The sequence below is a fragment of the Pseudomonas sp. IT-P294 genome, assembly GCF_949767865.1.
GTDB lineage: Bacteria > Pseudomonadota > Gammaproteobacteria > Pseudomonadales > Pseudomonadaceae > Aquipseudomonas.
In genome coordinates, this window is record NZ_CATKQW010000022.1 from 110733 (window position 1) to 168403 (window position 57671).

General features: G+C 58.3%; 51 protein-coding genes and 1 pseudogene (2 of these 52 cut by a window edge). 38 read left to right on the top strand and 14 right to left on the bottom strand.

All coding sequences use genetic code 11. The features are described from left to right. Positions 1-511: the 3' portion of a lysophospholipid acyltransferase family protein gene (locus tag ACM6I0_RS15650; RefSeq protein ID WP_285431486.1), read on the top strand. 269 nt of this gene lie to the left of the window's left edge; 511 of the gene's 780 nt are visible here — the last part of the coding sequence; its start codon lies off the left edge, out of view; the stop codon is at positions 509-511. Positions 512-802: 291 nt separating this feature from the next. Here ACM6I0_RS15650 and gyrB read toward each other — a convergent pair whose 3' ends face one another. Genes gyrB through dnaA form a run of 4 tightly spaced genes read right to left on the bottom strand, consistent with a single transcriptional unit; the run spans position 803 to position 7019 of the window. Further along, positions 803-3226: a DNA topoisomerase (ATP-hydrolyzing) subunit B gene (gyrB, locus tag ACM6I0_RS15655; protein WP_090177574.1), complete on the bottom strand. Its 2424-nt coding sequence runs from the start codon at positions 3224-3226 to the stop codon at positions 803-805. Between the two features lie 5 nt (positions 3227-3231). After that, positions 3232-4335, bottom strand: coding sequence for a DNA replication/repair protein RecF (gene recF, locus ACM6I0_RS15660; RefSeq protein ID WP_007969883.1), 1104 nt, complete (start codon positions 4333-4335; stop codon positions 3232-3234). Between the two features lie 20 nt (positions 4336-4355). Beyond that, positions 4356-5459 carry a DNA polymerase III subunit beta gene (gene dnaN / locus ACM6I0_RS15665; protein WP_017341709.1) on the bottom strand — a complete coding sequence of 368 codons (1104 nt, stop codon included), beginning with the start codon at positions 5457-5459 and terminating at the stop codon, positions 4356-4358. Positions 5460-5498: 39 nt separating this feature from the next. After that, entirely contained in the window at positions 5499-7019 is a 1521-nt protein-coding gene (gene dnaA, locus ACM6I0_RS15670; RefSeq protein WP_285431492.1) for a chromosomal replication initiator protein DnaA, read from the bottom strand. 567 nt (positions 7020-7586) lie between these two features. Here dnaA and rpmH point away from each other — a divergent pair. The 25 genes from rpmH to ACM6I0_RS15795 all read left to right on the top strand — a co-directional run bounded on the left by rpmH (position 7587) and on the right by ACM6I0_RS15795 (position 33083). Then, the gene (gene rpmH / locus ACM6I0_RS15675; RefSeq protein ID WP_003213577.1) at positions 7587-7721 is read left to right on the top strand and encodes a 50S ribosomal protein L34; all 135 of its coding nucleotides are present in this window, start codon (positions 7587-7589) and stop codon (positions 7719-7721) included. A gap of 16 nt (positions 7722-7737) precedes the next feature. Further along, positions 7738-8139, top strand: a complete 402-nt coding sequence (gene rnpA / locus ACM6I0_RS15680; protein ID WP_003187205.1) for a ribonuclease P protein component — start codon at positions 7738-7740, stop codon at positions 8137-8139. Then, positions 8132-8377: a membrane protein insertion efficiency factor YidD gene (gene yidD / locus ACM6I0_RS15685; RefSeq protein WP_077430980.1), complete on the top strand. Its 246-nt coding sequence runs from the start codon at positions 8132-8134 to the stop codon at positions 8375-8377. The genes rnpA and yidD overlap by 8 nt, the downstream gene beginning before the upstream one ends. A 2-nt stretch (positions 8378-8379) precedes the next feature. Further along, positions 8380-10086: a membrane protein insertase YidC gene (gene yidC / locus ACM6I0_RS15690; protein WP_285431494.1), complete on the top strand. Its 1707-nt coding sequence runs from the start codon at positions 8380-8382 to the stop codon at positions 10084-10086. A gap of 79 nt (positions 10087-10165) precedes the next feature. Next, positions 10166-11536: a tRNA uridine-5-carboxymethylaminomethyl(34) synthesis GTPase MnmE gene (mnmE, locus tag ACM6I0_RS15695; protein ID WP_285431496.1), complete on the top strand. Its 1371-nt coding sequence runs from the start codon at positions 10166-10168 to the stop codon at positions 11534-11536. A gap of 550 nt (positions 11537-12086) precedes the next feature. Then, positions 12087-13985: a tRNA uridine-5-carboxymethylaminomethyl(34) synthesis enzyme MnmG gene (gene mnmG, locus ACM6I0_RS15700; RefSeq protein WP_222589147.1), complete on the top strand. Its 1899-nt coding sequence runs from the start codon at positions 12087-12089 to the stop codon at positions 13983-13985. Next, entirely contained in the window at positions 13982-14626 is a 645-nt protein-coding gene (gene rsmG / locus ACM6I0_RS15705) for a 16S rRNA (guanine(527)-N(7))-methyltransferase RsmG (protein WP_414922752.1), read from the top strand. The genes mnmG and rsmG overlap by 4 nt, the downstream gene beginning before the upstream one ends. 18 nt (positions 14627-14644) lie before the next feature. After that, positions 14645-15442 (top strand): ParA family protein, encoded by a 798-nt coding sequence (locus tag ACM6I0_RS15710; protein WP_090177596.1) that lies wholly within the window; start codon positions 14645-14647, stop codon positions 15440-15442. Positions 15443-15451: 9 nt separating this feature from the next. After that, positions 15452-16324, top strand: coding sequence for a ParB/RepB/Spo0J family partition protein (locus tag ACM6I0_RS15715; RefSeq protein ID WP_090177598.1), 873 nt, complete (start codon positions 15452-15454; stop codon positions 16322-16324). Positions 16325-16472: 148 nt separating this feature from the next. Next, positions 16473-16880, top strand: a complete 408-nt coding sequence (locus tag ACM6I0_RS15720; RefSeq protein ID WP_090177601.1) for a F0F1 ATP synthase subunit I — start codon at positions 16473-16475, stop codon at positions 16878-16880. A 16-nt stretch (positions 16881-16896) separates the two neighbouring features. Next, complete coding sequence (atpB, locus tag ACM6I0_RS15725; RefSeq protein WP_090177604.1) at positions 16897-17766, top strand: F0F1 ATP synthase subunit A; 870 nt, start codon at positions 16897-16899, stop codon at positions 17764-17766. Positions 17767-17899: 133 nt separating this feature from the next. Next, a complete protein-coding gene (atpE, locus tag ACM6I0_RS15730; RefSeq protein ID WP_002555987.1) occupies positions 17900-18157 on the top strand; it encodes a F0F1 ATP synthase subunit C in 258 nt (85 codons plus the stop codon). 56 nt (positions 18158-18213) lie between these two features. Next, complete coding sequence (locus ACM6I0_RS15735; RefSeq protein ID WP_007948090.1) at positions 18214-18684, top strand: F0F1 ATP synthase subunit B; 471 nt, start codon at positions 18214-18216, stop codon at positions 18682-18684. Between the two features lie 12 nt (positions 18685-18696). Next, positions 18697-19233 (top strand): F0F1 ATP synthase subunit delta, encoded by a 537-nt coding sequence (locus ACM6I0_RS15740; RefSeq protein ID WP_007903030.1) that lies wholly within the window; start codon positions 18697-18699, stop codon positions 19231-19233. 21 nt (positions 19234-19254) lie between these two features. Then, positions 19255-20799, top strand: a complete 1545-nt coding sequence (gene atpA / locus ACM6I0_RS15745; protein ID WP_090177609.1) for a F0F1 ATP synthase subunit alpha — start codon at positions 19255-19257, stop codon at positions 20797-20799. Positions 20800-20849: 50 nt separating this feature from the next. Further along, positions 20850-21710 carry a F0F1 ATP synthase subunit gamma gene (gene atpG, locus ACM6I0_RS15750; protein WP_285431502.1) on the top strand — a complete coding sequence of 287 codons (861 nt, stop codon included), beginning with the start codon at positions 20850-20852 and terminating at the stop codon, positions 21708-21710. 27 nt (positions 21711-21737) lie between these two features. Next, positions 21738-23117: a F0F1 ATP synthase subunit beta gene (atpD, locus tag ACM6I0_RS15755; RefSeq protein ID WP_222589143.1), complete on the top strand. Its 1380-nt coding sequence runs from the start codon at positions 21738-21740 to the stop codon at positions 23115-23117. A 45-nt stretch (positions 23118-23162) separates the two neighbouring features. Further along, positions 23163-23588: a F0F1 ATP synthase subunit epsilon gene (locus ACM6I0_RS15760; protein WP_222589142.1), complete on the top strand. Its 426-nt coding sequence runs from the start codon at positions 23163-23165 to the stop codon at positions 23586-23588. 116 nt (positions 23589-23704) lie between these two features. After that, positions 23705-25072 (top strand): bifunctional UDP-N-acetylglucosamine diphosphorylase/glucosamine-1-phosphate N-acetyltransferase GlmU, encoded by a 1368-nt coding sequence (glmU, locus tag ACM6I0_RS15765; RefSeq protein ID WP_414922753.1) that lies wholly within the window; start codon positions 23705-23707, stop codon positions 25070-25072. A 217-nt stretch (positions 25073-25289) separates the two neighbouring features. After that, on the top strand, positions 25290-26066 hold the full coding sequence (locus ACM6I0_RS15770) for a DeoR/GlpR family DNA-binding transcription regulator (RefSeq protein WP_285431503.1): 777 nt from the start codon (positions 25290-25292) through the stop codon (positions 26064-26066). A gap of 1 nt (position 26067) precedes the next feature. Then, a complete protein-coding gene (gene glmS, locus ACM6I0_RS15775; RefSeq protein WP_285431504.1) occupies positions 26068-27900 on the top strand; it encodes a glutamine--fructose-6-phosphate transaminase (isomerizing) in 1833 nt (610 codons plus the stop codon). Positions 27901-28124: 224 nt separating this feature from the next. Next, positions 28125-29324: a Fic family protein gene (locus ACM6I0_RS15780; protein WP_414922754.1), complete on the top strand. Its 1200-nt coding sequence runs from the start codon at positions 28125-28127 to the stop codon at positions 29322-29324. Between the two features lie 10 nt (positions 29325-29334). After that, positions 29335-30237, top strand: a complete 903-nt coding sequence (locus tag ACM6I0_RS15785) for a LysR family transcriptional regulator (RefSeq protein ID WP_414922755.1) — start codon at positions 29335-29337, stop codon at positions 30235-30237. Positions 30238-30362: 125 nt separating this feature from the next. After that, positions 30363-30989: a glutathione S-transferase family protein gene (locus ACM6I0_RS15790; RefSeq protein ID WP_285431506.1), complete on the top strand. Its 627-nt coding sequence runs from the start codon at positions 30363-30365 to the stop codon at positions 30987-30989. 63 nt (positions 30990-31052) lie between these two features. Next, the gene (locus tag ACM6I0_RS15795) at positions 31053-33083 is read left to right on the top strand and encodes a pyridoxamine 5'-phosphate oxidase family protein (RefSeq protein ID WP_414922756.1); all 2031 of its coding nucleotides are present in this window, start codon (positions 31053-31055) and stop codon (positions 33081-33083) included. 435 nt (positions 33084-33518) lie between these two features. Here the strand turns inward: ACM6I0_RS15795 and ACM6I0_RS15800 are convergent, their stop codons facing one another. The 8 genes and pseudogenes from ACM6I0_RS15800 to ACM6I0_RS15835 all read right to left on the bottom strand — a co-directional run bounded on the left by ACM6I0_RS15800 (position 33519) and on the right by ACM6I0_RS15835 (position 41003). Continuing rightward, complete coding sequence (locus ACM6I0_RS15800; protein ID WP_414922757.1) at positions 33519-34649, bottom strand: glycosyltransferase family 4 protein; 1131 nt, start codon at positions 34647-34649, stop codon at positions 33519-33521. Continuing rightward, on the bottom strand, positions 34650-35780 hold the full coding sequence (locus ACM6I0_RS15805; RefSeq protein WP_285431511.1) for a glycosyltransferase family 4 protein: 1131 nt from the start codon (positions 35778-35780) through the stop codon (positions 34650-34652). After that, complete coding sequence (locus ACM6I0_RS15810; RefSeq protein WP_414922758.1) at positions 35764-37128, bottom strand: glycosyltransferase family 4 protein; 1365 nt, start codon at positions 37126-37128, stop codon at positions 35764-35766. The genes ACM6I0_RS15805 and ACM6I0_RS15810 overlap by 17 nt, the downstream gene beginning before the upstream one ends. Then, positions 37125-37241: pseudogene (locus ACM6I0_RS15815) on the bottom strand (hypothetical protein); the annotation flags it as partial. The pseudogene ACM6I0_RS15815 and the gene ACM6I0_RS15810, both read right to left, overlap by 4 nt. A 2-nt stretch (positions 37242-37243) precedes the next feature. Continuing rightward, positions 37244-38686: a mannose-1-phosphate guanylyltransferase/mannose-6-phosphate isomerase gene (locus ACM6I0_RS15820; protein ID WP_285431514.1), complete on the bottom strand. Its 1443-nt coding sequence runs from the start codon at positions 38684-38686 to the stop codon at positions 37244-37246. A gap of 3 nt (positions 38687-38689) precedes the next feature. Further along, positions 38690-39661, bottom strand: coding sequence for a GDP-mannose 4,6-dehydratase (gene gmd / locus ACM6I0_RS15825; RefSeq protein ID WP_109626923.1), 972 nt, complete (start codon positions 39659-39661; stop codon positions 38690-38692). Next, a complete protein-coding gene (locus tag ACM6I0_RS15830) occupies positions 39658-40572 on the bottom strand; it encodes a GDP-mannose 4,6-dehydratase (protein ID WP_414922759.1) in 915 nt (304 codons plus the stop codon). Before ACM6I0_RS15830 ends, gmd begins: the two co-directional genes overlap by 4 nt. Before the next feature lie 215 nt (positions 40573-40787). Next, a complete protein-coding gene (locus tag ACM6I0_RS15835; RefSeq protein ID WP_414922760.1) occupies positions 40788-41003 on the bottom strand; it encodes a hypothetical protein in 216 nt (71 codons plus the stop codon). On the opposite strand from ACM6I0_RS15835, the gene ACM6I0_RS15840 reads away from it, so the two are divergent. The 7 genes from ACM6I0_RS15840 to ACM6I0_RS15870 are packed head-to-tail and all read left to right on the top strand — an operon-like array spanning position 41002 to position 50077. Then, positions 41002-42567, top strand: a complete 1566-nt coding sequence (locus ACM6I0_RS15840) for a glycosyltransferase (protein WP_414922761.1) — start codon at positions 41002-41004, stop codon at positions 42565-42567. The two genes, ACM6I0_RS15835 and ACM6I0_RS15840, sit on opposite strands and share 2 nt — an antisense overlap. Next, entirely contained in the window at positions 42561-43856 is a 1296-nt protein-coding gene (locus ACM6I0_RS15845) for a glycosyltransferase (protein WP_414922762.1), read from the top strand. The genes ACM6I0_RS15840 and ACM6I0_RS15845 overlap by 7 nt, the downstream gene beginning before the upstream one ends. Further along, entirely contained in the window at positions 43853-44740 is an 888-nt protein-coding gene (locus tag ACM6I0_RS15850; protein WP_414922763.1) for a class I SAM-dependent methyltransferase, read from the top strand. Before ACM6I0_RS15845 ends, ACM6I0_RS15850 begins: the two co-directional genes overlap by 4 nt. Continuing rightward, positions 44737-45894, top strand: a complete 1158-nt coding sequence (locus ACM6I0_RS15855; protein ID WP_414922764.1) for an acyltransferase family protein — start codon at positions 44737-44739, stop codon at positions 45892-45894. Before ACM6I0_RS15850 ends, ACM6I0_RS15855 begins: the two co-directional genes overlap by 4 nt. Then, complete coding sequence (locus ACM6I0_RS15860) at positions 45888-46706, top strand: class I SAM-dependent methyltransferase (RefSeq protein ID WP_414922765.1); 819 nt, start codon at positions 45888-45890, stop codon at positions 46704-46706. The genes ACM6I0_RS15855 and ACM6I0_RS15860 overlap by 7 nt, the downstream gene beginning before the upstream one ends. A gap of 55 nt (positions 46707-46761) precedes the next feature. Next, positions 46762-47955 carry a DUF3142 domain-containing protein gene (locus ACM6I0_RS15865; protein WP_414922766.1) on the top strand — a complete coding sequence of 398 codons (1194 nt, stop codon included), beginning with the start codon at positions 46762-46764 and terminating at the stop codon, positions 47953-47955. Next, positions 47942-50077, top strand: a complete 2136-nt coding sequence (locus ACM6I0_RS15870) for a hypothetical protein (RefSeq protein WP_414922767.1) — start codon at positions 47942-47944, stop codon at positions 50075-50077. The genes ACM6I0_RS15865 and ACM6I0_RS15870 overlap by 14 nt, the downstream gene beginning before the upstream one ends. 3 nt (positions 50078-50080) lie before the next feature. Here ACM6I0_RS15870 and ACM6I0_RS15875 read toward each other — a convergent pair whose 3' ends face one another. Beyond that, positions 50081-50710, bottom strand: a complete 630-nt coding sequence (locus ACM6I0_RS15875) for a LysE family translocator (RefSeq protein ID WP_414922768.1) — start codon at positions 50708-50710, stop codon at positions 50081-50083. A 145-nt stretch (positions 50711-50855) separates the two neighbouring features. Here ACM6I0_RS15875 and ACM6I0_RS15880 point away from each other — a divergent pair, with 145 nt between their 5' ends. After that, positions 50856-51329, top strand: coding sequence for an Lrp/AsnC family transcriptional regulator (locus tag ACM6I0_RS15880; RefSeq protein WP_414922769.1), 474 nt, complete (start codon positions 50856-50858; stop codon positions 51327-51329). Positions 51330-51474: 145 nt separating this feature from the next. On the opposite strand, the gene lpdA is transcribed toward ACM6I0_RS15880, so the two are convergent. Continuing rightward, positions 51475-52875: a dihydrolipoyl dehydrogenase gene (lpdA, locus tag ACM6I0_RS15885; RefSeq protein WP_414922770.1), complete on the bottom strand. Its 1401-nt coding sequence runs from the start codon at positions 52873-52875 to the stop codon at positions 51475-51477. A gap of 212 nt (positions 52876-53087) precedes the next feature. Between lpdA and hflK (ACM6I0_RS15890) the strand changes: the two genes are divergently transcribed. The 4 genes in view from hflK (ACM6I0_RS15890) to ACM6I0_RS15905 are tightly spaced (each overlapping or abutting the next) and all read left to right on the top strand, a layout consistent with a single transcriptional unit that may run on beyond the window. Then, on the top strand, positions 53088-55052 hold the full coding sequence (hflK, locus tag ACM6I0_RS15890) for a protease modulator HflK (protein WP_414922771.1): 1965 nt from the start codon (positions 53088-53090) through the stop codon (positions 55050-55052). After that, entirely contained in the window at positions 55049-56089 is a 1041-nt protein-coding gene (hflC, locus tag ACM6I0_RS15895) for a protease modulator HflC (RefSeq protein ID WP_285431533.1), read from the top strand. The genes hflK (ACM6I0_RS15890) and hflC overlap by 4 nt, the downstream gene beginning before the upstream one ends. After that, a complete protein-coding gene (gene hflK, locus ACM6I0_RS15900) occupies positions 56086-57144 on the top strand; it encodes a protease modulator HflK (RefSeq protein WP_414922772.1) in 1059 nt (352 codons plus the stop codon). The genes hflC and hflK (ACM6I0_RS15900) overlap by 4 nt, the downstream gene beginning before the upstream one ends. Continuing rightward, positions 57141-57671, top strand: partial view of a cation-translocating P-type ATPase gene (locus ACM6I0_RS15905; protein ID WP_414922773.1) — the start only. The gene runs 1377 nt beyond the window's last position; the window shows 531 of its 1908 coding nt (coding positions 1-531); it begins with the start codon at positions 57141-57143; the stop codon falls past the right edge of the window. The genes hflK (ACM6I0_RS15900) and ACM6I0_RS15905 overlap by 4 nt, the downstream gene beginning before the upstream one ends.

A 57671-nucleotide genomic window follows, 5' to 3' on the forward strand; every position in this document is an offset into this window, starting at 1 on the left:
CCTATCGGCCTACTTCGAGCCGTTGAGCCAGGTGCTGAAGCGTGAACTGCTCTATGTTCCGTTCTTCGGTTGGGCCATGGCCATGCTGCGTCCTATTGCCATCGATCGCGACAATCCAAAAGCGGCGCTCAAGCATGTGGCGAAGAGGGGCGACGAATTGCTCAAGGATGGCGTTTGGGTGCTGATTTTCCCGGAAGGGACGCGCGTTCCCTTTGGCACCATCGGCAAGTTCTCTCGCGGAGGCACCGCGTTGGCGGTCAACGCGGCACTTCCAGTGCTGCCGATTGCACACAATGCCGGCAAATTCTGGCCGAAAACCGGTTGGGCAAAGAAGCAAGGCGTGATCACCGTGATCATTGGCGCACCGATGTATGCCGAGGGTAGCGGGCCGCGCGCCATTGCCGATCTGAACGACCGTGTGCAGCACTGGAACGAACAGATGCAACGGGAGATGGGTTCGCTACCAGCAGCCCCGGCAGCGCCCTCTGCCAACGATCAGGTCGCCGTCTGAGATTCTGTGGATAACCTGTGTACCGTTTTTCCAAGAAGCGGCTTATTTATATCGTAAGCATATGATTTATATGTATATTTCTTAAACTGATAAAATTCCGAAAAAGGTGCATAAGTTTTTTTCGGGCGCAAAAAAACCGGCTGATATAGCCGGTTTTTTTATGCTCGAAATTACTGTGTTTCAGTGCCTGAACAATGGCTGTGTCAGGCTGTTAACGGGGGTGGCCAAGATCCAATAAAAAAGGCCAACGCTGAGCGTTGGCCTTTTGGGTTTGGCAGGATTTCTGCTGAATCAGAAGTCCAGGTTGGAAACCGCCAAGGCGTTGCTTTCGATGAAGTCACGACGAGGTTCGACCGCATCACCCATCAGGGTGTTGAAGATCTGGTCTGCGCCAATGGCATCTTCGATGGTCACTTTGAGCATCCGGCGCTGGCTAGGGTCCATGGTGGTTTCCCACAGCTGATCCGGGTTCATCTCGCCCAGACCTTTGTATCGCTGGATGGTGTGACGCTTGGTGCTTTCAGCCATCAGCCATTCAAGGGCTTCCTTGAACTCGGTGACCGGCTTCTTGCGCTCGCCACGCTGGATGTACGCGCCGTCGTCCAGCAAGGTGCTCAATTGAGCGCCGAGCGATACCACGGTTTTGTAGTCATTGCTGCCGAAGAAGTCGCGGTTGAAGGTGACGTAGTTCGACAGGCCATGCGAGATCAACTCGACCTCTGGCAGCCAGACGTTACGTTCACGGTCTTCACGCAGACTGGCTTTGTACACCAGGCCGGACTTCTCAACAGTTCGCAGACGAACTTCGTACTGAGCCAGCCAATCCTGCATCGCTGCGTGATCGGACAGTTGCTCCATGCTCACTGCAGGCAGGTAGATGAAGTGTTCGGTCAGTTCCTGTGGGTACAGGCGCGAAAGACGCTTGAGGGTCTTCATCACCAGACGGAAGTCATTCACCAGGCGCTCGAGGGCAGGGCCGGAAATGCCCGGTGCTTCCTCGTTCAGGTGCAGGCTCGCGTCTTCCAGGGCCGACTGCGTCATGTACTCTTCCATGGCATCGTCGTCTTTGATGTATTGCTCTTGCTTGCCCTTCTTAACCTTGTACAGCGGTGGCTGGGCGATGTAGATGTAGCCACGCTCGATCAGCTCAGGCAACTGACGGAAGAAGAAGGTCAGCAGCAGGGTACGGATGTGCGAACCGTCGACGTCAGCATCGGTCATGATGATGATGTTGTGATAACGCAGCTTCGCAATGTTGTACTCGTCGCGACCAATGCCACAGCCGAGCGCGGTGATCAAGGTGCCCACTTCTTGCGAAGAGATCATCTTGTCGAATCGCGCCTTTTCAACGTTCAGGATCTTGCCTTTGAGCGGCAGGATGGCCTGGGTTTTACGGTTACGACCCTGCTTGGCGGAGCCGCCAGCAGAGTCACCTTCCACGAGGTACAGTTCGGAGAGGGCAGGGTCCTTTTCCTGGCAGTCAGCCAGTTTGCCCGGCAGGCCGGCAATATCCAGCGCGCCTTTACGACGGGTCATCTCACGGGCTTTACGCGCCGCTTCCCGCGCACGAGCAGCATCGATCATCTTGCCGACGACGAGCTTGGCTTCGTTCGGGTTTTCCAGCAGGAAGTCGGAGAAGTACTTGCCCATTTCCTGTTCGACGGCGGTCTTCACTTCGGAAGAAACCAGCTTGTCTTTGGTCTGGGAGCTGAACTTCGGATCCGGGACTTTCACCGAAATGATCGCGGTCAAGCCTTCGCGGGCATCGTCACCGGTGGTGGCGACCTTGTGCTTCTTCGCCAGACCTTCCGCTTCGATGTAGGTGTTCAGGTTACGCGTCAGTGCGGAACGGAAACCCACCAAGTGAGTACCGCCATCGCGCTGTGGAATGTTGTTGGTGAAGCACAACAGGTTCTCGTTGAAGCTGTCGTTCCACTGCAGAGCGATTTCCACGCCGATGCCGTCTTCACGCTGAATGTTGAAGTGGAACACCTGGTTGACCGGAGTCTTGTTGGTGTTCAGGTATTCAACGAACGCACGCAGACCGCCTTCGTATTTGAACAGCTCTTCCTTGCCGCTGCGCTCGTCCTTGAGGACGATGCCGACACCGGAGTTGAGGAAGGACAGTTCGCGGATCCGCTTGGCCAGGATGTCCCAGCTGAAATGGATATTCTTGAAGGTCAGGTCGGATGGTTTGAAGTGAATCTGGGTACCGGTGGTTTCGCTCTCGCCGACGATCTTCATTGGCTCTTTCGGAACACCGTGGATGTAGGTCTGTTCCCAGATCTTTCCACTGCGGCGAACGGTCAGGACCAGCTCTTCGGACAGGGCGTTAACAACCGAAACACCTACACCGTGCAGACCGCCAGAAACCTTGTACGAGTTATCGTCGAACTTACCGCCGGCGTGCAGTACGGTCATGATGACCTCAGCTGCCGAGACGCCTTCTTCTTTGTGCACGTCTACCGGGATGCCACGACCGTTGTCGCGAACGGTGATGGATTCGTCCGGGTGGATAATGATGCTGATGTCGTCGCAGTGGCCAGCGAGCGCTTCATCGATGGAGTTGTCGACTACCTCGAAGACCATGTGGTGCAGACCGCTACCATCGTCGGTGTCACCAATGTACATACCGGGACGTTTGCGTACGGCATCCAGGCCTTTCAGCACTTTAATGCTCGTTGAGTCGTAGGTATTCGTATTTTCTTCGCTCAATGCCTTCACTCCCGATGGTCGTGGGTCTGGGTGATACGGCCCTGTTCCACGTGGAACAGAGCGACTGGCGTTTCCGTCTGCCAGCCTTCCCTCAATAATTCGTGATCTACACAGGTGATAAACACCTGGCAGCGTAAGTCTTCCAGCAAGCGGCAGAGCGCGCGACGGTGGTGCTCGTCCAGTTCGGACGGCAAGTCATCCACCAGATAAATACACTGGCCACGCCGGGCCTGGCTCACCAGGTGCCCTTGGGCTATCCGCAACGCACAAACCACTAACTTCTGCTGGCCGCGGGACAAGATGTCTGCGGCATTATGTGCGCCCAGTCTGAGACGCAAATCAGCACGTTGTGGTCCGGCCTGGGTGTGACCCATTTGCTGATCCCGCTGAAGGGAACCGGCGAGCACTGCACTCAATTCGCGGTCCTTGTCCCAACCTCGGTAATAACTGAGCGTCAAACCTTCAAGCTCAACCAGTTCGCTCAAGGTCTGTTCAAAGACTGGTTTCAAGGCTTTGATGTAAGCGCGGCGGTATTCATCTATTTCAGCGCTGGCCTGGCACAGTTCCCTGTCCCAAACCGCTTGCGAAACGGCGTCAAGTGTACCATGCCGCAGCCAAGAGTTTCTCTGGCGCAGGGCCTTCTGCAAGCGCTGCCAAGTGGACATGAACCGCGGTTCCACGTGGAACACGCCCCAGTCGAGAAACTGCCGGCGAATCTTGGGTGCACCCTCCAGCAAGCGAAAGCTGTCAGGGTTAATCAGCTGAAGCGGCAGGATTTCTGCCAGCTGCGCCGCACTCCGGGCGTTCTGCCCATCGATACGGATTTGAAACTCGCCCTGACGGTCGCGGGAGATTCCCAGAGCGCTATGCCCACCTTCCGCCAACTCCACCTGTCCGAACACCGTACACGCCAACTGCTCGTACTGGATCACCGGTAAAAGACGGGTGCTACGAAACGAACGGGCAAGCCCCAGCAGATGAATGGCTTCCAGAACACTGGTTTTGCCGCTGCCGTTGGCGCCGTAAAGAATGTTGATTCGGGGGGAGGGGGAGAAGGTCACCGGGTGCAGATTGCGCACCGCGGTGACCGAGACGCGACTTAAGGACATCTAGCTTCTGCTGAGCATGATTACAGACGCATCGGCATGACAACGTAGGCCGAATCGTCGTTGTCGGACTCTTGCACCAGCGCGCTGCTGTTGGAGTCGGACAGGATCAAACGAACCTGCTCTGTGGTCATCACACCCAGCACGTCGAGCAGATAGCTGACGTTGAAGCCGATTTCCAGATTGCCGCCGTTGTACTCGACGCCAACTTCTTCTTCAGCTTCTTCCTGCTCCGGGTTGTTCGCCTGGATCTTCAACTGACCATTGGCCAATTGCAGACGAATACCACGGTATTTCTCGTTAGAGAGAATCGCGGTACGGCTGAACGCTTCACGTAATGCCTGACGATCACCCAGTACCAGTTTGTCGCCGCCTTTAGGTAGAACGCGCTCGTAGTCAGGGAATTTGCCGTCGACCAGCTTAGAGGTGAAGGTGAATTCGCCGGTGGTCGCGCGGATATGATGCTGACCCAGCACGATGCTGACGATGCCGTCCGGCTCAGTCAGCAGGCGTGCGAGTTCGAGGATACCTTTGCGCGGAACAATAACTTGGTGGCGATCCGGCTGACCGATATCGGCCTGCATCGAGCACATGGCCAGACGGTGCCCGTCAGTGGCCACGGCACGGATGATCCCGGCAGAGACTTCCAGCAGCATGCCGTTGAGGTAATAACGCACGTCCTGCTGGGCCATGGCGAAGCTGGTGCGTTCAATCAGACGACGCAGTTTGCTTTGCTCCAGGCTGCAGGTCAGCGAGCCCGGACCTTCTTCGACGGTCGGGAAATCGTTGGCTGGCAGGGTCGACAGGGTGAAGCGGCTACGGCCTGCTTTCACCACCAGCTTCTGCTCGTCGACCTTGATGTCGATCAGCGCGTCGTTCGGCAGACTCTTGCAGATGTCCATCAACTTGCGCGCAGGCACAGTAATGGAGCCCGGGTCCGCAGGCTCTTCGAGTTGCACACGACCGACCAGCTCGACTTCCAGGTCGGTACCGGTCAGCGACAATTGCTGGCCTTCGACAACCAGCAGCACGTTGGAGAGCACCGGCAAGGTCTGGCGGCGCTCGACGACGCCTGCGACCAGTTGCAGGGGTTTCAACAGGGCTTCGCGTTGAATGGTGAAATGCATGGTCTAGTCCCTTGCCTTAATAAGCTGCGCTGGTGTTCATCAAGTGGTCAGTGTACGCAGCAGGTTCTTGTAGTCCTCGCGGATGTCCGCGTCGGATTCCTTAAGTTCGTTGATCTTGCGGCAAGCGTGCAACACGGTGGTGTGGTCCCGGCCGCCAAACACATCGCCGATTTCCGGCAGGCTGTGGTTAGTCAACTCCTTGGACAACGCCATTGCAACCTGACGCGGACGTGCGACCGAGCGTGAACGACGCTTGGACAGCAGGTCGGAGATCTTGATCTTGTAGTACTCGGCGACCGTGCGCTGAATGTTATCCACAGAGACCAGTTTGTCTTGCAGCGCCAACAAGTCCTTCAGGGATTCACGAATCAACTCGATGGTGATGTCGCGACCCATGAAGTGCGAGTGGGCGATCACGCGTTTCAGCGCGCCTTCCAGTTCACGGACGTTGGAGCGAATACGTTGTGCGATAAAGAACGCCGCATCGTGTGGCAGATCGACTTTGGCCTGATCGGCCTTTTTCATCAGGATCGCCACGCGGGTTTCCAGCTCTGGCGGCTCGACCGCTACGGTCAGGCCCCAGCCGAAGCGGGATTTCAGCCGCTCTTCAAGGCCTTCGATTTCTTTAGGATAGCGGTCACTGGTGAGAATGACCTGCTGGCCACCTTCAAGCAGGGCATTGAAGGTGTGGAAAAACTCTTCCTGGGAACGCTCTTTGCGGGCAAAGAACTGAATGTCATCGATCAGCAACGCATCCACCGAACGGTAGAAGCGCTTGAACTCGTTGATTGCGTTCAGTTGCAGCGCCTTGACCATGTCGGCCACGAACCGCTCCGAATGCAGGTAAACAACCTTGGCATTCGGGTTCTTCTTTAATAGGTGGTTACCCACAGCGTGCATCAAGTGAGTTTTACCCAAGCCGACGCCGCCATAAAGGAAGAGCGGGTTGTAACCATGCTTTGGGTTGTCCGCCACTTGCCAGGCCGCGGCCCGGGCCAACTGGTTGGACTTACCTTCGACGAAGTTTTCGAAGGTGAAGGTGCGGTTCAGGTAACTGGTGTGCTTGAGCGCGCCTTCGACCTGCACGGTGCGCTGCTCGGAGCGAACCGGCGCCTGTTGCGAACTGGCTCCGGCCATCGGGTCGAAGCTGTCACGAGACGGCTCTTCACTGACCTCGGCAACTTTTTGCGTCGCACGCTTGGTCGGTGTGCTCGCCGGGGCGGGTACCGGAGCGCTCACTGGCGCTTGGGCCGCCTGGGCTTGGGACGCTGCAGCGGCCAACGGCGCATTGGGGGCCGCACGCGGTGCCGAACTGCGTTTGCTGCCTATTAATAAGGAAAGCGCAGGCGCCATGCCATTGCCATGCTCATCCAGCAGTTCGAGGACACGGCCCAGGTATTTTTCGTTGACCCAGTCGAGAACAAAACGATTCGGTGCGTAGACACGCAACTCGTCGCCTTCGGCTTCGACCTGTAGTGGACGGATCCAAGTGTTGAATTGTTGGGCAGGCAGCTCATCGCGCAAAAGCTCCACGCACTGCTGCCAAAGTTCCACTGACACGGATATCCCCTAAGTTGAAAGCCGGTGAGGCAAAAACAAGCGGCCATTGTAGCGGCCAGACGTCCACTTATCCACATGCAGGTTGCGCACAGGCCATGAATTATCAACGCGTTACCCCTCATAAAGACGACCAATGGTATGTGCATAAGCTCTGTGGATAACCGACCATGAGGGCACTGGACAAGTGGGGGCGAAACTCGGTGGATAACCTGCCTGTGGATAACTAGCCGTTCCACACACAGCTTATCCGATAGCGCAGCACAGGCTGACCACCGTTTTCCACTGTAGTTGTCATTCTCTGTACAGTGCACAGTATAAGGGCTGAAGCCACTTATCCACAGAGGATGGCGTCCCTAGCTTTTATAAGCTTTACAAAAAAGCTTTAAATAACTTCCTTCTTTATTTCTATATCTAGCGAAGGCTGCGCGTACGAAAAAACGCCTGGAGATCTATTTATAAGGAAACGTTGGTTGGAAATTGACCTAGAGGCTTGCTTTCTCTAGAATCCCCGGTCTCTTAAAACGGGGGCCATTCCGGCCCGTTGTGGACGAACCAGGTAACACGACAATGAAACGTACTTTCCAACCAAGCACTATCAAACGCGCTCGTACCCACGGTTTCCGTGCTCGCATGGCTACCAAGAACGGTCGTGCCGTCCTGTCGCGTCGTCGCGCCAAAGGTCGTGCGCGTCTGGCAGTTTGATAATCCGGCACTGGAGGTGAGTCAGGACTTCAGTCGGGAAAAGCGTTTGCTTACTCCCCGGCATTTCAAGGCAGTCTTTGACTCCCCTACCGGCAAGGTTCCGGGGAAAAATCTCCTGCTCCTTGCGCGCAACAACGATCTCGATCACCCCCGTCTCGGGCTGGTAATCGGGAAGAAGAGCGTAAAGCTCTCCGTCGAGCGCAATCGCCTCAAACGTCTGATGCGCGAATCGTTTCGCCTGAACCAGGATTCGCTGGTCGGTTGGGACATCGTAATCGTCGCGCGCAAAGGTTTGGGTGACGTAGAAAACCCCGAATTGATTCAGCATTTCGGCAAGCTCTGGAAGCGTCTGGCACGTAGCAAGCCGGTACCAGCAGTCAACACCGAAACTGTAGGGGTAGACAGTCCCGATGCGTAAACTGGCACTCGTTCCGATCCAGTTTTATCGCTATGCCATTAGTCCCCTGATGGCCAACCACTGTCGCTTCTACCCCAGTTGTTCCTGCTACGCGTTAGAGGCCATAGAAAATCATGGTCTTCTGCGCGGTGGCTGGCTGGCCTTTCGTCGTTTAGGTCGCTGTCATCCGTGGAATCCCGGTGGTTATGACCCGGTTCCACCTATCCCTACCTCCCGTTCTTCTTCGATGGCCGAGTAATCATGGATATCAAACGCACGATCCTGATCGTCGCCCTGGCAATCGTGTCCTACGTTATGGTTCTTAAATGGAACCAGGACTATGGCCAGGCTGCCCTGCCGACTCAGAATGTTGCTTCCAGTACGACCGCACCGGGCTTACCGGATACGGCTACTGGCAATAATGCTTCTGTCAGTGACGACATTCCACGCGCCGCAAGCGATTCCAGTGCCACTGCACCTGCTGAAACGCCAGTAGCTGTAAGCAAAGACCTCATCCAGATCAAAACGGATGTGCTCAACCTGGCTATCGATCCACAAGGTGGTGATGTTGCCCAGCTGACGCTGCCGCTGTATCCACGTCGCCAGGACCATCCGGAAATTCCATTCCAGTTGTTCGATAACGGCAACGAGCGGACTTATCTGGCCCAGAGCGGTTTGATCGGTACCGATGGTCCGGACGCAAGTCCTGCCGGTCGTCCGGTTTACTCCTCGGAGAAGAAGATCTACCAACTGGCTGACGGTCAGGACCAATTGGTCGTGGACCTGAAGTTCAGCAAGGACGGCGTCAACTACATCAAGCGTTTCACCGTGAAACGTGGCCTGTATGACGTAACCGTTACCTACTTGATCGACAACGAAAGCGCCAAGCCTTGGTCCGGTGCGATGTTCGCTCAATTGAAGCGTGACGCCAGTGCCGATCCATCGTCCAGCACTGCCACCGGTACCGCGACTTACCTGGGCGCAGCCCTGTGGACAAGTAACGAGCCGTACAAGAAAGTGTCCATGAAGGACATGGACAAGGTGACCGAAGACAAAACCAAGCCACCCATCAGCTATAACGTGAATGGCGGCTGGGTTGCATGGTTGCAGCACTATTTTGTAACCGCGTGGATTCCTCAGCCAGGCCAGAACAATGCGGTAGTTGCTCGTAAAGATGGCAAGGGCAACTACATCATCGGCTACACCGCGCCAGCATTGACTGTTGCGCCAGGTGCGAAAGCCGAGACCAGCGCAGTTCTGTACGCAGGTCCGAAAAGCCAGGCTGTGCTGAAACAGTTGTCCCCAGGTCTGGAACTGACCGTCGACTACGGCATTCTGTGGTTCATTGCCCAGCCAATTTTCTGGCTGCTGCAACACATCCACGCGCTGGTCGGTAACTGGGGCTGGTCGATCATCTTCCTGACCATGCTGATCAAAGGGCTTTTCTTCCCGCTGTCAGCTGCCAGCTACAAATCGATGGCCCGCATGCGTGCAGTGGCACCGAAACTGGCCGCGCTGAAAGAGCAACATGGCGACGACCGGCAGAAAATGTCGCAATCCATGATGGAGCTGTACAAGAAAGAGAAGATCAATCCGCTGGGTGGTTGCTTGCCAATCCTCGTGCAGATGCCGGTTTTCCTTTCGTTGTACTGGGTTCTGCTGGAAAGCGTTGAAATGCGCCAAGCGCCGTTCATGCTGTGGATTACTGACCTGTCGATCAAGGATCCGTTCTTCATTCTGCCGATCATCATGGGCGCAACCATGTTCATCCAGCAGCAGTTGAACCCTACACCTCCGGATCCGATGCAGGCCAAGGTGATGAAGCTGATGCCAATCATCTTCACCTTCTTCTTCCTGTGGTTCCCGGCTGGTCTGGTGCTGTACTGGGTAGTGAACAACTGCCTGTCCATCACTCAACAGTGGTACATCACTCGTAAAATCGAAGCGGCTACCAAAGCAGCTGCCTGATTTACACTGTGGATAACCACTCAAAACGCCCCCTAGTGGGGCGTTTTGCTATCTGTCACTTTTGTCTGGATACCGGTTTATGAGCGTTCCTCGTGAAACCATTGCAGCCGTCGCCACCGCTCAAGGTCGCGCAGGTGTGGGCATCGTCCGTATTTCCGGGCCGTTGGCGAGCGTTGCGGCCAAGGCAATCAGCGGTCGCGAACTGAAACCCCGATTTGCCCACTACGGCCCGTTTCTCAGTGAAAACGAAGAGGTGCTGGACGAAGGCATCGCGTTGTATTTTCCGGGACCGAACTCCTTCACCGGCGAAGACGTGCTTGAACTGCAGGGGCACGGCGGGCCGATCGTGCTGGACATGTTGCTCAAGCGTTGCCTGGAACTGGGCTGTCGTCTGGCCCGTCCGGGTGAATTCAGTGAGCGTGCGTTCCTCAATGACAAACTCGATCTGGCCCAGGCGGAAGCTATCGCTGACTTGATCGAGGCAAGTTCTGCACAGGCCGCACGCAACGCGCTGCGTTCGTTGCAGGGGGCTTTTTCCCAACGTGTGCATAACCTCACCGAACAACTGATTGGCCTGCGCATCTACGTCGAGGCGGCTATCGATTTTCCGGAAGAAGAAATCGATTTTCTTGCGGATGGTCACGTATTGGCCATGCTCGATAAAGTGCGTGATGAATTATCCACAGTGCTTCGCGAAGCCGGGCAAGGTGCCTTGCTGCGTGACGGGATGACAGTGGTCATTGCCGGCCGTCCGAATGCCGGTAAATCGAGCCTGCTGAATGCATTGGCCGGTCGAGAAGCTGCAATCGTCACCGAGATTGCCGGCACCACCCGGGACATTCTTCGCGAACATATCCACATCGATGGCATGCCACTGCACGTGGTCGACACTGCAGGCCTGCGTGATACTGATGACCAGGTAGAAAAGATCGGGGTCGAACGGGCGTTGAAAGCCATCGGCGAAGCTGATCGCGTGCTGCTGGTGGTGGATGCAACCGCTCCAGAGGCACTTGATCCATTCGCTTTATGGCCGGAATTCCTCGAAATCCGCCCGGATCCATCCAAAGTCACGCTGATTCGCAATAAAGCGGACCTGACCGGGGAAGCAATTGCCCTGGAAGTCAGTGACGATGGCCATGTCACGATCAGCCTCAGTGCGAAATCCGCCGGCATGGGTCTGGAATTGCTGCGCGAGCATCTCAAGGCGTGCATGGGCTACGAGCAGACCTCGGAAAGCAGCTTCAGTGCACGCAGGCGTCACCTTGAAGCGCTGCGGCATGCCAGCGCGTCCCTTGAGCATGGTCGTGCACAGTTGACCCTGGCAGGGGCCGGTGAACTGCTTGCCGAAGATTTGCGTCAGGCTCAGCACTCACTCGGGGAAATCACCGGTGCATTCAGCTCCGATGACCTGCTGGGACGCATTTTCTCCAGCTTCTGCATCGGTAAATAGTCCCTTCGTTATTCACAGACAGGCCATTCGAGCCTGTCTGTTCCCTCCCTTATCTAAATTTTTATCCAGTGCCGAGCACATTTCTTTCGCTTGAGCGGATTTTCCGTGCCTGCAATTCGCTCGATCAGCGCTTTTCTGTGGATTAAGCCCTGTGTGTAACTGCCACTAAGGGCAGTTGATAACAGGGCCTCAAAACTGAAGATAACCACCCCTGTGGATAACCACCCCTTTAATCCACAGGCTTAAACCGGTTATCCAAGGGCCTCATTGGCACATGACCACAGGGTTTTGAATCTATGTACACATTGAATATAAAGGCTTCTAGAGATCTATCCACAGAAAGGTGCTTCAGTAGAAATAAACATAAAAATAAAGATTTAATAAATTTCTCTCTTTTTAATTTCTATAACCCCGACTTCTCCACAGCTGGTTAAATTTTGTGCAAAGGGTTCTTTAGGAAGGGCGAAGTCCCTATACTTGCCGACCAGGTATAGAAACCTGAGCTCAAACTATTCCTGATTACCTGACTGAAGCAGGCACGAGGTGCGTGGTGGATTTCCCTTCCCGTTTTGAAGTGATCGTCATCGGCGGCGGTCATGCCGGTACCGAGGCAGCACTGGCGTCAGCACGCATGGGGGCAAAAACCCTGTTGCTGACGCATAACGTGGAAACCCTCGGTGCCATGAGTTGCAACCCCGCTATTGGTGGGATCGGTAAAAGCCATCTGGTCAAGGAAATCGATGCCCTCGGCGGCGCAATGGCCATGGCGACCGATAAGGGTGGTATTCAATTTCGCGTGTTGAACAGCCGCAAAGGTCCGGCCGTGCGTGCAACTCGCGCCCAGGCAGACCGGATTCTGTACAAAGCCGCTGTCCGCGAAACGTTGGAAAACCAGCCCAACCTGTGGATATTTCAACAAGCCGCTGATGACCTGATCGTCGAACAGGAACAAGTACGCGGTGTGGTTACCCAGATGGGCCTGCGTTTCCTGGCAGATTCCGTGGTGTTGACCACTGGCACCTTCCTCGGTGGACTTATCCACATCGGAATGCAGAATTATTCCGGTGGTCGCGCCGGCGATCCGCCATCGATTGCCCTGGCTCGCCGCCTGCGTGAATTGCCGCTGCGCGTCGGTCGCTTGAAAACCGGTACACCACCACGTATCGATGGTCGTTCTGTGGATTTCTCGGTAATGACCGAGCAAGCAGGCGATACCCCGATCCCGGTGATGTCGTTCATGGGTTCCAAAGAGCAGCACCCTAGACAGGTCAGCTGCTGGATTACCCACACCAACGCCCGTACCCACGAAATCATTGCCGCAAACCTTGATCGTTCGCCGATGTATTCCGATGCTGGGCAGATCGAAGGCATCGGTCCACGGTACTGCCCGTCGATTGAAGACAAGATCCATCGCTTTGCCGACAAGGAAAGCCATCAGGTCTTCATCGAACCGGAAGGCTTGACCACCCACGAGCTGTACCCGAACGGGATATCCACATCCTTGCCGTTCGACGTGCAATTGCAGATCGTGCAATCGATTCGTGGCATGGAAAACGCGCACATCGTGCGTCCGGGCTATGCCATCGAATACGACTACTTCGACCCGCGTGACCTGAAGTACAGCCTCGAAACCAAAGTCATTGGCGGTCTGTTTTTCGCCGGGCAAATCAACGGCACCACTGGCTACGAAGAAGCAGGTGCTCAAGGTTTGCTGGCCGGAGCCAATGCTGCACTGCGTGCACAGGGCAAAGACGCCTGGTGCCCGCGCCGCGACGAGGCGTACATCGGCGTATTGGTCGACGATCTGATTACCCTCGGCACTCAAGAGCCGTACCGGATGTTCACTTCACGTGCCGAGTACCGCCTGATTCTGCGCGAAGACAACGCCGATCTGCGCTTGACCGAAAAAGGTCGCGAGTTGGGTTTGGTCGATGACGCGCGCTGGGCTGCGTTCTGCAAGAAACGTGAAAGTATCGATCTGGAAGAGCAACGCCTGAAAAGTACCTGGGTCCGCCCCGGGACTGAGCAGGGCGATGCGATTTCCGAGAAGTTCGGTACACCGCTGACCCACGAATACAATTTGCTCAACCTGCTGAGCCGTCCGGAAATCGACTACGCTGGTCTGATCGCGGTCACCGGTGGTGGCGCAGAAGATCCACAGGTTGCCGAGCAGGTCGAAATCAAGACCAAGTACGCCGGTTATATCGATCGTCAACAGGATGAAATCGCTCGCCTGCGAGCCAGCGAAGACACAAAGCTGCCTGTGGATATCGATTACACGAACATTTCCGGTCTCTCCAAAGAGATCCAGAGCAAGCTCGGTGCGACCCGTCCAGAGACATTGGGCCAGGCGTCACGTATCCCGGGCGTTACCCCGGCAGCGATTTCGCTGTTGATGATTCATTTGAAAAAACGCGGCGCGGGCCGTCAGTTGGAGCAAAGCGCTTGAGTTCGTTGGTCACCTCGCGACACGCCGAAGAGTTATCCACAGGTGCTCGCCAGCTCGGTGTCACACTGACAGAAACCCAGCACACACAGCTGCTGGGTTATCTGGCCCTGTTGATCAAATGGAACAAGGCTTACAACCTCACCGCCGTGCGTGATCCGGACGAAATGGTTTCCCGTCACCTGCTCGACAGTCTGAGCGTGATGTCGTTTGTCGAAAACGGCCGCTGGCTGGACGTTGGCAGCGGCGGTGGGATGCCGGGGATTCCGCTCGCCATCCTGTTTCCAGAGTCACAAGTGACTTGCCTGGACAGCAACGGCAAGAAAACGCGCTTCCTGACCCAGGTCAAACTCGAACTCAAACTGGATAACCTGCAAGTTATCCACAGTCGCGTCGAAGCCTTCCATCCTGCCCAGCCCTTCAACGGGATTATTTCCCGGGCTTTCAGCAGCATGGAAAACTTCAGCAACTGGACTCGCCACCTTGGCGATGCCGATACACGCTGGCTGGCAATGAAGGGCGTTCATCCGGCCGATGAGCTGGTAGCATTGCCGGCAGACTTCCACCTCGATAGCGAACACGCCCTGGCCGTACCTGGTTGCCAAGGCCAACGCCATCTGCTGATACTGCGCCGCACGGCATGATTGGGAACACAAGCAAGAATGGCTAAGGTATTCGCGATTGCGAACCAAAAGGGTGGTGTGGGCAAAACCACCACCTGCATCAACCTCGCAGCTTCCCTGGTCGCTACCAAGCGCCGGGTGCTGTTGATCGATCTCGATCCACAAGGCAACGCCACCATGGGTAGCGGTGTGGATAAACACGGTCTGGAAAACTCGGTCTATGACCTGCTGATCGGCGAATGCGATCTGGCTCAGGCCATGCACTACTCCGAGCACGGTGGTTACCAGCTGTTGCCAGCCAACCGTGACCTGACCGCGGCGGAAGTGGTTCTGCTGGAAATGCAGATGAAGGAAAGTCGCCTGCGCAGCGCGCTGGCACCGATCCGTGAAAACTACGATTACATTTTGATCGACTGCCCGCCGTCGCTGTCGATGCTTACGCTTAACGCACTGGTCGCCGCTGACGGGGTCATTATCCCCATGCAGTGCGAGTATTTTGCGCTCGAAGGCTTGAGCGACCTTGTGGATAACATCAAGCGAATCGCCGAATTGCTCAACCCGAACCTGAAAGTCGAAGGCCTGCTGCGGACCATGTATGACCCGCGCCTGAGCCTGATGAACGATGTTTCGGCGCAGCTCAAGGAACACTTCGGCGAGCAGCTGTACGACACCGTCATTCCACGAAACATCCGTCTGGCCGAAGCACCCAGCTACGGCATGCCGGCGCTGGCTTATGACAAAGCATCGCGTGGCGCTATCGCCTATCTGGCATTGGCCGGCGAGCTGGTTCGTCGTCAACGCAAAAACTCACGCACTGCCGCCGCTCAGGCAACTTAAGGAATCCCCATGGCCGTCAAGAAACGAGGTCTCGGACGTGGACTGGATGCACTGCTGAGTGGTCCGACTGTCAGCTCGCTGGAAGAACAAGCAGTGCAAGCTGACCAGCGTGAGCTGCAGCACCTGCCCCTGGACCTGATCCAGCGCGGTAAGTACCAGCCACGTCGGGACATGGATCCTCAGGCGCTGGAAGAGCTGGCGCAGTCGATCAAGGCCCAGGGCGTGATGCAGCCGATCGTGGTTCGCCCAATCGGCAGCGGTCGCTTCGAAATCATCGCCGGTGAACGCCGCTGGCGCGCCAGCCAGCAGGCCGGCAAGGAAACCATCCCTGCGATGGTCCGCGATGTGCCGGATGAAACGGCGATCGCCATGGCGCTGATCGAGAACATCCAGCGCGAAGACCTCAATCCGATTGAAGAAGCCGTGGCCTTGCAGCGTCTGCAGCAGGAATTTCAGCTGACACAGCAACAAGTGGCCGAAGCGGTGGGCAAATCCCGCGTGACCGTGGCCAACCTGCTACGCTTGATCGCGTTGCCGGAAGTTATCAAGACCATGCTGTCGCACGGTGACCTGGAAATGGGTCATGCCCGTGCTTTGCTCGGTTTACCGGAGAATCAACAGGTTGAAGGGGCGCGACATGTTGTCGCACGGGGGCTGACTGTGCGCCAAACGGAGGCACTGGTTCGCCAGTGGTTGAGTGGCAAACAGGAGCCTGCTGAACCGGTAAAGCCGGACCCGGATATTGCGCGACTCGAGCAGCGCCTGGCTGAGCGCCTAGGCTCTGCGGTGCAGATCCGCCACGGTAAGAAGGGGAAAGGGCAGTTGGTAATTGGTTATAACTCCCTTGATGAGCTACAAGGTGTGCTTGCACATATTCGTTGAAACATTTCCTCATGTAGCGCGCAGGCGGAAATCACTACCTGACAGTTGAATAGGGGCTGAACCGCCCCTATACTCTGCGCGCATTTTGTCGGCACAAATTATGCCAAGTTATTGAATTCTGGCAGCCGACCATTGGAGAGCAATAGTGATGGAAACACGCACGCCAAACCGCTTGCCGTTCCATCGCCTGGCAGTTTTTCCGGTGTTAGCGGCTCAATTTGTCGTTTTGCTGATAGCCGCTTTGGCGCTCTGGCAATGGCACGGAGTCGTTGCCGGGTACTCAGGACTCTGCGGAGGCCTGATAGCCTTGCTACCCAATGTTTATTTTGCTCACAGGGCATTTCGGTTTTCCGGCGCCCGAGCAGCTCAAGCCATCGTCCGGTCTTTTTATGCCGGTGAGGCGGGCAAACTGATTTTGACGGCAGTGCTCTTTGCATTGACGTTCGCAGGTGTGAAGCCATTGGCGCCGCTAGCTGTATTCGGCGTCTTCGTGTTGACCCAACTGGTCAGCTGGTTCGCGCCCCTGCTGATGAGAACAAGACTTTCGAGACCTTAGGGCGTTTGAGGCAACCATGGCAGAAACAACCGCTTCGGGCTATATCCAGCACCACTTGCAGAACCTGACCTTCGGGCAGCACCCAACCGGCGGGTGGGGTTTTGCCCACACCGCAGCAGAAGCCAAAGAAATGGGCTTCTGGGCTTTCCACGTCGATACTCTCGGCTGGTCGGTCGCGTTGGGTCTGATCTTCGTTCTTCTTTTCCGCATGGCGGCAAAGAAAGCGACTTCCGGTCAGCCTGGTGCTTTGCAGAACTTCGTTGAAGTATTGGTCGAATTCGTCGATGGCAGCGTGAAAGACAGCTTCCATGGCCGTAGCCCGGTGATTGCACCGCTGGCACTGACCATCTTCGTCTGGGTCTTCCTGATGAACGCCGTCGACCTGATTCCGGTCGACTGGATTCCTCAGCTGGCCATCCTGATTACAGGCGACCACCATATTCCGTTCCGTGCAGTGTCGACCACTGACCCGAACGCGACCCTGGGCATGGCCCTGTCGGTGTTCGCGCTGATCATTTTCTACAGCATCAAGGTCAAGGGCATCGGCGGCTTCATCGGCGAACTGACCCTGCACCCGTTTGGCAGCAAGAACATCTTCGTTCAAGCGCTGCTGATTCCGGTGAACTTCCTGCTGGAGTTCGTGACGCTGGTGGCCAAGCCAATCTCCCTGGCACTGCGTCTGTTCGGCAACATGTACGCCGGCGAGCTGGTCTTCATTCTGATTGCTGTGATGTTCGGCAGCGGTCTGCTCTGGCTTAGCGGCCTGGGCATAGTTCTGCAGTGGGCGTGGGCTGTGTTCCACATCCTGATCATCACCCTGCAGGCGTTTATCTTCATGATGCTGACCATCGTTTACTTGTCGATGGCGCACGAAGAGAACCATTAAGACCAGTCTCGACTGGTCTGATGTCCCACTCGGTCAAACGAGTGGGGGCCCGAACAGGGCTATGAAACGATTTGTTTTACCGCTTTAAAATCTAAAAAACCTAAACCATACGACGTAAAAGTCGGGAGGAAAGATGGAAACTGTAGTTGGTCTAACCGCTATCGCTGTTGCACTGTTGATCGGCCTGGGCGCACTGGGCACCGCAATTGGTTTCGGCCTGTTGGGTGGCAAGTTCCTGGAAGGCGCAGCGCGTCAGCCAGAGATGGTTCCAATGCTGCAAGTTAAAATGTTCATCGTTGCCGGTCTGCTCGACGCCGTAACCATGATCGGTGTTGGTATCGCTCTGTTCTTCACTTTCGCGAACCCATTCGTTGGTCAACTCGCTGGCTAATTACTCGAACCTTCGAGTAATTGGTGTGATGTGCAACGAACGAGCGAGGTGTTGGCGTGAACATTAATGCAACCCTGATTGGCCAGTCCGTTGCGTTCTTCATTTTTGTACTGTTTTGCATGAAGTTCGTGTGGCCTCCGGTCATCGCGGCTTTGCACGAACGTCAGAAGAAGATCGCGGATGGACTGGACGCTGCCGCCCGAGCAGCTCGCGACCTGGAATTGGCCCAAGATAAAGCGGGTCAACAACTGCGCGAAGCAAAAGCTCAGGCAGCCGAAATCATTGAGCAAGCCAAGAAACGCGGTAACCAGATCGTCGAAGAGGCTGTTGAAAAAGCCCGTATCGACGCTGACCGTGTGAAGGTTCAGGCTCAGGCCGAGATCGAGCAGGAACTGAACAGTGTCAAAGACGCGCTGCGTGCCCAATTGGGTAGCCTGGCAGTCTCCGGCGCCGAGAAGATCCTGGGTTCCACAATCGATCAAAACGCGCACGCGGAGCTGGTAAATAAACTGGCTGCTGAAATTTAAGCGAGGGCGATCATGGCAGAATTGACCACGTTGGCCCGACCTTACGCTAAGGCAGCCTTCGAGCACGCCCAGGCCCACCAGCAACTGGCCTCTTGGTCAGCCATGCTCGGCCTGGCTGCAGCAGTGTCGCAAGACGACACCATGCAGCGCGTGCTCAAGGCCCCGCGACTGACGAGCGCAAACAAGGCCGCCACGTTCATTGACGTGTGCGGCGACAAGTTTGATGCCAAGGCACAGAACTTCATCAACGTCGTTGCCGAAAACGACCGTCTCCCGCTTTTGCCGGAGATATCCGCTCTGTTCGACCTGTACAAGGCTGAACAAGAGAAGTCGGTAGACGTTGAAGTGACCAGTGCTTTTGCATTGAACCAAGAACAGCAAGACAAACTCGCCAAGGTTCTCAGTGCACGACTCAACCGGGAAGTGCGCCTGCAAGTCGAGGAAGACAAATCCCTTATTGGGGGCATTGTCATCCGCGCCGGCGACCTGGTTATCGATGGCTCGGTTCGCGGGAAACTCGCAAACCTTGCCGAAGCATTGAAATCTTGAGTTTGAAGGGGCAGCAGAGCAATGCAGCAACTCAATCCTTCCGAAATAAGTGAAATTATCAAGGGCCGCATCGACAAGCTCGATGTGACCTCCCAAGCCCGTAACGAAGGCACAGTCGTCAGCGTATCTGACGGTATCGTGCGGATTCACGGTCTGGCCGACGTAATGTACGGCGAGATGATCGAGTTTCCGGGCGGCGTCTTCGGTATGGCTCTCAACCTGGAGCAAGACTCCGTAGGTGCCGTTGTATTGGGCTCCTACCAGTCTCTGGCTGAAGGCATGAGCGCCAAGTGCACCGGCCGCATCCTCGAAGTTCCGGTTGGTAAGGAACTGCTGGGTCGCGTAGTCGACGCACTGGGTAACCCAGTTGACGGCAAAGGTCCGCTGAACAACACCGAGACCGATGCGGTCGAGAAAGTTGCTCCAGGCGTGATCTGGCGTAAGTCGGTAGACCAGCCTGTACAGACTGGCTACAAGGCTGTCGATGCCATGATCCCTGTCGGCCGTGGCCAGCGTGAGCTGATCATCGGTGACCGTCAGATCGGTAAAACCGCTCTGGCGATCGACGCGATCATCAACCAGAAGAACAGCGGTATTTTCTGCGTCTACGTAGCCATTGGTCAGAAACAATCGACCATCGCCAACGTGGTTCGCAAGCTGGAAGAAAACGGCGCACTGGCTAACACCATCGTCGTGGCCGCGAGCGCTTCGGAATCTGCAGCACTGCAATTCCTGGCACCGTACTCCGGTTGCACCATGGGTGAATTCTTCCGCGACCGCGGTGAAGACGCGCTGATCGTTTATGACGATCTGTCCAAGCAAGCAGTGGCTTACCGCCAGATTTCCCTGCTGCTGCGCCGTCCACCAGGCCGTGAAGCTTACCCAGGCGACGTGTTCTATCTCCACTCCCGTCTGCTGGAGCGCGCATCGCGTGTTTCGGAAGAATACGTAGAGAAGTTCACCAACGGCGCAGTGACCGGCAAAACCGGTTCCCTGACCGCACTGCCGATCATCGAAACCCAGGCTGGCGACGTTTCCGCGTTCGTTCCGACCAACGTGATTTCCATCACCGACGGTCAGATCTTCCTGGAATCGGCCATGTTCAACTCCGGGATCCGTCCTGCTGTGAACGCCGGTGTTTCGGTATCCCGTGTGGGTGGTGCCGCTCAGACCAAGATCATCAAGAAGCTCTCCGGTGGTATCCGTACCGCTCTGGCTCAGTACCGTGAACTGGCGGCATTCGCCCAGTTCGCTTCTGACCTGGACGAAGCGACCCGTAAGCAACTTGAGCATGGTCAGCGCGTTACCGAGCTGATGAAGCAGAAGCAATACGCACCAATGTCGATCGCTGACATGGCGCTGTCGCTGTATGCCGCTGAGCGTGGGTTCCTGACTGACGTCGAAATCGCCAAGATCGGCAGCTTTGAACAAGCGCTGATTTCTTACTTCAACCGCGATCACGCCGATTTGATGGCGAAGATCAACGTGAAGGGTGACTTCAATGACGAAATCGATGCTGGCATGAAAGCCGGTATCGAGAAGTTCAAGGCCACCCAAACCTGGTAAGCCGCAGCGGGAGCCGCAAGGCTCCCGCTTGCTAACCTGATAGGTGTTACATGGCAGGCGCAAAAGAGATTCGCAGTAAGATTGCGAGCATCAAAAGCACGCAAAAGATTACCAGCGCCATGGAAAAAGTGGCGGTCAGCAAAATGCGCAAGGCACAAATGCGCATGTCGGCTAGCCGTCCTTATGCGGAGCGCATCCGCCAGGTTATTGGCCATCTGGCCAACGCCAACCCGGAATATCGCCACCCTTTCATGATCGACCGTGAAGTAAAGCGCGTCGGTTACGTCGTGGTGAGCAGTGACCGTGGTCTGTGTGGTGGCTTGAACACCAACCTGTTCAAGGCCCTGGTCAAGGACATGGCGGTAAACCGCGAAAACGGCGTCGAGATCGATCTGTGTGTTGTTGGTAGCAAGGGTGCGGCTTTCTTCCGCAACTTCGGCGGTAACGTCGTTGCAGCTATCAGCCACTTGGGTGAAGAGCCGTCGATCAATGACCTGATCGGCAGCGTCAAGGTGATGCTGGATGCCTACCTGGACGGCCGTATTGACCGCCTGTCCGTGGTGTCCAACAAGTTCATCAACACCATGACGCAAAAGCCAACCGTGGAGCAGTTGATTCCACTGGTGGCAACCCCGGATCAGGAACTCAAGCACCACTGGGATTATCTGTACGAACCGGATGCCAAAGAGCTGCTTGACGGCTTGATGGTCCGTTACGTGGAGTCGCAGGTCTACCAGGCGGTGGTCGAGAACAACGCGGCTGAACAAGCTGCGCGGATGATCGCGATGAAAAACGCTACCGACAACGCCGGTGATTTGATCAGCGATTTGCAGCTGGTCTATAACAAGGCGCGTCAGGCTGCGATCACCCAAGAGATCTCGGAAATCGTCGGCGGCGCTGCCGCGGTTTAACGGTTCAAATATTCAGAGGATCCAGCTATGAGTAGCGGACGTATCGTTCAAATCATCGGCGCCGTTATCGACGTGGAATTTCCACGCGACAGCGTACCGAGTATCTACAACGCGCTGAAAGTAGTGAGCGCGGCTGAAACCACCCTGGAAGTTCAGCAGCAGCTGGGCGACGGCGTGGTTCGTACCATTGCGATGGGTTCCACCGAGGGCTTGAAGCGCGGTCTGGAAGTCACTGACTCTGGCGCAGCCATCTCCGTACCGGTCGGTAAAGCGACTCTGGGCCGGATCATGGACGTTCTGGGCAACCCGATCGACGAAGCTGGCCCGATCGCCACCGAAGAGCGTTGGGGCATTCACCGTCCTGCGCCAACCTTCGCTGAACAAGCGGGCGGCAACGACCTGCTGGAAACCGGCATCAAGGTTATCGACCTGGTTTGCCCGTTCGCCAAGGGCGGTAAAGTAGGTCTGTTCGGTGGTGCCGGTGTAGGCAAAACCGTAAACATGATGGAACTGATCCGTAACATCGCCATCGAGCACAGCGGTTATTCCGTGTTCGCCGGTGTGGGTGAGCGTACTCGTGAGGGTAACGACTTCTACCACGAGATGAAGGATTCCAACGTTCTGGACAAAGTGGCACTGGTTTACGGTCAGATGAACGAGCCGCCGGGTAACCGTCTGCGCGTAGCATTGACCGGCCTGACCATGGCCGAGAAGTTCCGTGACGAAGGTAACGACGTTCTGCTGTTCGTCGACAACATCTATCGTTACACCCTGGCCGGTACTGAAGTATCCGCACTGCTGGGCCGTATGCCTTCCGCAGTAGGTTACCAGCCGACCCTGGCCGAAGAGATGGGTACTCTGCAAGAGCGTATCACTTCGACCAAAAACGGTTCGATCACCTCGATCCAAGCGGTATACGTACCTGCGGATGACTTGACTGACCCGTCGCCAGCGACCACTTTCGCCCACTTGGACGCCACCGTCGTTCTGTCCCGTGACATCGCTTCCCTGGGTATCTACCCAGCGGTCGATCCACTCGACTCGACTTCGCGCCAGCTGGATCCGAACGTAATCGGCCAGGATCACTACGACACCGCTCGCGGTGTACAGTATGTTCTGCAACGTTACAAAGAACTGAAGGACATCATTGCGATCCTGGGTATGGACGAGCTGTCGGAAGCCGACAAGCAGTTGGTAAACCGTGCTCGTAAGATCCAGCGTTTCTTGTCGCAGCCGTTCTTCGTGGCTGAAGTCTTCACCGGTGCTTCGGGTAAATACGTTTCCCTGAAAGACACCATTGCTGGCTTCAAAGGCATCCTCAACGGTGACTACGACCACCTGCCAGAACAAGCGTTCTACATGGTCGGCGGCATCGAAGAAGCGATCGAGAAAGCCAAGAAACTGTAATCCCGGCGCCTGGCAACGGGCGCTAATTTAGGTTGAGGCAATCAGATGGCTATGACAGTCCATTGCGATATCGTCAGCGCGGAAGGAGAAATCTTTTCCGGTCTGGTCGAGATGGTGATTGCGCACGGTGCACTGGGTGATCTTGGTATCGCCCTGGGTCACGCGCCGTTGATCACTAATCTCAAGCCGGGCCCGATCCGCCTGGTCAAGCAGGGCGGGGAAGAGGAGGTGTATTACATCTCCGGTGGTTTCCTCGAGGTTCAGCCGAACATGGTCAAGGTTCTTGCCGATACCGTGCAACGTGCTGCCGACCTGGATGAAGCCTCCGCTCTGGAAGCCGTTAAGGCTGCCGAGAAGGCCTTGCATGAGCGGGGCGCGGAATTCGATTACGGTTCTGCATCCGCACGTCTGGCCGAGGCTGCAGCTCAGCTGCGCACCGTCCAGCAGATCCGCAAGAAGTTTGGCCACTAATAGGCCATCGCTTGTTGCGCGATTGATTAAAAAGGGTAGCCTCGGCTACCCTTTTTTCTTTTTCGACTTTCATAACCTGGTCGCAGCCGCTGACCACCCAGGATTGGTAGCCAGTCATGTCTTTAGAAATCGTTATTCTCGCTGCCGGCCAAGGCACTCGCATGCGTTCGGCGTTGCCGAAAGTTCTGCACCCGATTGCCGGCAATTCGATGCTCGGCCATGTTATCCACAGCGCACGGCAACTTGATCCACAGCGCATCCACGTGGTGATCGGTCATGGCGCCGAAGCCGTGCGTGAGCGCCTGGCGGCGGACGATCTGAATTTCGTCCTGCAAGACAAACAGTTGGGCACCGGTCATGCGGTGGCGCAAGCCGTGCCATTCATCGAGTCCGACACCGTGCTGATTTTGTACGGTGACGTGCCTTTGATTGAAGTCGAAACCCTGCAGCGTTTGCTCAAGAAAGTTGCGCCCCAGCAACTGGGTTTGCTCACCGTCGAGTTGGATGACCCGACGGGTTACGGCCGCATCGTCCGTGATGCCGACGGCAAGGTCACCGCCATCGTCGAACAGAAAGACGCCAACGAAGCCGAACGCGCAATCACTGAAGGCAACACCGGGATTCTGGCCCTGCCTTTCGCGCAATTGGGTGGCTGGATGAGCCGTCTCTCCAATAACAACGCCCAAGGCGAGTATTACCTGACCGACGTGATCGCAATGGCGGTCAGCGATAGTCTGGTGGTGGCCACCGAGCAACCACACGACGCCATGGAAGTGCAGGGCGCCAATGATCGCAAGCAACTCTCTGAACTCGAACGTCACTACCAGTTGCGTGCCGGTCGCCGGTTGATGGCTCAAGGCGTGACCCTGCGTGATCCGGCACGTTTCGATGTGCGCGGTGAAATCACCGTGGGCCGCGATGTGCTGATCGACATCAACGTGATCCTCGAAGGCAAAGTTGTCATCGAAGACGACGTGGTGATCGGTCCGAACTGCGTTATCAAGGACAGCACTCTGCGTAAAGGCGTGGTGATCAAGGCCAACAGTCATATCGAAGGCGCGATTCTGGGTGAGGGCAGCGATGCCGGTCCTTTCGCGCGCTTGCGTCCAGGTACGGTGCTTGAAGCCCGCGCGCATGTGGGTAACTTTGTCGAACTGAAAAACGCGCATCTGGGCGAAGGCGCAAAAGCCGGTCACCTGACATACCTGGGTGATGCCGAAGTCGGCGCGCGTACCAATATTGGCGCAGGCACCATCACCTGCAACTACGACGGCGCCAACAAGTGGAAAACCGTGCTGGGTGAAGATGTGTTCATCGGCTCGAACAACTCGTTGGTGGCGCCTGTGGATATCTCTTCCGGTGCGACGACTGCGGCCGGTTCGACGATCACCCAGAATGTGGATAACGCGCAGTTGGCGGTAGGTCGGGCGCGTCAGAAGAACATCGATGGCTGGAAAAGGCCGGAGAAGATCAAGAAAAGCTGAGTTATCCACAAACGTATTTCAGGTTTGAGTTATTCACAGCCTGATCGATCATCATCACGGGCAAGCTCGCTCCTGCAAGGTTTCACGGGACCTTTCAGGAGCGACCTTGCCCGCGATGCATTTATCCACAGACATTTTTTCTTACACACGCTTGACGAAGTTTCAGCAATAGGTTTTGATTGCTTCCGTTATCTTTCGAATCGAAACTTACTTGCTCATGTCAAAGCGCAATACACCACAACGTCGCCACAATATTCTCGCCTTGCTCACTGAGCAGGGCGAAGTCAGTGTGGATGAGCTGGCCAAGCGCTTCGAAACTTCGGAAGTTACGGTTCGCAAGGATTTGGCTGCGCTTGAGAGTAACGGCCTATTGCTTCGCCGCTATGGCGGTGCGATTACCATGCCTCAGGAACTGGTCGCCGACATCGGCCAGCCGGTTTCCAAATACAAACAGGCCATCGCACGCGCCGCCGTCAAACGGATTCGCGAGCATGCGCGGATCATCATCGATAGCGGCAGCACCACCGCCGCCATGATTCCGGAACTCGGCCAGCAGCCGGGCCTGGTAGTGATGACCAATTCCCTGCATGTCGCCAACGCCTTGAGTGAACTCGAACACGAACCGGTGCTGTTGATGACCGGCGGCACCTGGGACCCGCATTCCGAGTCCTTTCAGGGGCAGGTCGCCGAGCAAGTACTACGCTCTTACGACTTTGACCAGCTGTTCATCGGTGCTGATGGCATCGATCTGGTCCGCGGTACCACCACCTTCAACGAATTGCTGGGCCTGAGCCGTGTCATGGCCGATGTGGCCCGTGAAGTGATCGTTATGGTGGAGGCCGACAAGATCGGCCGCAAGATTCCCAACCTGGAACTGCCCTGGAGCAGTGTCCATACCCTCATTACCGATGATCGCTTGCCGCAAGAAGCAAGGGATCAGATTCAGGCCCGCGGCATCAATTTGATTTGCGCGTCTGTCAGTCAGGAGAAATAGCATGTGTGGAATTGTCGGCGCAGTTGCAGAACGTAATATCACCGCCATCCTGCTCGAAGGCCTCAAGCGACTGGAATACCGTGGCTATGACAGCGCCGGTGTGGCGGTTTTCACCAACGATGAAAAGCTCGAACGCACGCGTCGTCCGGGCAAGGTTAGCGAACTGGAACTTGCCCTCGAAGCCGAACCGCTGGTCGGTCGTCTCGGCATCGCCCATACCCGTTGGGCCACTCACGGCGCACCCTGCGAGCGCAACGCACACCCGCATTTCTCCGGCGACCTGGCCGTGGTGCACAACGGCATCATCGAAAACCACGAAGCCTTGCGTGAACAGCTGAAAGCCTTGGGTTATGTGTTCACCTCGGACACCGACACCGAAGTGATCGCCCACCTGCTGAACCACAAACTCAAGGACCTGCATGACCTGACTGTGGCCCTCAAGGCCACCGTCAAAGAACTGCACGGTGCTTACGGCCTGGCCGTGATCAGTGCTCATCAACCTGATCGTCTGGTCGCAGCCCGCAGCGGCAGCCCGTTGGTGATTGGTCTCGGCCTGGGTGAGAACTTCCTGGCGTCCGACCAACTGGCCCTGCGTCAGGTCACTGACCGTTTCATGTACCTGGAAGAAGGCGATATCGCCGAAATTCGCCGCGATAGCGTGCACATCTGGGACGTTAACGGCCAAGCCGTCGAGCGTGAAACGGTTCAGTATCGCGATGGCGCCGAAGCTGCCGACAAGGGCGAGTTCCGCCACTTCATGCTCAAGGAAATCCACGAGCAACCGGCCGTGGTTCAACGCACCCTCGAAGGTCGTCTGAGCCCCAACGGCGTTCTGGTACAGGCTTTCGGCCCACAGGCGGCCGAGCTGTTCGCCAAAGTGCGCAACGTGCAAATCGTTGCCTGTGGCACCAGCTACCACGCCGGCATGGTTGCCCGTTACTGGCTCGAAGAACTCGCCGGTATCCCGTGCCAGGTCGAAGTTGCCAGTGAGTTCCGCTACCGCAAAGTCGTGGTGCAGCCAGACACGCTGTTCGTCACCATTTCCCAGTCCGGCGAAACCGCCGACACCCTGGCCGCGCTGCGCAACGCCAAGGAGCTGGGCTTCCTCGCCAGCCTGGCGATCTGCAACGTGGGCATCAGCTCGCTGGTGCGTGAGTCCGACCTGACCCTGCTGACCCAAGCCGGTCGCGAAATCGGCGTGGCCTCGACCAAAGCCTTCACCACTCAACTGGTCGGCCTGCTATTGCTGACCCTTTCCCTGGGTCAGGTTCGCGGCACATTGTCCAAGGATGTCGAAGCCACCCTGGTCGAAGAACTGCGTCGTCTGCCAGCCCGCTTGGGCGAGGCTCTGGCCATGGACGGCACCGTGGAGAAAATCGCCGAGCTGTTCGCCGAGAAGAACCACACCCTGTTCCTCGGCCGTGGCGCGCAATTCCCTGTGGCAATGGAAGGGGCCTTGAAACTCAAGGAAATCTCCTACATCCACGCCGAAGCCTACCCGGCGGGCGAACTCAAGCACGGCCCGTTGGCACTTGTGGATAACGACATGCCAGTGGTCACCGTGGCGCCGAACAACGAACTGCTGGAGAAGCTCAAGTCCAACCTCCAGGAAGTCCGCGCCCGTGGCGGCCAACTGATCGTCTTCGCAGACGAGCAGGCAGGCATGACCAACGGCGAAGGCACCCACGTTGTGCACATGCCGCACATCCACGACATCCTGTCGCCGATCCTCTACACCATCCCGCTGCAGTTGCTGTCGTATTACGTCGCTGTGTTGAAAGGCACAGACGTTGACCAGCCGCGCAACCTGGCGAAATCGGTGACTGTGGAATAACGCCAAAAACGCGGGGGCACGCTGAGTGCTCCTGCGTCTTCGTTCTACCAAAGCAATGCCAGATTTTGCTCAAATCGTTGTCAGAAAAATCCTCGAAAAAATCCCCGAAAAAATCCGCGATAAAATCCCAAACCGAAAAAATCATAGACACTGAAAGCTAGGTAAATAAAGGCTTTGAAGGTAGTCTGGAATCCGCGAAAAAATCCGCGATTTCTGGAGGCTTCATGAGTGCTGAGTTTGTCACCGGGATCAACTGGCTAGAACCTCTCATGCCGACGTTCCCGGCTGAAATTCTGCAGTTGGCAGAAAAAGTACCGTTCCAGGCGGGAAGGTTGAGTGCGATGGTTGCGCCACAGATGATTCAGCGAGTCGGTGGCTTGTTGCGTGTGACCAGTAGTTTTTACAGCAACCTTATCGAAGGTCAGTTCACTGAGCCTGCCACTCTCGCGCCATCGGCTCCCAAGCGTAATCGCAAGGAACTCAATGAGCTCGCGATGGCGCATATTGGGACGCAGCACGCTTTTGAGAGAGCGCTGGCCTTACATAACCAACTCCCTTGGGACTCGCTATTCAGTGGACCATTTATTTCGCGCATCCATAAGCGACTCTTCGATGGCGCATCAGGTGAACAACTGCAGTTGAGCGATGGGAGCCGGTTTATTCCCGGTGAGTTGCGTGATATCGCAAATAAGGACGTTTTAGTAGGAAATCATGCGGCGCCTTCCTGTAAAGCGGTCACGCCGATGCTTGACCGAATGCAGCAGGTATACGGCCGAGTCCCCGACGCTCGCAGTCGATTGATTGCCGTCATGGCCTATCACCACCGATTAGCTTGGGTGCATCCATTTGCAGACGGGAACGGTCGTACGGTCAGGCTGGTTACTCACCTGCAATTGCACAAACTAGGCCTTGTTTCGCCACTTTGGTCGCTGTCCCGTGGTCTCGCCAGGCAGCAAGACATTTATTACGCCCGATTGGCCAATGCCGATAAACCTCGCCGGGGCGATCTCGATGGTAGAGGTCAGTTGACTCAAGCCGGACTGTTCGAGTTCGTCGGGTTCATGCTTGAAACCTGTCTGGATCAAATGAGCTATACCGAGCAAGCGCTGAATATTTCAAACATGCGCGAAAGGCTTCATACGATATTTGCCTGGGATGAGCGAATTAAAAGAGCAGGCCTAAAGCAAGAATCTGCACGAGCACTGCACATTCTGCTGACGCAAGGCACCGTTAGCCGTGCCGACTTCAAGATTTTTACCGGGCTACCTGACCGGGTGGCGACGGATCAGCTCAGAAGCCTCGTTCAACTCGGAATTGTTGAGAGCGCAACTCCAAAGGCTCGTGATCTGTATCCAGGATTGCCAATCTGGTTTGCACAGCTGCTGTTCCCTGATCTGCACCAGCGCATGGTCACTGCGTCTTAGGAGTTAACCCATGGACCGATTCCAGGAAATGCAAGTCTTCGCCGCCGTCGCCAAGGAGCAAGGTTTCTCGGCGGCGGCGCGGCTTTTGGGGATGTCGGCGGCGAGTGTCACTCGTGCCGTGGCGGCGCTGGAGAAGCGCATTGGCACTCAGTTACTGACGCGCACCACCCGCAGCGTGTATTTGAGCGAAGCGGGTCAGCGTTTTCTGGAGGATTGTCGGAGAATTCTTTCCGAGGTGCAGGAAGCTGAGGATTCGGCAGCCGGAAGTCATGCCCAGCCCCGTGGGCAACTGACCGTTACGGCGCCTGTGTTGTTCGGTGATTTGTTCGTCACGCCAGTCATGGTCGGTTACCTGACCCAATTTCCTGACGTCAGCATCAACGCTCTGCTGGTCGACCGGGTGGTGAGTATGGTTGAGGAGGGCGTCGATGTGGCGGTGCGCATCGGCGAGCTGCCGGACAGCAATCAACATGCAATCCGGGTCGGTGAAGTGCGGCGGGTGATTTGCGCTTCTCCGCAATTCCTGAAAGCCCATGGTCGGCCTCGGCATCCTGCCGAATTGAGCGCAGCGCCGATCATTGCTACCTCCTCCATCGGGCAGCTCAGGAGCTGGCCGTTCCTTGAGGCGGGAGAGCCGATCAGCGTTCGCTCAGAACCGCGTCTTGTGGTCACCGCCAATCAGGCCGCTATCACAGCCGCCGCCATGGGCCTTGGGCTGACCCGAGTGCTGTCGTATCAAGTGGCGAGCAAGATTGCTGCGGGTGAGCTGGAAATCGTGTTGGCTGACTTCGAACTGTCGCCATTGCCCATTCATGTGGTCTATCAGGGCGGACGCAAGGCCCCCGTGCGGGTCCGTAGTTTTGTCGACTTCGTGGTGAAGGCGCTGCGCGAACACCCGGCGCTGCAGGGCTAAAGGGTTATTGCGCTGGATGAAATAATTGATTGCGTTTGCTGGTTATTCTGTTGTTTCGGTTGTAGGTGGAAGATAGCTCCAATTGGCGCCGACCTAAACGGCGCCACCCACCAGCGGAGCCGACCATGCAAGCCATCAAACTCTACAACTTCCCACGTTCCGGCCATGCTCACCGTGCGCAGTTGATGTTGTCCCTACTGCAGCTGCCGACCGAGCTGATCTTTGTCGATCTGCCCAAAGGCGCGCACAAGCAGCCGGATTACCTGGCGATCAACCCGTTCGGTCAAGTCCCGGCGATTGATGATCAAGGGGTGGTGCTGGCCGATTCCAACGCGATCCTGGTCTACCTGGCACTCAAATACGGCAACGGGCGGTGGTTGCCCACCGATCCGGTCGGTGCGGCCAGCGTTCAGCGCTGGTTGTCGATCACCGCCGGGCCGATTGCCTACAGCGTTGCCCGAGCACGACTGATCACGGTGTTCGGCGCGTCCTACAATGCTGAAGAAGTCATCGCCAACGCCCACGCCGTGCTCAAAGTAATCGATCAGGAATTGGCCGCTACGCAATACCTCGTCGGCAATGAGCCAACCATCGCCGATGTCTCGGCCTACAGTTATATCGCCCATGCGCCGGAAGGCAATGTGTCGCTGGACGACTACGCCAACATCCGGGCGTGGCTGGCGCGAGTTGAAGCGTTGCCAGGATTTGTCGGCATGCCGCGCACCATCGCCGGCCTGCAAAAAACTGCCTGATGCTCACGGCCCGACTCAGTCGGGCTGCTCACATTGCGCGATCAGCGCAGGGGAGAAACCGTTATGGAACGTTCACCTTGGCACACTGGCGAGAAACAATTGCAGGCTCACGTGGGTGTTGCCGAGCGAATGGACGTCGTAGGTCGTAAGGTGATTCGCAGCGAGATGCCGGATCAACACCGCACGTTCTATCAGCAACTGCCGTTCATGCTGTACGGCGCGGTCGATGCCGATGGCAATCCTTGGGCCAGTATTCTTGAAGGGCCGCCAGGTTTTGCTCATTCCCCGCAGCCTGCGTTGTTGCAGTTCGACAGCCTGCCTGGCAGCGACGATCCTGCGCAGTTGCAAGAAGGCGCGGCGATTGGCCTGCTGGGCATCGAACTGCACACTCGGCGTCGCAACCGTCTCAATGGCCGGGTTGGCGCTGTGACGGCAAGTGGCTTCGGGGTGACAGTCGAGCAATCGTTCGGCAATTGCCCGCAGTACATTCAGCTGCGCCAGTTCCGCTCGGTGCCCTTGGCGGACCCGTCGACCCGTGTCGCGCAGCACCTCAATGCGCTGGATGAAGCGGCCACCGCGATGATCGCCGGCGCCGATACCTTCTTTGTCGCCAGCTACGTGGACGTCGATGGTCAACGCTCGGTGGATGTTTCTCACCGGGGTGGCCAGGCCGGTTTTGTCCAGGTGGAAGGCAATCGCCTGACCATTCCGGATTTTGCCGGCAACCTGTTCTTCAATACCTTGGGCAACCTGCTGATCAACCCGCGTGCGGGTTTGCTGTTTATTGATTTCAATTCGGGCGACTTGCTGCAGCTCAGCGGTCGCGCGCAGGTCATTCTCGAAGGCCCGCAAGTCGAAGCCTTTCAAGGGGCCGAGCGGTTGTGGACGTTCGAGGTGGAGCGCGTGGTGCGCCGGCCCGCCGCACTGGCTTTGCGCTGGCGCTTTGACGGCGTGTCGCCCACCAGTTTGCTGACCGGCACGTGGGCGCAGGCGAACGCGCGGCTGCAAGCCAAGGCCCTGGGCGACAGCTGGCGGCCGTTGCGAGTGGTGCGCATCGAGCAGGAAAGCCACGCCATCCGTTCGATCTATCTGGAGCCCAGCGACGGCGCGGGGTTGCCGCTGTTTCAGGCTGGGCAGCATTTGCCGTTGAGGTTCAACATTGGGGGCGATGTGCATATCCGCACGTACAGCCTGTCGAGCGCCCCCTCCGATGACTTTTTCCGCATCAGTGTGAAACGTGACGGGTTGGTGTCTTCGCACCTGCATGAGCACGTTCGCGTCGGCGATGTGCTGGAAGCTCGCGCGCCTCAAGGGCATTTCACCGTGGCACCGCATGAGCGTCGGCCACTGGTGCTACTGGCCGCCGGTGTTGGCATCACGCCGTTGCTGTCGATGGTGCGCGAGGTGGTTTATCAAGGTTTGCGCACCCGGCGCATTCGGCCGACGTGGTTTTTCCAGAGCTCGCGAACCTTGGCCGATCAGCCGTTTCGCCCGGAGCTGGATCGCTTGCTCGACGGCCTCGGCGACTCGGTACACGTGATGCGATTGCTCAGTCAGCCCGAACCTGATGCCCGCGAGGGTGAAGATTTCGACCTGACCGGGCGGATCGACGCCGACCTGATGAAGACCGTTCTCGAAGTGGACGACTACGATCAGGTGGATTTTGTCCTGTGCGGGCCGGGCAGTTTTACCCAAGGGATGTACGACAGCCTGCGCAGTCTGGACATCCGCGACGCGAGGATTCATGCCGAAACCTTTGGCCCCTCGACATTGCGTCGGACGCCGGACCCGGATGCCATTGTCATCGAGCAACCACCGGCCGCCACTGTTTCGGTCCCCGTCGTGTTCCAGCGCTCGGCCAAAGAGGCACGCTGGCAGCCCGAGGGCGGCAGTTTGCTGGAGCTGGCGGAAAGCCGCGGATTGCGCCCGGAATTCAGCTGCCGCGGCGGATCTTGCGGCACCTGTAAAACGCGGCTGATCAGCGGCGCAGTGAATTATCCACAGCCCCCGGCGGAAGTGCCTGAGGCGGGAGAGGTACTGATTTGTTGCGCGGTGCCGGCGCAGGGTTCGCAGCCGTTGGTGTTGGATTTATAACCCATCCACCAAAGCTCAGAGATTCCCTGTGGGAGCGACGTTTGCCTGCAAAATACGGCGAACGTCCTACAAACTTGAGCGTTCCTGGGGATGATTCCGACATGTTCTGGCGGTTGTCGTGTCGGAAGTCGGGAGGATAGGCTTCGCGGCTCACTGCAAATTCAGTGATCGGGTTTGGTCGCCCAGGTTTAGAATGGCGCACGTTTGTGCTTGCTTCATGGCGAGCTGTGCGTGGGAGGGCTTAGGCTCTGCCGGGTTCCATTCCCTGGTCGACCAACCCGCGTACGGTTCGCCTCCCTTCTGCTTGGTCGCAGTGTTGGCGAACTCCAGTCCTCGAATGGAGCTTCATCATAATAAAAGAAACCCCCAATCCCCCCGAATCCGACGACGTTTCTCCCTCCACCGCCTTCGCGAGCAAGCCCGCTCCCACATTAGTTACGCGTAGGACAGGGATTTTTCTTCCAGCAGTTCCTCGTACAACTCGGTCCACTTGCGCCCCATTTCGTCGGCGGTGAATAGCTGCCGATAACGCGCCTCAGCCTTCGCGCCCATTTGCGCCGCACGTGCCGGGTTCTCCCACAGCGTGCGCATGGCTTCACGGAAGGCCAGCGGTTGACTCGGTGGGACCACCAGCCCGGTTTCGTTGTGGATATTGATGTAGCTGGTGCCGGTGCCGATTTCGCTGGATATCATCGGTTTGCCGTACATCGCGCCTTCGAGCAGCGAGATGCCAAACGCTTCGGAGCGTAGATGCGAGGGAAACACGATGGCGTAGCTCAGTTGCAGCAGCGCTACTTTGTCCTCATCACCCAGGCGCCCGAGGAAGTGAATATTGCGCAAACCCAAGGCCGCGGCCTGTGCATGCAGTTCCAATTCCAGTGGGCCGGCTCCCACGATGACCACTGGATAATCCAGGTCCTTGAGCGCGTCGAGCAGGATGTGCAAACCCTTGTAGTAGCGCATCACACCCACAAACAGGAAAAACTTATCCCCAACCTGTTGCCGCCAGTGAGCCATACGCTCGCTGTCGGGCTGTGGATAACCTGCCTTGTTCAGGCCATAGGGGATAACCCGGGTCTTGGCTTGGAACTGTTGCAGAACATCGCTGGTGTGCAAGTAGTTGGGCGAGGCGGCGACGATCCGGTCGGCGCTTGCCAGGAACCGGTTCATCAGAGGCCGATAAAGCTTGAGCAGGTGCTTCTGGCGAATGATGTCCGAGTGGTACGTCACCACGCTTGGTTTCTTGATGCCGCTGGCGAAGTGCACCAGGTCCATGAACGGCCAAGGGAAGTGGTAATTGACCACATCGGCTTCAGCGGCCATTTCGCGAAACTGCTTGAAGACGCTCCAGGAAAACCCCGTGGAAGCAAACTGAATATCGAGTTTGGCCCGGTGAACCTCGTGTTGCCCGAGCTGCACCACCGGCGGCGTGGGATCGGCACTGAGTGTCAAAACCTGGCTTTCAATACCATGCTGGGCACCGCTTTCGCAGAGCTGGAAGATGACTTGCTCGATGCCGCCAACGGAGTCAGGCAGGTACGTCTTGAAAAAATGGAGTACTCGCATTCAACCTCCTAGTGCCTGGCGATAGGCGCTGGCCGTAATACTGGCGCAGCGCTCCCAGGTAAAAAGCCTTGCCTGTTGCAATCCGGCTTCCCGACATGCCTGCCAATGCGCTTGATCGTCGATCAGATGGGTCATTGCCTCGCGCAAGCCGTCTGGATCGTCAGGTTCGATATAGTTGCCCGCAGCCTCTGCCACTTCCGGCATGGCCGAACGCCGGGTGAGGATTACCGGCGTGCCGCTGGCCATCGCTTCCAGAACCGGTAAGCCAAAGCCTTCGTAAAGCGACGGAAAAATCAGCGCCCGGGCACCGGCCAACAGCTGCGCGACTTGCTCGTCGGGCAGGTAACCCAGCAGGCAGACATTCCCGGTAGCGAGCGCCCGCTGCAGTTCTTCGCTGAACTGGTCATGCTGCCAACCTGCCATGCCGACAATCAGCAGCGGAAAACGCTGGCGGATTGCCTCGGGCAACCTTGCATGAGCGCGCAGGGCCAGTGTCAGGTTCTTGCGTGGCTCCAAGGTGCCGACGCAGAGGAAGTACTCCCGCGCCTCGACGCCATGAGCCTTGAGCACCGCGTCGATGGCCCCCGGCTCGCGGGGATGAAAACGCGACGCCACGCCCAATGGCGCAACGACAAACCGTTCTGCTGGCAAGCCGAAATGCTGTTGCGCTTCGTCTGCGATGTACTGCGAGTCGGTGAGAATCAGGCTCGCCCTTTGCACGCCGTCAGCGAGTCGCCGTTCGATCTCTCGCAAGCGCGCGGGCGGTTGCGTCTCGGGGTAATGCAGGTGAGTCAGGTCATGCAAGGTAATGACAGTCGGGCCGTCGAACGACAGTGGCCACAAACTCGGTTCGTGGTAGAGGTCGATGGAGTGCGTGCGCCCCTGATCGAAGCGTTTCTGCTCCAGCCAGCGGCGGGCTTGATAGGCCCCGGGAATCTTGCGCAGCAACGGTGTCAGTCGTGAATAACCGGGCATGGCTGCCTCAGGCAGCACAGAACTCCAGCCCCAGCCGTGGAACAGTGCCAGTTCGACATCGGGTTCAGCGACAAGGGCGCTAGCGAGTTCAGCGACGTAATGGCCTATGCCGGTGCGCGGCCCCTGGAGGATCCTGGCGTTAAGGGCAATTCGCATGTTGCCTCTCTGGCACGGCCGGCTCTTGCAGATTGCGCAGGGTGCGTTCGGCCAATTGCGCACTGGCTTCACGCCAGCCGATCCACTGCCAATCCGCGACGTTGCGCACGGCCGGAAATTGCCCGGTGCGTTCGAACTCCGTGACCAGGTCCGCCAGGCTTTGTGGCTCTTCCAGATCAAAGTACGCCATGAACTCGCCACCGATTTCACGGAAGATCGGAATGTCACTGCCCATGGCCGGCAAACCGCGTTGCATGGCTTCGACCAGTGGCAGGCCGAAGCCTTCGACCCAGGACGGAAACACCAGCGCGCTGGCGTGGGAGTAGGCGTGTTCGAGACTGGTATCGCTCAGGTCATTGAACATGAACAGGCGTTTGTTCAGCTCGGCGTGATTGCGCACACGGGCGAGCAGGGCGTCGCATTTCCAGCCAATACGCCCGGCGATGCACAAACGGGCGCTGGAACCTGATGCCCAAGCGCGTTCAAAAGCGTCGAGCAGGTAATCGTGGTTTTTGCGCGGCTCGATGGTGCTGACCATCAGAAACACTGGATCTTGCGTTTTGAACAGCCGGGCCAGGCGTGGCTCGACCGCGGCGCTGACTTCGCTCAGGTCCAGTTCGGAGCCGAGGTGAAAATAGTCGAACCACAGTCTGCCGGTTTTGTCCGGGCCAAGGCGTCGCAGCACTTCGTCATGCACCTGATCGCGTACCGTGGCGGAGATCGCGACATAGCCGTCGGCGATTTGGGTGATCCAGTTGAACCACTCGGTAAAAACCTGCACCAGCCGCGTGTCATAGAACTGCGGATGTGTCAGCGGAATGAGGTCGTAGATCACCGAAACGATGCCCACGCCTTCGCGTTTGAGCTGTTCGGCAAACGGGAAGAAATCGCTGTGCCAGGAGGAGTCGAGCAACACCAACTGGTCGCCCGCCTGATGCTGCAAGGGCGAGCAGCGTTTGGGCAGTTGATATTGGTTGATGCCCTCGATCAGACGCAATGGAATGCTGAAACAGGAGACCGCCGTGACGCGGTAGGCCACGTGCAGCAAGCGCTTGATCACTCGCGAGTTGCTGCGGTTGTGCAAGCGTTGGTGCATTTGCCAGAAACGATGAGCGAGCCGTCCGAGGCGCCCGCCAAAGGTCATCAGCCCATCGTAAAACGGAATGTTCAACGCACCCAGTTTCAGCACTCGATAGAGTTTGCCGTTGAGCATCACCACTGGGATGCACTCCACACCGTCGACACGCTCCGGCAGCTGATTGATGACGTTGCGCACCACTCGCTGAATGCCCGAATTGACTTTGGGGTGCTGGAATACGTGGGTGCATTCCACCAGAAGACGCGTCATGGCCTGCCCTCAGAAACAATTGATTCGGCAGAGTGGGTGATGGTGGTTTTCGCCCCCAGCCACGAGCAACCGACGAAGTTTTCATGACGGTTGTTGATCACATGGAACACCAAGGTCAAACCGTCCTGCCGTATTGGTCTTCGAAGCGAACGATATCGTCCTCTCCCAGGTATTCGCCGCTTTGCACTTCAATGATCACCAGGTCGATCACGCCCGGGTTTTCCAGGCGATGCTTGTGACCGGCGGCAATGAACGTTGATTCGTTCTTGGCCACCAGATGGGTGCCGGTGCCGTTGTTGGTGACCTTGGCCATGCCTTCGACGACTACCCAGTGTTCATTGCGGTGGTGGTGCATTTGCAGCGACAGCTTGCCGCCGGGCTTGACCACGATGCGCTTGATCTTGAAGCGCGGGCCTTCCTCGAGCACGGTGTAGGTGCCCCAAGGTCGACTGACCGTGCGGTGCAGGCGATAGGCCTCGTGTTTCTTGTCCTTGAGCTGCTTGGCCACTCGGCGCACATCCTGCGCGCGATCGGCATGGGCGACCAGCACCGCGTCGGCGGTGTCGATGATGATCAAGTTATCCACACCCACCGCCGCCACCAGCCGGTCTTCGCTCTGGACAAAGTTATTGTGGCTGTCGATGAACACCGCATCGCCGCTGGCGCGGTTGTTTTGCGCATCCGCCGGCACCAGCGCGGCCACCGCACCCCAGGAGCCGATATCGCTCCAGTCGAATCCGGCGGGCACCACGACCACCTTGTCGGAGCATTCCATCAAGGCGTAGTCGATGGAAATGTCGGTGATCTCGGCGAACAGCTCTGGGGATAATTCCTGCTGCAGACACCCGGCTGTTTCCACCGGGGCGCTGGCTGCCATGCAGGTTCGCGTCTGCTCAAGCAGTTCGGGGGCGTGGAGTTGCAACTCGGCCAGCACGGTGGCGACCGAGAAGCAGAACATGCCCGAGTTCCACAGGAATTTGCCGCTTTCCAGGTAATGCGTAGCGGTTTGCAGGTCAGGTTTTTCGACGAAGCGTTGCACCCTGGCCGCGCCTTTTTCGTCCAGTGCCGCGCCGGTTTCGATGTAGCCGAAACCGGTCTCCGGGGCAGTCGGTACCACGCCAAACGTCACCAGGAACCCATCCTTGGCCAGCGCCACAGCGTGTTCGACCGCTGACTTCAAGGCCTCTTCATTGCGGATCAAATGGTCGGCGGGCATGACCACCATGATCGCTTCGTCGCCGTGCAAGGCTTGCAGCGACAGGGCGGCGGCCGCGATGGCCGGGGCCGTGTTGCGGCCGGTCGGCTCAAGCAGGAAGTGTCCGCGATGACGATTGAGCTGCGCCTCCTGATAGTGATCCTTGCTCTGAAAGTAGTACTCACGATTCGTCACCGTGACGATATCGCCCCAGCCATCAAGCAGCCCGGCCGCACGCCGATACGTCTTGCCCAGCAGCGACTGGCCGTCGGGCAACATCATGAACGGCTTGGGGTGCCCTTCGCGGGACACCGGCCACAAACGAGTCCCGGCACCGCCGGAAAGGATCACTGGAATCAGCATGGCCTACTCCTTGGCGACGCGTTTCATGTCCGCGTCCATCATCATGCGGATCAAGGTATCCAGATCTGTTTTTGGCTTCCAGCCCAGTACGCGCTGGGCTTTGGCCGGGTTGCCGAGCAGCACTTCGACCTCGGCCGGGCGGAAGAACGCCGGGTCGATCTTCACGAAGTCGCGGTAGTTGAGGCCAACGTGGTCGAAGGCAATGCGGCACATTTCGCGCACCGTGGTGGTCACGCCAGTGGCGACCACGAAGTCATCAGGCTTGTCCTGTTGCAGCATCAGCCACATGGCTTCGACGTAGTCGCCGGCAAAACCCCAGTCACGTTTGGCGTCGATGTTGCCCAGGCTCAGTTCCTGCTGTTTACCCTGCTTGATGCGGGCTGCGGCGTCGGTCACTTTGCGGGTGACGAACTCGATGCCGCGCAGCGGTGATTCATGGTTGAACAAGATCCCGCTGCTGGCGTGGAGGTTGAAGCTTTCGCGGTAGTTGACGGTGATCCAGTGGCCGTACAACTTGGCCACGCCGTAAGGGCTGCGCGGGTAGAACGGGGTGTTTTCGTCTTGTTGTTCGGCCTGGATCAAGCCAAACATTTCGCTGGTCGAGGCTTGGTAAAAACGAGTGTGCGGGCTGAACTGGCGGATGGCTTCGAGCAAGTGGGTCACGCCCAGCCCGTCGACGATGCCGGTGGTGACCGGTTGATCCCAGGAGGCGGCGACAAAGCTTTGCGCTGCCAGGTTGTAGATTTCATCCGGGGCGGATTTGATCACCGCGCGTTGCACGGAGCAGGCGTCGGCCATGTCACCGTCCAGATAAACGATGTCGCCTTCGACGCCCATTTCACGCAAGCGCCAGCGCGCATCGCTGCTGCGACGAGCGACCAGACCGTGGACTTTGTAGCCCTTGTCGAGCAGCAGTTTGGCCAGATAGGCGCCGTCTTGGCCGGTGATCCCTGTGATCAGTGCACTTTTAGTCATTCTTGTCGTACTCGCTTCTCCCAGTCGGACAGGATCGCCCGCAGGGATTGTTGTGTTGTGATTTCAGGCGTCCATCCTGTGGTCTGGGTCAGCTTGGCAGAGCTGCCACAAACGCGACGCTGATCCGCGCGACGAAGACGCGCAGGATCCTGAATCAGTTGCATGTCGACCTGGGCGAGGTCGCCTAATTGTTCGATCAGACTGCGAATGCTCTGCTCGCGCCCCGAGCAAATGTTGTAGACCTGTCCCGTTACGCCCTTTTCCAGCAGCGCCAGGTAAGCCGAAATGACGTCGCCCACATCGAGGAAATCGCGGGTGACATCGATGTCGCCCACTTCCAGTTGCGGTGCTTGCAGGCCTTGCTTGATGCGGCTGATTTGCCGCGCGGCGCTGGCAATCACGAAGCTGTCTTTCTGGCCGGTGCCGATGTGATTGAACGGGCGGGCGACCAGTACCGGCCAGCCTTCGCTCAAGCCCCATTGCAGGCTCAGGAACTCGGCTGACAGCTTGCTCACCGCATACGGATTGCGCGGGCAGGGTGGCTGGCGCTCGGTGATCGGCAGCTCTGATTCGGCAACCTGACCGTAGACATCGCCCGAGCTGACATAGAGAAAGGTGCCATTGAAGCCGCGCGCCTTGAGCGCTTGTAGCAGGTTCAAGGTGCCGAGCAGGTTGATGTTCAGTGTGCGTGCCGGATCACGAAAGGCTTCGGGGACAAAGGTCTGGCCGGCCAGGTGAATGACGGCATCGGGCAACTCGGGCCACAGCCCTTCGAGGCTTTGTGGCTGGCTCAGGTCGTACCGGGAGGCGACAGGTAGAAGCTCCCATTCCGAGGCATCAGCCTTCAGGCGATATTGGAGGTGTTGTCCTACGAATCCAGTCAGACCCGTAACGAACAGACGCTTTTTCAAACAGTCGCCCCTTGGTCATAAAACTTCGTCCATTCCCCACAGGCTCTATGGAGATGTCTGACAGACCGGGTGGATTGCTTGGTCGAAAGACAGGCGAAATATGTTGTTGTAGTTGTTTGGTAGCCAATCTGTGCCAATTGCTCGGCAATTTCAACAGGTCCCACCGTGACCGGTCAGTTCTCGTTAGCGTAGCCTGATTTTTCTCGCCGGGCGGTTCACGAATCCTCGACGGATGTGTTTAGAATGCCCCTCGTCACGATTAGCCAGGGTTCGGTCGGGTTGTTTTCAAACCCCGCGAAACGGGCCATTAAAACAAGAACGTAGACGGGCAAGAAGACGATGGACGACGACCGGCAAACACCGGGTCGATCCGTGGTTTTGCCGTCATAGAGCGAGGCTGCCGGGATGGCGGTTTCATCGTGGGGTGCCATGAATTTCATTCTTTACTCGGACGTCAACGACAGCTCGATCAGCCAGAGCCTCGGTCGTCCCGAATACAGTTACTACTTCGTGCTCAAGGCCTATCGTCCTGTGCTGGAAAGCCTTGGGCGGGTGCATGTGGTGTCCTCCACCACCGAGGTCGATCCCCTCTATCGACAATTGCTGGCCGCCGGCGAAGACAGCCTGTTCCTGTCATTCACCCCGCCGCAGAAAACCCCGAACGACCTTGAGTGCCCGACGATCTGCGTGGTGGCCTGGGAGTTTGACTCGATTCCCGATGAGCAATGGGACAACGATCCGCGCCAGGACTGGACGCAAATGCTGGCGCGCCAGGGGCGCGTCATCACGCTCTCCAGCCACACAGCCCGGGCGATTCGTCGGGCCATGGGCGACGACTTCCCCGTGTTGGTTTTGCCGACCCCGTTGTGGGAAAACTTCGCGGGCATTCGTAGTCGTCACACCAGTCATCCGGTGAATGCCGGCTCGACCCTGGACATCAAGGGCTGCATTTTCGACACACGCACGCTCGGACTGTCTGCCGATCCGGTGATTCCCACACCCCCGACCGCCGAGGAAATAGCGGCGCTTGAGGCTTTGAAGCCGCCACCGCTGACGCTCAAGCGCCGTTTTGTTATTGCCCGGCACTACTTGCACATGTGGCGCCTGGACAAGGGTAAAACGCTGCCGACCCCGGTGCATCGCACGCAGTTTTTGAGCAATTGGTATTGGGAGGGTATTCGCGACTTGTTGTCGGACGCCGCTCATGCGCGCGTTGCCCAATACCTGCCGGCCATCGCCGGCCCGCAGACAATCGCAGTGCACGAGCCGCAACCGCGCCAGTGGCCGGACACGACTTCCCAGGTCGAAACCCGGGTTGATGGCGTGGTCTACGCCACCGTGTTCAACCCTCGTGACGGTCGCAAAAACTGGCATCAATTGATCACCGCTTTCTGCTGGGCCTTCCGCGAAACGGACGACGCCACACTGGTGCTGAAGATTACCCAAAGCGACCTTTCGTCCTACTACGACGAGCTGATGACCTTGCTCGCGCAACTCTCGCCGTTCGCTTGCCGTGTGGTGGTGATGCACGGTTACCTGGACGATCCGCAATACGCCCGGCTCTATGAAGCCGCCAGTTATTACGTCAACGCGTCCCGCTGCGAAGGCCTGTGCCTGCCGCTGATGGAATTCATGGCCAGCGGCAAACCGGTGATCGCCCCGGACCACACCGCCATGGAGGATTACATCGATGAGCGCGTGGCGTTTGTGGTCAAGTCCAGCGAGGAGCTGACTATCTGGCCGCAGGACACCCGGATCATTTATCGCACGCTGCGTTATCGACCGGATTGGGGCTCGTTGAAAACGGCTTATGAAACCAGCTACCGAATAGCCAAGGAGCAACCGCTTGAATACCAGCGGATGTCTCGCGATGCGGTCGAGCGCATGCGCGATTACTGCGCCTTCGCCCCGGTGCAGGAACGCCTGGCGGATTTTTTCGGGCTGATGCCGCAGGCTCTGCCTACAGCGACCGTGACGGATAACGCCTCATGCTGATCATCATTCATTCGGAAACCAACCAGCACACCATTGCCCAGAACCTCGGCCGTTCCGAGTACAGCTATTACTTCGTGCTCAAGGAATATCGGCCCGTGCTGGAACAGCTGGGGCGAGTCGTGGAGGTCAGTGACCCGCAGACCGAAGTCGATGCCTTGTACCTCAACGCGCTGTCCCGTGGTGAAGACTGTGTGTTTCTGTCGTTCTCGCCACCGCATCGCACACCCGTGCACCTCGCCTGTCCGACCTTGCCGGTGTTCGCGTGGGAATTCAGCACCATTCCCAACGAGCCCTTTGCCGGTGAGCCACGCAATGACTGGCGTACCGTGTTGCGGGCGTGTGGCGCGGCGATCACTCATTCCAGCTACACCGTGAATGCCGTGCACGAGGCGATGGGCGCGGACTATCCGATCATCGCGGTTCCGGCGCCGGTGTGGGACCGGTTCTCGGCGCGTGGCGCCCAGTTGCAGCGCCAGCCAACGGCGCATCAGGTTCGATTGACGATCAAAGGCCTGGTGGCCGACAGCCGCACCCTCGATTTGCGGGCCTTTGGGCCAGAAGCGTCGCGTGAGGGCGAAGGGATCGACTTCACGGCGACACCGGGTGAGCAAGCGTTGCTGCTCGACGGCGTGATCTACACCTCGGTGTTCAACCCGGGTGACGGGCGCAAGAACTGGGAAGACATGCTTAGCGCGTTCTGCGTGACCTTCCGTGAGGTCGAGGATGCGACGCTGGTGCTCAAACTGACCCACCATGATGCCGAAGAAGCGCTGTCCGACATCCTTCATCATTTGTACAAAAACCAGTCCTATCGCTGCCGCATCGTGCTGATTCACGGCTACCTCGCGGATGCGGACTACGAGCAACTGGTGCAGGCGACCAGCTACGTGGTCAACACGTCCTACGGCGAAGGCCAATGCCTGCCGTTGATGGAATTCATGTCGTGTGGCAAACCGGCGGTGGCGCCCCGCACTACGGCGATGATCGACTACCTGGACGCCGACAATGCTTTCCTGATCGACTCGACCGAGGAACTGACGGCTTGGCCTCACGATCCGCGCCGGGCGTTCCGTACGCTGCGCTACGTCACCGACTGGACGTCATTGTGCCGCGCTTATCGGGCGAGCTATGACGTCGCCAAAAACGATGCCGGGCGCTACGCACAGATGTCCGGGCATGCGGTGGCCAGCCTCGAAAAATTCTGCAGCCAGGCGACCGCCGAGCAACGTCTGAAAGGCTTTTTTGCCCGACTGTTCGAAACCCGCGCCGTGGAAACCCCGCAGACATGATCCGCGCTCTGGTGAGACGTCTGTTCCCAGCGGCGAAACCTGAGCCGGAATCGGTGCCGGTGCTGGTGGAGCAGAACCGCGTGTCACCACGGGACGTGGGTTTGCATGACGCGGTGCTCGACGGTTGGTTCTTGGGCGACAGTGGTGAATTGCTCAAGGGTTTTGCCATCACCGCGGACGACACCCTGCTGGATGTCGGTTGCGGCGAAGGGGTTGCGACTTTGTTTGCGGTGCGTCAGGGCGCGTCGGTGATTTTCACCGACAGCGAGCACGACAAGGTCCGCGACCTGGCCCTGCAAGTGGATGCGCAGTCGGACAAGGCCAATCTCGGTCTGGTCAGCAACAGTTTGCCGCTGCCATTGGCCGACGGTTGCGCGAGCAAAGTGGTGTGCATGGAAGTGCTGGAGCACATCGATCACCCCGAGCCGTTCATGGCCGAACTGGTGCGCATGGGCCGTCCGGGGGCGTTGTATCTGCTCAGCGTTCCAGCGCCGGTGGGGGAGCATCTGCAGAAGGGCATCGCCCCCGCGAGCTACTTTCAATCGCCCAATCACGTACAGATCTTTACCTCGGAACGCTTTGCCGCAATGGTCGAGGACGCCGGTCTGGTGATCGAGCATCGCCAGGCCACCGGGTTTTTCTGGGTGATGGGCATGATTTTCTTCTGGGCCAGTGAACGGGCTGCGGGAAGGGATCTGGGTGGCGCGGTGCGTGACCGGATCCAGGCGCCGTATCCGCCGCTGATGGAGAGCTGGGCGAAAACCTGGCAGGACCTGCTGGCGCAACCGAACGGTTTGGCGATCAAGCAGATGCTCGATCAGTTCATGCCCAAGAGCCAGGTGATCATTGCGCGCAAGCCTTTGGATGCAGGGAGGGCGTCATGAGCAACGACAGACGGATCATGGACATCGAGTTGTTGCGCGGCATCGCAGTGCTCGGCGTGCTGTTCCATCACTTGCAAGACAGCCTGTTCGCCGCCCCGGTGCCTCTGTTGCAAGCGATCATCGCGTTGGGCCAGCCGTGGTGGGGCGTCGATCTGTTTTTCGCCATCTCCGGGTTCGTCATCGCACGCAGCTTGATCCCTGCGTTGCAAGGGTGTCGCACACGCCAGGAATACTGGCAGCAAACACGTAATTTCTGGCTGCGCCGAGCGTTTCGACTGCTGCCGTCGGCCTGGTTGTGGCTGGCGCTGATGTTGCTGGCCTGCCTGTTCCTCAATCGCTCCGGGGCCTTCGGAACGTTGCACGCCAACCTGCAAGCGACCTTGGCCGGGGTCGCGCAGTACGCCAACTTCCGTTTCGCCGACAGTTTCTTTCACTATGAGTACGGCACCAGTTTCGTCTACTGGAGCCTGTCGCTGGAGGAGCAGTTCTACCTGCTGTTTCCACTGCTGATTCTGTTGTGCCGCAAGCATTTGGTCTGGGCCTTGCTGGCGCTGGTCGCGGTGCAGTTGTTCACGCTGCGCACGCCGATCCTGATGGTGATTCGCACCGACGCATTGGCACTCGGAATACTGTTGGCAATGTGGAGTGCGCAACCTTCATATCTGCGCTGGGAGCCCACATTTTTACGCCGCCCATGGGCCGGTCTTTTGGCGTTGATCGCGTTGTCGTTGGCGCTCAGTTTCATGGCGACGGACCGCTTCACCTTCACTAATTACCGCATCGGCGTGATTGCCGTGCTGTGCGCGGTGCTGGTCTGGATCGCTTCCTACAACCGTGATTATTTGATGCCGCGCGGTGCGTTCAAGAACGTGATGACGTGGGTGGGCAGTCGCTCCTACGGGATTTACCTGATCCACATTCCTGCGTATTTGCTGGTGCGAGAATTCACCTTTCGCTTGCAGGCTGCCGGTCTGCCCAGCCCGGGCGGTCATCCGATCCTGACGCTACTGATGGCTGGCGGGCTGATCGCCTTGCTCAGTGAACTCAACTACCGCTTTATCGAAATGCCCATGCGCAACCGCGGCGCGTCGTTGGTCAAACGCCTGGGCACGTCCCGAACAGCCGCCCAAACCTCTGGAGCTACCTCATGCTGAGCCTTTTGAAGAAACTCACGGCGGGTACGCCCGCTCCCGCACCTGTGGCGGACAAGGTCGAGAAGGTCGACCCTTATATGCTCGGCCTGCACGATGCGATGCTCAGCGGCTGGTTCAATCAGCAAACCGGCGAGCTGTTCACCGGGTTCCCGGTGAGGGCTGAGGACACGCTGCTGGACGTTGGCTGCGGTGACGGCGGTAACGTGCATTTCTGTGGCATGCGCGGGGCCAAAATCATCATCGCCGACATCGATGCGGCCAAGGTTGAAGCCACCCGCCAGCGTTTGAGCGACACGCCGGCGCGTGACATCGAATGCCATGTCACCGACTGCAATCCGCTGCCGATTGCCGATGCGACTGCCACCCGCGTGGTGTCCACCGAGGTCATCGAGCATGTCGACGATCCGGCGCAGTTCCTCGCCGAACTGGTCCGCGTTGGCAAACCGGGTGCGTTGTACTTGCTCAGCGTCCCGCACCCAAGCTCCGAAGACCTGCAAAAAGACATCGCTGCCCCGGAGTATTTCCAGAAGCCCAACCACATTCGCATCATCAGCGAAGAGCAGTTCAAGGCAATGGTCAGCGACGCTGGCCTGGAAGTGCTCAGCCATAGCCAGTACGGCTTTTACTGGTCGATGTGGATGCTGTTGTTCTGGGAAGCCAAGGTCGATTTCAGCAATGCCGATCACCCGTTGCTCAACCATTGGGCCGACACCTGGCAGGCCGTTTTGGCGTCGCCCCGTGGCGCGCAGATCAAGCAGGCGCTGGACGCGGTCGTGGCGAAAAGTCAGGTGATCATCGCCCGCAAGCCCTAGCCCCCACAGGTTTTGTGTACCCTGCGACTTTGCGTTGTCAGGGACTCGGCATTTCATGTGTTTAATTCGTTTGGCGGTGGTGTTTGCCGCGTTGATGTTGCTCAACGGTTGCGAGCAAAAAATCGCACCGCCGCTCGATCAGCAACTCTATGTCTGGCAACGGCAATGGACACCGGCCCATGACGCTGCACTGAAGGACAGCCGCGCGGATTTTTCGACGTTGCGGGTGTTGGCGTTGCAGGCGTTTCCTGGGGCCGGTTGGAGTAGGGCGCGGATCAATCCGGCGCTGCTCAAGCGTGATGGTCGACCGTTGATTGCGGTGATTCGTCTCGATGGCCAGCTCAAGGCGCTGGACCAGGACGAGGTCACAGCGCAAATCCAGCAAGTGCTTGGCGATTGGCAAGGGCAGGGGCTGGTCATCTCTGGTGTGGAAATCGACCACGATGCGGGCAGCGCTCGGCTACCGGCTTATCGGGCATTTCTGACGCATCTACGCGCGGTTTTACCCGCCTCTTTACCGTTGAGTATCACTGCGCTGCCGGCATGGATCGACAGCCCTGAGTTGCCGACACTCCTGGCGACCGTCGACAGTAGCGTGTTGCAGGTGCATGCGGTCAGCGATCCGCATCGTGGCTTGTTTGATGCGGTACAGGCCGGGAAGTGGGCCAACGCCTGGAGCCGCATTACGTCGAAACCATTTCATCTGGCGCTTCCGGCCTATGGCGTGGCGCTGTTGCCCGGAGCCAGCGGTGCGCCGGTGGTGGAAAGTGAAGTGCCGGTCGAACGAGTCGGTAAACGCCGAGAGTTGCTCGCGGACCCCGTGCAACTGAGCACGCTTGCGGCCGAGTTGCGCGCCGATCCACCCGCGCACCTGGCCGGCCTGATCTGGTTTCGCCTGCCGCTGGCGGGGGATCGCCGGGCCTGGAGCCTGAACACGCTCAGTGCGGTGGCGCGCGGCGATGTGCTCGACAGTCGCTTGAGTTTGAAACTCAGCGCACAGGACGGCCTCTATGACATCAGCCTCAGCAATCCAGGCAACCTCGACAGCGCCTGGCCCGAACGCGTGACGCTGGCGGTTCAGGGCTGTGATGGCGCTGATGCGCTGGCCGGTTATGCATTGCAACAAAGCCCGGATCTGCTTACCTTCACCCGCCAGCGCGAGGGCCGGCTACTGGCCGGCGGGCAACGCGGCATCGGTTGGGCACGCTGCACACACATTGATCAAGGAGGTTCGAATGTTCACCCGTAACTGGCCCCGCCATTTGCTTTGCCTGAGCCTCAGTCTGCCGCTGGGTTCGGCGCTGGCCTGTGGGCCGGACTTCCCGATGCGTTTGCTGGACAACCGCGCCCAGTCGCTGGCAGAGCTGCCGGAAGGCAACTTCCAGTTTGAGATCAATCGCCTCGGCCATGCGATCGCGGGGCTGAAGAATGTCACGGCCGCCACCAACAATCCGTCCTCCGGCTACGGCGATGAGCCCAACTACGCCGATCAACGGGACCAGGCCGAGCAAGCCGGTTTGACGGTTGAACAGCAAGCTTTGGTCAAACAGTTGCGCACGCTGACCGATGCACATCAAGTCGAGGCCCAGGGCGCGAGCCTACCGGCCGAGCACATGCTCTACCTGGCGGGCGCTGTGGCGTTCAGCGCCGGTGATCATGGATTGGCCGCCGAGTACTTTCAGAAGGTGCTGGCATTGCCGGCGGATCAACGCCCGTTGCGCAGCACGTGGGCGGCCTACTCGTTGGGCCGGGCGCTGTTTGCCATGAGCGCCGAAACGGATGCAACGCCTGACCTGCTGGCGCAGTCACGAAAGGCCTTCGAGCAGACCCGTCAGCTGAGCATTAACGGTTTCAGCGACCCGTTGGAGCTGGGTGTCGCCAGCCTCGGCGAAGAGGCCCGGGTGGCACGCACGGCGGGTGACTGGAACAGCGCCGTCGAACTCTACGCCACGCAAAACCTCCACGGTTCGGCAGTGGGCTACACCTCGATCAAATTGTTGATGGCTGATCTGCTGGCAATGCCTGACGATCAACTGACCGAGCTGCTCAAAGGCAAGCCGGTGCAGCAACTGGTCACGGCATCGCTGATCAGCCGCTTGGGCTGGTCATTCGGTGATCAACCGCCAAACGAACAAAAGCTGATCAAACTTCTGCAAAGCAACACGCGGGGCAGTCTGGATAACGCTGACCGACTGGCGGCGATGAATTATCAACAGGGCGATTACGCCAGCGCCAAAGCATTCCTTGAGCATGCCGGGGATGGTGGTTTGGCGTGGTGGTTGCGGGCGAAGCTGGCGCTGCGAGAGGGCGACAAAAACGCGGCGGCAGCGGCGTATGCCAAGGCGGCTCAAGCCTTCCCGCAGAATGAATCCTGGGGTGAGCGACGCACGCCGGACTACGATTTTGAAAGCCTGCAGCCCAAATGCCGGGTCGAGGGTGAAAGCGCGATTCTGGCGCTGCAACGCGGCGATTACCTGCAAGCGTTCGATCAGCTCTATCGCAGCCAAAGCACCTACTGGCTCGATGCCGCGACCGTTGCCGAGCGTGTGTTGACCGTCGATGAACTCAAGCACTATGTCGACACGCAGGTGCCAGCACCGCCAGCGCTGAGTCAGCAGGACCGTGACAACTACGTGCCGTTGCCGGTGGCGGCGAAACTGCGCAATTTGCTTGGGCGGCGGTTGCTGCGTGAAGAGCGGTATGGCGAGGCGCCGAAGTACTTCGACAGCGTGGAGTTACAACAAAAGGCGACGTGGTATGGGCAATTGCGCCACGATGCCGAATCGAAATGGTGGCCAACCAAGCGTGCATTTGCTTATTACTATGCTGCGACAGTGGCCCGTTTTGACGGAATGGAGCTGTTGGGTTACGAAATGTCACCGGATTACGCCACCTTTGGCGGCAATTACAGTCTGGAAACTCCCGAACTCAAGGTCGGCCCGCTGATGGCCCCAGGTGAAGTGCAGCGCCAGCAAGCCTCGTTGGCGCAACCAGATGAGCGTTTTCATTACCGCTTTGTAGCCACGGCCCTGGCGAGCAAAGCCGCTGATCACTTACCCCATGGCAGCCAGGCGTTTGCTTCTGTGCTGTGCAAGGCTTCGTCGTGGGGCACCAGCCTGCAAGAGCAAAGCGCCTTCTACCGTCGCTATGTTGAGGAGGGCCCTTATGTGGTTTGGGCAGGTGATTTCGGACATCAATGCCAAGAGCCGGACTTTCAAAGGGCCGATAAGCGGTATGTGACCCAGGTTACCGACGCCGCGCGCTCGGCGTTGCGCCCCTACAAAAAGCCATTGCAGATTGGCAGTGTAATAGCGGTGACGGCAGCGGCGCTGGTGGTGATCAGTCGACGCCGCCGTCGTAAAGCGCAATAAGGCTCAAGCCTGTTGAACAAAGGTCAGCCGCACGGCGAAACCAATCAACAGGCTGCCGAACAACCACTGTTGCAGGCGCTGGGCCGAGGGGCTGCGTTGCAGCCAGCGCCCCAGCGCGGCTCCGGCCAGGGCGTAGGCGCTGTCGAACAGCAGACCGACGCTGACCAGCATCACGCCCAACACCGCAAATTGCGCCAGTACCGGCCCGGCTTGGGGATTGATGAACTGCGGCAGCAATACCGAGCAGAACAGGAGCGCTTTAGGGTTGAGCAGGTTGGTCAGCAACCCTCTTTGGATTGCTTCACGCCAATGGGGTTTCTCGGTGGTTGTGTCTGCACTGTTCAGGTTTGGCAGCATCGTGGTTCGCAGACATTGGATGCCGATCCACAGCAAATACGCAGCTCCCGCCAGACGCACCACATCGAAGGTCCATGGTGCAGCTTTGAACAACGCCGCCAACCCCAAGGCGGCCAACGCCACATGACAACCACGGGCAATGCCCAGGCCTACCGCCGTCGCCAACGCCGCGCCTTTACCCTGACGGGCGCCGGTCTGTAGCAGCAGAATCATGTCCGGCCCTGGCAACAAATACACCACCACCAGCGCCATGAAAAACAGCCAGAGTCCCGCCACGTTGCACCCCATTCGTTGTCGATTTGGTAGCGCCAGTCTAGGGCTCAAGCGTGGGGCAGGTGCTTGCGTTGTCCACTTCTAAAGCATCGATATTTGGCATAACCTGCCGCTTTGTGGTGTTCAAGCCATCAGGATCTGCCAAACAATGAAACTCGACGCCTACGACCGCAAAATTCTCGCCGCGCTGCAACGGGACGGCCGCCTGAGCAACGTGCAACTGGCCGAGGAGATCGGCTTGTCTGCTTCGCCATGTTTGCGTCGGGTGCGAATGTTGGAAGAAGCCGGGGTGATTCGCGGCTATCAAGCCAATTTGGATCGTGACGAAGTGGGGCTTGGGCTGACGGTGTTTGTCGGGGTCAAGGTTGAACGCCACAACGATGAGCAGGCAGAAGCTTTTCGCTTGGCGGTGACGGCGCTGCCTGAGGTGATTTCGGCATTTCTGGTGTCAGGAGAATCGGATTTTCTGCTGCAAGTGGTGGTGCCGGATTTGCGCGGGTATGACCGGTTTCTCACCGAGCGACTGCTGAAGTTGCCGGGAGTAAGCGACATCCGCAGCAACTTCGCAATTCACACGGTGAAGACGCCGGGGGCGTTGCCGTTGGGGCATTTGCCAGGTTGAAATTGCGTTGCCTCTATATCCGATCGTTCCCACGCTCTGCGTGGGAATGCAGCCCGTGACGCTGCGCGTCACATCAAGAGCCGAACGCAGAGCGTCCGTAGAGGCATTCCCACGCAGAGCGTGGGAACGATCATCTGCAGGCTTCTTACATCTGCGTCGCCATCCCCTCCACATTCATCGCTGCCTGACGCAACGCCTCGGACCGTGTCGGATGCGGATGGCAGGTCAGCGCAATGTCTTCAGCTGACGCGCTGAACTCCATCGCCACGCAATACTCGCCGATCATTTCACTGACACTCGGTCCCACCAGATGCACGCCGAGAATCTCATCGGTGCGCTCATCGGCCAGCACTTTGGCGAAGCCTTCGGTCTCGTGGTTGATCTTCGCCCGGCTGTTGGCGGTGAAGGGGAACTTGCCGACTTTGTACGCGCGACCTTCAGCCTTGAGCTGCTCTTCTGTCTTGCCGACGCTGGCCAGCTCAGGCTTGGTGTAGATGACGTTGGGAATCAGGTCGTAGTTGACCTCGCCAGCCTTGCCGACGATCTGCTCGACGCAGGCCATGGCTTCATCCTCGGCCTTGTGGGCAAGCATCGGCCCGGAAGTGACATCGCCGATCACCCACACGCCCGCCGCTTCGGTGCGATGGCCCTTGTTGGCCAACATGCCGCGCTTGTCAGTGGTGAGACCGACGTTTTCCAGCCCCACGCCTTCGGTGTAAGGCCGCCGGCCGATGGCGACCAGCACGTAATCGGCTTCAATCGTTTCAGCGGCACCGCCGGCAGCGGGTTCGACGCTGAGTTGAACGCCGCTTGCCGATGGGGTGGCGCGGGTGACTTTCGAGCTCAGCTTGAAACTGATGCCCTGTTTGCTCAGCGAGCGCTGCAGGGTTTTGCCCGCCTCTGCATCCACGCCAGGGCAGATGCGATCGAGATATTCGACTACGGTGACTTGGGCTCCCAGACGCCGCCACACCGAACCCAGTTCCAGGCCGATGACGCCGGCACCGATCACTACCAGGTGCTTCGGCACTTCAGCCAGTGACAGCGCACCGGTGGAATCGAGGACGCGCTTGTTATCGATCTCGACGCCGGGCAGGGGAGTGGGCTCGGAACCGGTGGCGATGATGATGTCCTTGGCGCCCAGTTCGGTCTTGCCGCCCTGGTTGTCAGTCACGGTCACTTTGCCTGGCCCGTCGATATGGCCCCAGCCTTTGATCCAGTCGACCTTGTTTTTACGAAACAGAAATTCGATGCCCTTGGTCAGCCCGGCGACGCTTTCATCCTTCTGCTTCATCATCTGGGCGAGGTTGAGGGTCGGTTTGACCTCGATCCCCAGGTTGGCGAATTCGCTGCCCATGGCCGCGTCATAGAGCTCCGAGGCATGCAAAAGCGCCTTGGAGGGCATGCAGCCGACGTTCAGGCAGGTGCCGCCGAGGGTCGCGCGGCCTTCAACGCACGCCGCTTTCAACCCCAGCTGACCGGCTCGAATCGCTGCGTTATAACCACCGGGACCACCGCCCAGAATCACGACGTCGTAGGTGTTCATGGATGCACTCCTGGAAGGGGAATCGGGCTGGATAAAATAGTCTTTGAATAAAATTACGAGCGTAATATGTGCGTTTCTGACTATTTCGGTCAAGGCTTCAGGCAAGCGACAGGTCGTGCATCTTTAGATAAAGCGATTCAGCACATAAATTTCACCACTTTCGTTATATCGTAACGAATTGCGATGTGATCAATGATAAGCAATGGGGTGGTATGCAAGTCGATCTCGAAGTCGATGGAACGTCGGTAGCAGGGCTGCCGCGCTTTCAGCAGGCGGTTTTTCAAGGACGGCGATTGCGCCAGTTCGCCATCGGCCTGAGTGCCTTGGCGGCGGTGGGTTTAGTGTTGGCGTTTTTTGTCGGGCTGTTTGCACCGTTGTCGCTATGGGGCGCGTTGCTGGTCAGTCAGAGCGCTGGCTTGCTGGTGCTGGTCGCCGGCCTGCAATCGGCCTGGTGGGTGACTCAGTGGCGTGCGCGGGCCATGAACCCAACATTGCCGGTTGTGGTGGTGGCGGTGGACGACACCGTTGCTCCTGAAGGCTGGTATGAGCGCATGCTGGACCGACTCGGTCAGCGTTCGGCGCGCCTGCTGAGTCAGGTCGGTGCGCCGACGCTCTGGCTCGGCGGCTGGGCATTGTTGACGTTGTACAGCCTCAGCCAGTTCTGGAACCTCACATTGCCTCCCGGTCCGCTGGGTGTCTCGGCGAGCATTGGCGCCGCGCTGTCTTTGTTGTTGGCGTTTGGTTTGCTGGTATTGGAGCGCCAACTGGCTCAGGAAATTGTGGCTGAGTGGCCGGAAGCGGCGCCGTTAGCGCAGCTGTGCCGGGTCGCGATCATTTGCCTGGTGCTCGGCGCCTTGTGTTTGTTGTTCGCCAGCGAAGCATCGGTTTGGCCAGTACGCCTCTCCGTTTTGATCGGCTTGCTGCCGGGACTGGTCGCGGTCGAGTTGCTGCTGCGCGCGGTGCTGTCGTTGTTCAGTCCGCGCCGTGAATCACTTGAGCCAGGTTTATTGGCGCGAAGTTTTGTCGCCGACCTGCTGCGTTGGCCGCCGCAACCCTTGCTGGCGTTGCAACACGAACTGCACAACCGCTTTGGCATCGACCTGCGGCAGATTTGGGCTTTCACTTATATGCGCCGGGCGTTTCTTCCGGTGTTGGCAGTGGTGGCGATGGTGGGCTGGTTGCTGACCGGAGTTCACGAAATTCCCCTGCAAGGACGAGGGATCTACGAGCGTTTCGGCAAGCCGGTAGACGTGTTCGGCCCCGGTTTGCACGCTGGTTTACCATGGCCGTTGGGTCGAGTCCTGAGCGTTGAAAATGGCATGGTTCACGAACTGGCGACCAGCGTTGGCGATGCCTCGGCACCGCTGGTGGCCGATCCTGCTGAAGGTCCGCCGCCAGCAACAGCCAATCGGTTGTGGGACGCCAGCCACGTGAATGACAAATCCCAGGTCATTGCCAGCAGCCGTGGCGACAAGCAGAGCTTTCAGATCGTCAATATGGACGTGCGCTTCGTCTATCGCATCGGCCTTACCGATCAAGCCGCGCTGGCCGCGACCTACAACAGCACCGATGTGCCGACACTGATCCGCAGCACCGCCAGCCGCATTCTGGTTCATGACTTCGCCTCTCGAACCCTCGACGGTCTGCTCGGCGAGGATAGGGTAGGGCTGGCTGAGGAGATTGGCCGGGCGGTACAGGCGGACCTGCAAAAACTCGACAGCGGCGTGGAAATTCTGGCCACAGTGGTCGAGGCGATTCATCCGCCAGCAGGCGCCGCCAACGCTTATCACGGTGTTCAGGCGGCACAGATTGGCGCCCAGGCATTGATCTCCCGCGAGCGTGGTGCGGCAGCAGAGGCGACCAATCAGGCGCAACTGCAAGCCAGTATCGCTCGCGATCAAGCAACCGCCAGTGCGCACGAAATCAATGCCACCGCTCAGGCGGCGGATTTGAAATTCACTGCCGAGCAGAAGGCCTATGCCAGTGCTGGCCAGGCTTTCGTGCTGGAGCAGTATTTCAGCCAGCTGACTCAGGGCCTGGCCAATGCCAGGTTGCTGGTGCTCGATCATCGCCTGGGCGGAAGCGGCAATGCGCCGACCATCGACCTACGTACTTTCACGCTGCCGGCTGATCCTGCGTCGCCGCGTTCCAGCGCTCAACCAGGAGCTAACCATTGAGCCCGTCGCACACTCACGATCACGATGACCACGCCGGCCACGATCACGGCCATGGCGGGCATCACCACGGCCACCATCATCACCATCACGGTGCTCCCGAGGAAGCGGGGCCGTTCCCGTGGCGGCGCATGGGGTGGGCGGCCTTGCTGGTGGCGTTCGCCATCGCCGCCGCAAGCCTTGTTCAAGTTCGGTCTGGAGAGGCGACGGTGATTACGCGCTTCGGCAATCCTTCGCGGGTGTTGCTGGAACCAGGACTCGGCTGGCGCTGGCCTGCACCGTTTGAAGCCGCCATTCCGGTAGATCTGCGGCTGCGCACGACTTCCAGCGGTTTGCAGGATGTCGGCACGCGAGACGGCTTGCGCATCATTGTTCAGGCGTATGTGGCGTGGCAGGTGCAGGGCGATCCCGATAACGTGCAGCGCTTCATGCGTGCCGTGCAAAACCAGCCGGACGAAGCGGCGCGGCAGATTCGGACCTTTGTGGGCTCTGCCCTGGAAACTACAGCGAGCAGTTTCGATCTGGCGAACCTGGTGAATACCGATGCCAACCAGGTTCACATCGCTGATTTCGAAGCGCAGTTGCGTCAGCAGATTGATCAACAATTACTCACCACTTATGGCGTTCGGGTGTTGCAAGTGGGCATCGAACGCTTGACCTTGCCGTCGGTGACGCTCACCGCCACCGTCGATCGCATGCGCGCCGAGCGTGAAACAATTGCCACCGAACGCACCGCCATCGGCAAACGTGAAGCTGCGCAAATCCGCTCCGCCGCCGAGCGTGACGCGCGAATCGTGCAGGCAGATGCAACGGTAAAAGCGGCTGACATCGAAGCCCAATCCCGCGTCGAAGCAGCGCAGATTTACGGGCGCGCCTACGCCGGCTCACCTCAGCTATATAACTTGCTGCGCTCGCTCGACACGTTGGGCACGATCGTTACGCCGGGGACCAAACTGATTTTGCGCACCGATGCCGCGCCTTTTCGGGTGTTGGTGGATGGTCCGCCGACGCTCGATATCAAACCCGGGTCGCAGCCATGAAATTAGTTCCACGTGGAACACATGAGTTAAGTAGCCCATGGATTCAGGCTGGGCGATTGGCTTTTCTGGCACTTTATGCGGTCACTGTCCTGGCGGCTTTGGCGTGGGCGTTTTCCAATGTGCGGCAAATCGATCCGCAAAATCGCGCGGTGGTTCTGCATTTTGGCGCGCTGGATCGCATCCAGAACGCCGGCTTGCTATTGGCTTGGCCGAGACCTTTTGAGCAAGTGATCCTGTTGCCGGCCGCAGATCGGGTCATCGAACGGCGGGTGGAAAATCTGCTTCGCAGCGATGCAGCGTTGCAGGGAGATCGGGTGGCGTCATTCGCGACACCTTTGAGCGATGCGCTCGCAGGTTCTGGTTATTTGCTGACCGGAGATGCCGGCGTGGTGCAACTCGATGTACGGGTTTTCTACAAGGTTACTGAACCTTACGCTTTCGTGCTTCAAGGTGAGCATGTGCTGCCGGCGCTCGAACGACTGGTCACTCGCAGCGCCGTTGCGCTGACGGCGGCACGAGACTTGGACACCATCTTGGTGGCTCGTCCGGAACTGATTGGCACCGATACTCAAGCGGCCGAACGCCGCGAACGTCTGCGGGGTGATTTGGTGCAGGGCATCAATCAACGTCTGGCTGAGCTGACAGCGACAGGGCAGGGCCTGGGCATCGAAGTGGCGCGCGTCGACGTGCAGTCGAGCTTGCCTGGCCCTGCGGTAAACGCCTTCAACGCCGTGCTGACCGCCAGCCAACAAGCCGACAAAGCCGTCGCCAATGCGCGTACCGAAGCAGAGAAGCTGACCCAGAATGCCAATGAGCAAGCTGACCGAACGCTGCAAGTCGCCCATGCCCAAGCGAGCGAACGACTGGCAAAAGCCTCGGCCGATACCGCCACTGTGTTGAGCCTGGCCAAGGCGCAACAGCAAGGTACCGATCCGCAAATGTTGCTGCGTATCTACCGTGAACGCATGCCAAAAATTCTCGGTCAGGCCGGCTCGGTGACAACGGTCAATCCGAAAGACGATTCGCGCCTGATCATTCAGGGAGCCGCACAATGACTGCCCAAACCACCGCGCCGAGCCTGTTGTCCTCGGCTGAACAACGCAGCGCTGCGCGTCAATTGACCTTGGCCATGCTTGCTCTGGGCTTGCTCAGTCTCGGGCTGATCTGGCGTTGGTTATCGCCTCAGCAGACCGGTGTCAGCCAGTTGTTGTTGGGCTTCGCTTCGCTACTGGTGGCCGTGCCGGTGATGCGCTCGGCGTGGTACAGCTTGCGCTATCCAAGCCTGCACGGCATCACCGATCAACTGATCGCCCTCGCCATGTTGGGTGCCTGGGCCACGGGAGATCTGCTGACCGCCGCCTTACTGCCGATCATCATGATCTTTGGCCACGTATTGGAAGAGCGTAGCGTCATCGGTTCTCAGGAAGCGATTCGCGCCCTCGGCAAACTGACCCGCAGCCATGCCCGCAAGATTCGGGCGGATGGTTCGATCCTCGAAGTCGACAACGGCACCCTCAAGGCCGGCGACATCGTGGAGGTGCGCGCGGGTGATCGAGTGCCGGCCGACGGTCGAGTATTGTCG

Excerpts from the sequence above, each read along its gene's own strand:
- recF (WP_007969883.1), bottom strand. The coding sequence starts at position 4,335 with ATGTCCTTAAGTCGCGTCTCGGTCACCGCGGTGCGCAATCTGCACCCG.
- rpmH (WP_003213577.1), top strand. The coding sequence starts at position 7,587 with ATGAAACGTACTTTCCAACCAAGCACTATCAAACGCGCTCGTACCCAC.
- ACM6I0_RS15820 (WP_285431514.1), bottom strand. The coding sequence starts at position 38,686 with ATGCTGATTCCAGTGATCCTTTCCGGCGGTGCCGGGACTCGTTTGTGG.
- ACM6I0_RS15880 (WP_414922769.1), top strand. The coding sequence starts at position 50,856 with ATGAAACTCGACGCCTACGACCGCAAAATTCTCGCCGCGCTGCAACGG.
- atpB (WP_090177604.1), top strand. The coding sequence starts at position 16,897 with ATGGCAGAAACAACCGCTTCGGGCTATATCCAGCACCACTTGCAGAAC.
- ACM6I0_RS15740 (WP_007903030.1), top strand. The coding sequence starts at position 18,697 with ATGGCAGAATTGACCACGTTGGCCCGACCTTACGCTAAGGCAGCCTTC.
- gmd (WP_109626923.1), bottom strand. The coding sequence starts at position 39,661 with ATGACTAAAAGTGCACTGATCACAGGGATCACCGGCCAAGACGGCGCC.
- yidD (WP_077430980.1), top strand. The coding sequence starts at position 8,132 with ATGCGTAAACTGGCACTCGTTCCGATCCAGTTTTATCGCTATGCCATT.
- ACM6I0_RS15840 (WP_414922761.1), top strand. The coding sequence starts at position 41,002 with ATGAATTTCATTCTTTACTCGGACGTCAACGACAGCTCGATCAGCCAG.
- ACM6I0_RS15860 (WP_414922765.1), top strand. The coding sequence starts at position 45,888 with ATGCTGAGCCTTTTGAAGAAACTCACGGCGGGTACGCCCGCTCCCGCA.
- ACM6I0_RS15760 (WP_222589142.1), top strand. The coding sequence starts at position 23,163 with ATGGCTATGACAGTCCATTGCGATATCGTCAGCGCGGAAGGAGAAATC.
- ACM6I0_RS15855 (WP_414922764.1), top strand. The coding sequence starts at position 44,737 with ATGAGCAACGACAGACGGATCATGGACATCGAGTTGTTGCGCGGCATC.
- ACM6I0_RS15805 (WP_285431511.1), bottom strand. The coding sequence starts at position 35,780 with ATGCGAATTGCCCTTAACGCCAGGATCCTCCAGGGGCCGCGCACCGGC.
- atpE (WP_002555987.1), top strand. The coding sequence starts at position 17,900 with ATGGAAACTGTAGTTGGTCTAACCGCTATCGCTGTTGCACTGTTGATC.
- ACM6I0_RS15720 (WP_090177601.1), top strand. The coding sequence starts at position 16,473 with ATGGAAACACGCACGCCAAACCGCTTGCCGTTCCATCGCCTGGCAGTT.
- lpdA (WP_414922770.1), bottom strand. The coding sequence starts at position 52,875 with ATGAACACCTACGACGTCGTGATTCTGGGCGGTGGTCCCGGTGGTTAT.
- ACM6I0_RS15795 (WP_414922756.1), top strand. The coding sequence starts at position 31,053 with ATGGAACGTTCACCTTGGCACACTGGCGAGAAACAATTGCAGGCTCAC.
- ACM6I0_RS15770 (WP_285431503.1), top strand. The coding sequence starts at position 25,290 with ATGTCAAAGCGCAATACACCACAACGTCGCCACAATATTCTCGCCTTG.
- ACM6I0_RS15810 (WP_414922758.1), bottom strand. The coding sequence starts at position 37,128 with ATGACGCGTCTTCTGGTGGAATGCACCCACGTATTCCAGCACCCCAAA.
- ACM6I0_RS15835 (WP_414922760.1), bottom strand. The coding sequence starts at position 41,003 with ATGGCACCCCACGATGAAACCGCCATCCCGGCAGCCTCGCTCTATGAC.
- ACM6I0_RS15710 (WP_090177596.1), top strand. The coding sequence starts at position 14,645 with ATGGCTAAGGTATTCGCGATTGCGAACCAAAAGGGTGGTGTGGGCAAA.
- ACM6I0_RS15845 (WP_414922762.1), top strand. The coding sequence starts at position 42,561 with ATGCTGATCATCATTCATTCGGAAACCAACCAGCACACCATTGCCCAG.
- ACM6I0_RS15790 (WP_285431506.1), top strand. The coding sequence starts at position 30,363 with ATGCAAGCCATCAAACTCTACAACTTCCCACGTTCCGGCCATGCTCAC.
- glmU (WP_414922753.1), top strand. The coding sequence starts at position 23,705 with ATGTCTTTAGAAATCGTTATTCTCGCTGCCGGCCAAGGCACTCGCATG.
- hflK (WP_414922772.1), top strand. The coding sequence starts at position 56,086 with ATGAAATTAGTTCCACGTGGAACACATGAGTTAAGTAGCCCATGGATT.
- ACM6I0_RS15715 (WP_090177598.1), top strand. The coding sequence starts at position 15,452 with ATGGCCGTCAAGAAACGAGGTCTCGGACGTGGACTGGATGCACTGCTG.
- ACM6I0_RS15870 (WP_414922767.1), top strand. The coding sequence starts at position 47,942 with ATGTTCACCCGTAACTGGCCCCGCCATTTGCTTTGCCTGAGCCTCAGT.
- atpA (WP_090177609.1), top strand. The coding sequence starts at position 19,255 with ATGCAGCAACTCAATCCTTCCGAAATAAGTGAAATTATCAAGGGCCGC.
- atpG (WP_285431502.1), top strand. The coding sequence starts at position 20,850 with ATGGCAGGCGCAAAAGAGATTCGCAGTAAGATTGCGAGCATCAAAAGC.
- ACM6I0_RS15780 (WP_414922754.1), top strand. The coding sequence starts at position 28,125 with ATGAGTGCTGAGTTTGTCACCGGGATCAACTGGCTAGAACCTCTCATG.
- mnmE (WP_285431496.1), top strand. The coding sequence starts at position 10,166 with ATGAGCGTTCCTCGTGAAACCATTGCAGCCGTCGCCACCGCTCAAGGT.
- glmS (WP_285431504.1), top strand. The coding sequence starts at position 26,068 with ATGTGTGGAATTGTCGGCGCAGTTGCAGAACGTAATATCACCGCCATC.
- hflK (WP_414922771.1), top strand. The coding sequence starts at position 53,088 with ATGCAAGTCGATCTCGAAGTCGATGGAACGTCGGTAGCAGGGCTGCCG.
- dnaN (WP_017341709.1), bottom strand. The coding sequence starts at position 5,459 with ATGCATTTCACCATTCAACGCGAAGCCCTGTTGAAACCCCTGCAACTG.
- ACM6I0_RS15865 (WP_414922766.1), top strand. The coding sequence starts at position 46,762 with ATGTGTTTAATTCGTTTGGCGGTGGTGTTTGCCGCGTTGATGTTGCTC.
- ACM6I0_RS15785 (WP_414922755.1), top strand. The coding sequence starts at position 29,335 with ATGGACCGATTCCAGGAAATGCAAGTCTTCGCCGCCGTCGCCAAGGAG.
- atpD (WP_222589143.1), top strand. The coding sequence starts at position 21,738 with ATGAGTAGCGGACGTATCGTTCAAATCATCGGCGCCGTTATCGACGTG.
- yidC (WP_285431494.1), top strand. The coding sequence starts at position 8,380 with ATGGATATCAAACGCACGATCCTGATCGTCGCCCTGGCAATCGTGTCC.
- ACM6I0_RS15800 (WP_414922757.1), bottom strand. The coding sequence starts at position 34,649 with ATGCGAGTACTCCATTTTTTCAAGACGTACCTGCCTGACTCCGTTGGC.
- ACM6I0_RS15850 (WP_414922763.1), top strand. The coding sequence starts at position 43,853 with ATGATCCGCGCTCTGGTGAGACGTCTGTTCCCAGCGGCGAAACCTGAG.